Source organism: Kitasatospora sp. NPDC085879 (assembly GCF_040686255.1).
Lineage (GTDB): Bacteria > Actinomycetota > Actinomycetes > Streptomycetales > Streptomycetaceae > Kitasatospora.
The window spans coordinates 56,336-112,189 of sequence record NZ_JBFBJZ010000016.1 but is presented as its reverse complement, the minus strand read 5'-3'; the positions used below and the strand labels follow the sequence as shown (position 1 = coordinate 112,189).

Below are 55,854 nucleotides of genomic sequence, written 5' to 3'. Positions count from 1 at the left end.
GGTGGACTGCCACGGGCCGTCGCCGCCCAGCTGGCGGGCGAGCGCGTAGGTGACCGCGCCGAGCATGGCGCCGGCCACCGCGAAGCCGATCGCGGCGGCGATCAGCGCCCAGGCCGCGACCGAGAAGGTGGAGTTGACGATGTCGTCGTGGGTGGCGCCCATGCCGAGCACGGCGAGCACGCCGTAGACCAGCGAGACGGTGAGGGCGGGCAGCCAGGCCTGGTGGTCCCGCATCCGGTCGAAGGTGCGGGCCGGCTCGCGGTAGATGCCGACCAGCAGTTCCTTCCAGGTCGGACGCGGGCCGGAGACCCGGGGCGCCACCTGGCCGCCGGCGCGGTAGACGGCGACGTTGTCCGGGCCGCCGTAGGCCTCGCCCTGGTGGCCGTAGCCGCCCTGCTCGTAACCGCCCTGCTCGTAACCGCCCTGGCCGTACTGGCCGGCGCCGGGGCCGTCGGGCCCGTACGGGTCCTGGCCGACCGGGAAGGCGCGGGTGTGCCCCTGCCGGTCGTCCCCGTACCCGTCGCCGTAGCCGCCGGGGCCGGAGTGTCCCGGGATGGGCGCGGTGAAGTACTCGGGCTCCCCCGTGGGCCCGCCGCCGGGCTGCTGCCGCGGCGCCGGGCCGGCGGGCGCGGACCATCCCTGCCGGGGATCCGCGCCCTGCCCGTTGTCGTATCGATTGCCAGCCACGCCTCGACGGTACCTGCTCCGGCTGACCGGCCGTCGGTTGATCAACGGCCGGGCACAGGATTGCAGCCGTCCTGTGACGAGGCCGGCGGGGGCGGGGCGGCCGGGCCGCCCCGCCCGGTCAGCGCTGGGCGCCGATGGCCGGGCCGTGCACGGTGACCGCGGCGCTCTCGCCGGCCGGGCAGCCGCCGGGGCCGGCGGTGGTGCGGACGGCGCCGACCGGCAGCAGCGTGCCGCAGGCGATCCGCAGGCCGCTCGGCAGCTCGTTGTCGGACTCGACGGTCGCGCCGTCGCCGATCACCGCGCCGTCCAGCGAGGTGCGGGCGCCGATGACGGCGTAGGCACCGACGATGGAGTCCTTCACGTAGGCGTCGGCGCCGATCACCGCGCCGGGCAGGATGACGCTGCCCTCGACGATCGCGCCGGCCTCGATCTCGGCGCCCTCGGAGACGACGGTGCCGTTGCCGAGCACCGCGCCCGGGTCGACCTGGGCGCCGGGCAGCAGCAGGGCCTCGCCGGTCGGGCCGGGCACCGCCGGGGAGTCGACCTTGCCGAGCACCAGGTCGGCTGAGCCGCGGACGAAGGCGGCCGGGGTGCCGAGGTCCAGCCAGTACGAGGTGTCGACGACGCCGCGCAGCAGGGCACCGGTGGCGAGCAGCTCGGGGAAGGTCTCGCGCTCGACGGAGACCTCACGGCCGGCCGGGATGCGGTCGATCACCGAACGGGTGAAGACGTAGCAGCCGGCGTTGATCTGGTCGGTGACGATCTGCTCGGGGGTCTCGGGCTTCTCGAGGAACTCCAGCACCCGGCCGTTCTCGTCGGTCGGCACCAGGCCGAAGGCGCGCGGGTCCTCGACCCGGGTGAGGTGCAGGGTGACGTCGGCGCCGGCGGCCACGTGGCCGTCGCGCAGCGCGGCGATGTCGAGGCCGGAGAGGATGTCGCCGTTGAACACCAGGACGGGCTCGTCCGGGCCGCAGGTGAGGCCGGCGGCGGCGTTGCGGATGGCGCCGCCGGTGCCCAGCGGCTCCTTCTCGGTGAGGTAGACCAGCTCGATGCCGTACGGGCTGCCGTCCTGGAAGTGGTCCTCGAAGACCTCGGCGAGGTAGGAGGTGGCGAGCACCACACGGGTGACTCCGGCCGCCGCGGCGCGCGCCAGCTGGTGCGCGATGAACGGGACGCCCGCGACGGGCAGCATCGGCTTGGGGGTGTGGGTGGTCAGCGGGCGCAGCCGGGTGCCCTTGCCACCGACCAGCATGATCGCTTCGGTCATGGTCTGAGCTTCTCCCCTATGTTCCGGTACGGGCCCGGCCGTGGTCGTCACGTGGCCGGTGTCGATGTTTGACGGCGTGGCTGGCCGCGGCCTCCGGCCGTCCACCAGCGGACCCGCAGACCGCGTGTCCAGCGCCTACTGTATTTCCTCCCGAGGCGCCCCCCTCCGCACGGTCCCCCGTTGTGTCTTCCCGACAAAACGGGGACGCCGCGGATCCGGTGCGTCAGGGCAGCAGCCATCCGGCAGTGGGCTGGGTGCCGGCGTTCGTGCCACCGGTGTTCCACAGCTGGGAGACACGCTCGGCGGGGAGGGCCTGGTTCCAGATCTGCACGTCGGTGAGGGCGCCGTCCCAGTGGTCGGTCCAGGTGTTCTTCCAGCGGGTGCGGCCGATCTGCAGGGGGCCGGTGGTCTGCCAGATGCCCGACACGGAGGTGGTCTGGGCGAGTGCGCCGTTGACGTACAGCCGGATCTGCTTGCTGCCGGCGTCGTACATACCGGTGAGCATCACCCACTGGCCGGTGGTGGCCTGGCCGGTGGAGAAGGCCTGGCGGCTGGTGCTGTCCTCGCCGCCGGCCGCGGTCTGCACCTTGAACACCCACTGGTTGTGGCTGCCCCAGTAGTCCCGGCCCAGGTAGAACGAGTAGTAGCTGCCGGTGCCCTGGCTGACGACGGCGCGGGCGCCGGTGGCCGCGTTGTTCCGCACCACCGCGGAGACGGTGAAGCTCTTGGAGGTGTCGACGACCGCGGCGGAGGTCTGCGCCCAGCCGTCGGCGCTGCCGTGCAGCAGCAGGGCGGGGCCGGTGCGGCCGGGCGCGGTGCCGACGGCTGCGGCCGGGCCGAGGGAGGCCGGGCGGGTGCCGCGGACGTCGTCGAGCCGGGTCTGCGCCGCGCTGGGGGCGGCGGACCGGGTCGCGGAGGGGCTGCCCGTCGTGGAGGGCGAGGCCGGGGCGGAGCCGGACGGGGATCCGGAGGGCGCCGCCGAGGCGCTCGGTACCGCGCTGGGCGGGCCGTCCACGGCGAGGGTGGCCGCCGCGGTGGGTTCGGCGGCCCGCGGCCCGTCCGGGGCGTCCTGACGCAGCAGGAGGGCCGTGGTGACGATGCCCGCGACGGCCAGCACGCCGGCCACGGCGCCACCGGTCATCAGCAGCCTGCGGCGGCGGTGCTGCCGTTCGTTGGCCTCGGCGAGCGCGGCCCAGTCCGGTGTCGGGCCGCCGGGCGGCGCGATGCCCACCGCGGGCAGCAGGTAGGCGGGCCGTCCCGTTCCCGCCGGGTCCGTGCCGTGCGGCGGGCTCCCGGGCCCGGGTATGCCGCCGCTGCCGTTGTGCGCTGTGCCCCCGCCATCGCTCATGGGCGCTCATGCTAGGGCACCGTCCGGGGCCGGACGCGGCCCGGCCCCGTGCGCCGCGGGGGCGTACGGGGCCGGGCCGTCGTGCCGGTTCGTCGTGCCGGGGTGTGTCAGGCCTGGACGGTCTCGGGCTCGGGCTCGACGGGCGTGGCCTTGACGGAGTCGAGCAGCAGCTGGGCCACGTCGACGACCTTCAGGTGCTCCTTGGCCGCGCCCTCGTTCTTCTTGCCGTTGACCGAGTCGGAGAGCATGACGAGGCAGAACGGGCAGGCGGTGGAGACGATGTCCGGGTTGAGGGACAGCGCCTCGTCGACGCGCTCGGTGTTGATGCGCTTGCCGATCCGCTCCTCCATCCACATCCGCGCGCCGCCGGCGCCGCAGCAGAAGCCGCGCTCCTTGTGGCGGTGCATCTCCTGCTGGCGCAGGCCCGGGACCTTGTCCATGATCTCGCGCGGCGGGCTGTAGACCTTGTTGTGGCGGCCCAGGTAGCACGGGTCGTGGTAGGTGATCAGGCCCTCGACGGGGTTGACCGGGATCAGCTTGCCCTCGTCGATGAGGTGCTGCAGCAGCTGGGTGTGGTGGATGACCTCGAAGTGCCCGCCGAGCTGCGGGTACTCGTTGGCGATGGTGTTGAAGCAGTGCGGGCAGGTGGCCACGATCCGCTTGACCGGGGCGTCCTCCAGCGCGGCGTTCAGGGTCTCGACGTTCTGCGCGCCGAGCATCTGGAAGAGGAACTCGTTGCCGAGGCGGCGGGCGGAGTCACCGGTGCAGGACTCCTCCTTGCCGAGGATCGCGAACTTCACGCCCGCGGTGTGCAGCAGCTCGGCGAAGGCCTTGGTGGTCTTCTTCGCGCGGTCCTCCAGGGCGCCGGCGCAGCCGACCCAGTAGAGGTACTCGACCTCGGCGGGGTCGATGTCCTGGCCGATGACCGGGACCTCGATCCCGGTCTCCTTCTTGAGCTCCTTGACCCAGTCGAGGCGGGCCTTGGTGGCCATGCCCCAGGGGTTGCCCTTGTTCTCCAGGTTCTTGAGCATCGTCCCGGCCTCGGTCGGGAAGGAGCTCTCGATCATGACCTGGTAGCGGCGCATGTCGACGATGTGGTCGATGTGCTCGATGTCGACCGGGCACTGCTCGACGCAGGCGCCGCAGGTGGTGCAGGACCACAGGACGTCGGGGTCGATGACACCGCCCTCCTCGGCGGTGCCGACGAGCGGGCGCTCGGCCTCGGCGAGGGCCGCGGCGGGGACGTCCTTGAGCTGCTCGGCGGTGGCCTTCTCCTCGCCCTCCATGGACTTGCCGCCACCGGCGAGCAGGTAGGGCGCCTTGGCGAAGGCGTGCTCGCGCAGGCTCATGATCAGCAGCTTCGGCGAGAGCGGCTTGCCGGTGTTCCAGGCGGGGCACTGCGACTGGCAGCGGCCGCACTCGGTGCAGGTGGAGAAGTCGAGGATGCCCTTCCAGGAGAAGTGCTCGACCTGGGAGACACCGAAGACGGCGTCGTCGGCCGGGTCCTCGAAGTCGATCGGCTCGCCGCCGCTGGTCATCGGACGCAGCGCGCCGAGCGCCGTGCCGCCGTCCTCCTCGCGCTTGAAGTAGATGTTGAAGAAGGCGAGGAAGCGGTGCCAGGCCACACCCATCGACGGGTTGATGCCGATGGTGATCGCCCACGCGAAGGAGATGCAGATCTTCAGCATCGCGAAGACGTAGACCAGGTTGACCAGCGTGCCGTGGGCGACACCGTCGAAGGCGGCGGTGATCGGGTACGAGATCAGGTACGTCGGGTCGTAGGAGTCGACGCCCTCCAGGGCGCCCTCCAGGCCGCGCAGCATCATGATGCAGAGGCCGATGCCGAGGATGGTGTACTCGACGTAGAAGGCCTGCCAGGCGATCGAGCCGGCGAAGCGGGACTTGCGGCCGGCCCGGGAGGGCAGGCTGAGCAGCCGGATCACGATCAGCGCGAGGATGCCGAGCGTGGTGAGGGTGCCGATGAGCTCGACGAAGATGTTCCAGGGCAACCAGTGACCGATGACCGGCAGCACGAACTCGGCGTCGAAGAGCTGGCCGAAGGCGTTCACCAGGGTGAGCACCAGCGAGAAGAAGCCGACGGCGACGAACCAGTGGGCGACGCCGACGACCCCCCAGCGGTTCATCCGGGTGTGGCCGAGGAACTCGGTGGCCACGGTCTTCACCCGCTGGGCGGGCTGCCCGAAGCGGGTACCGTCGGACTGGCCGGTCCGTACGACCTTGTAGATGTACGCGGCCGCCCGGGCGGCGAGCGCAGTGCCGATCACAGTGGTGACCAGCGAGATGACGATCGCTGCTAGCTGCATCGGCTCTCCGTCTCCAGCGGCTGGGGGTGTAGAGGGGTCGCCTCAGTGTACTGGTCGGTAACTTATCGACCCAACGCCCGGACCTTACCGCTCCGTAGCAGCCCTCCAGAAGATGCTCAAGGTATGGCGGCAGTCACTAAGGACATACTCACCCATCCGGCCGCACCGGAGCGCCGACCACGCCCGACCAGGCTCCTTCCAGATGCGGCGCAGCAAAGTTGAGCGACGCCGACTCATGGCTGTTGACGGTGTCCGATCGGTCGTGCATGCTTGAGTGCGTAACGCTCAACTCTCCCATGGAGGTATTTACGATGGCACGCGCGGTCGGCATCGACCTCGGTACGACGAACTCTGTCGTCAGCGTTCTTGAGGGCGGTGAGCCCACGGTCATCACCAACGCCGAGGGCGCTCGGACCACGCCGTCCGTCGTCGCCTTCGCCAAGAACGGCGAGGTCCTGGTGGGTGAGGTCGCCAAGCGCCAGGCGGTCACCAACGTGGACCGGACCATCCGGTCGGTCAAGCGCCACATGGGCACCGACTGGAAGATCAACCTGGACGGCAAGGACTTCAACCCCCAGCAGATCTCCGCCTTCATCCTGCAGAAGCTGAAGCGGGACGCGGAGTCCTACCTGGGCGAGACGGTCACCGACGCCGTCATCACCGTCCCGGCGTACTTCAACGACTCCGAGCGCCAGGCCACCAAGGAGGCCGGTGAGATCGCGGGTCTGAACGTCCTGCGCATCGTCAACGAGCCGACCGCCGCCGCCCTGGCGTACGGCCTGGACAAGGACGACCAGACCATCCTGGTCTTCGACCTCGGCGGTGGCACCTTCGACGTGTCCCTGCTGGAGATCGGCGACGGCGTCGTCGAGGTGAAGGCCACCAACGGTGACAACCACCTCGGTGGTGACGACTGGGACCAGCGCGTCGTCGACCACCTGGTGAAGACCTTCCAGGCCGGCCACGGTGTCGACCTGTCCAAGGACAAGATGGCCGTCCAGCGTCTGCGCGAGGCGGCCGAGAAGGCCAAGATCGAGCTGTCCTCCTCCTCCGAGACCTCGATCAACCTGCCCTACATCACGGCCTCCGCCGAGGGCCCGCTGCACCTGGACGAGAAGCTCACCCGGGCCCAGTTCCAGCAGCTGACCGCGGACCTGCTGGAGCGCTGCAAGCACCCGTTCCACAACGTCATCAAGGACGCCGGCATCCAGCTGTCCGAGATCGACCACGTGGTCCTGGTCGGCGGCTCGACCCGTATGCCGGCCGTCGCCGAGCTCGTCCGCGAGCTGACCGGCGGCAAGGACGCCAACAAGGGCGTCAACCCGGACGAGGTCGTCGCCATCGGCGCCTCGCTCCAGGCCGGTGTCCTCAAGGGCGAGGTCAAGGACGTCCTGCTGCTCGACGTCACCCCGCTGTCCCTCGGCATCGAGACCAAGGGCGGCATCATGACCAAGCTGATCGAGCGCAACACCACGATCCCGACCAAGCGCTCGGAGATCTTCACCACGGCCGAGGACAACCAGCCGTCCGTGCAGATCCAGGTCTACCAGGGCGAGCGCGAGATCGCGGCGTACAACAAGAAGCTCGGCATGTTCGAGCTGACCGGCCTGCCGCCGGCGCCGCGCGGCCTGCCGCAGATCGAGGTCACCTTCGACATCGACGCCAACGGCATCATGCACGTGGCCGCGAAGGACCTCGGCACCGGCAAGGAGCAGAAGATGACCGTCACCGGCGGCTCCTCGCTGCCGAAGGACGAGGTCGACCGCATGCGCCGCGAGGCCGAGCAGTACGCGGACGAGGACCACAAGCGCCGCGAGGCCGTGGAGACCCGCAACCAGGGCGAGCAGCTCGTCTACTCGACCGAGAAGTTCATCGCCGACAACGCCGACAAGCTCCCCGCCGACGTCAAGACCGAGGTCGAGACCGCCATCGGCGAGCTCAAGGAGGCGCTGAAGGGCGAGGACATCGCGGCGATCCGCGAGGCCACCGAGAAGGTCTCCACCACCGCCCAGAAGCTCGGCGCCGCGCTCTACGCGCAGGCCGACGCCGCCGGTGCGGCCGGTGCCGGCGAGGCTGCCGGCGCCAAGGACGACGACGTGGTCGACGCCGAGATCATCGACGACGAGAAGCCCAAGGGCGGTGCCGCATGACGGAGAAGGCGCAGGGCGGCGAGCCCGGCGACGACTCCGCTGCGGAGGAGGCCGTTCTGAAGGCGGCCGAGGAGGCTGTCTCGGGCGCCGACGAGCTCGCCGCCGCCAAGCGCGAGGCGGGCGAGCGGACGGCCGACCTGCAGCGTCTTCAGGCCGAGTACCAGAACTACCGCAAGCGGGTCGAGCGCGACCGTCTGACGGTCCGGGAGATCGCCGTCTCCAACATCCTGGAGTCGCTGATCCCGGTGCTGGACGACATCGGCCGCGCCCGTGAGCACGGCGAGGTGACGGGCGGCTTCAAGTCGGTCGCCGAGTCGCTGGAGACCGTGGTGGCGAAGCTGGGCCTGCAGCAGTTCGGCAAGGAGGGCGAGCCCTTCGACCCGACGCTGCACGAGGCGCTGATGCACAGTTACTCCTCGGACGTCACCGAGGACACCTGCGTGCAGATCCTCCAGCCGGGCTACCGGATCGGCGAGCGGATCATCCGCCCGGCGATGGTCGCGGTCGCGGAGCCCCAGCCGGGCACCCAGACCACGTCCGCCCCGGACGCCGACAAGCCGGAGTCCGCCAAGGGTGACGGTGCGGCGGACAGCTGACAATCTGTGCTCTGCGGAGTCGTACGCCGACCTCGTCGGGGTGCGACTCCGCAGCGCCGTGCAGACATTTTTCGGGAGGTGGCGGCAGCCATGAGCACCAAGGACTACGTGGAGAAGGACTACTACAAGGTCCTCGGCGTGCCCAAGGACGCCACCGCGGCCGAGATCAAGAAGACCTACCGCAAGCTGGCCCGCGAGTTCCACCCGGACGCCAACAAGGGTGACGCCAAGGCCGAGGAGCGGTTCAAGGACATCTCCGAGGCGTACGACGTCCTCTCGGACGAGAAGCGCCGCAAGGAGTACGACGAGGCCCGCAGCCTGTTCGGCAACGGCGGCTTCCGCCCCGGCGGCGCCGGCGGCAACTACAACTTCGACTTCGGCGACCTGTTCTCCGGCTCCGGCGGGGGCGGCGGCGGGCTCGGCGACGTCTTCGGCGGCCTGTTCAACCGTGGCGGCGGCGGCCGTCAGGCCCAGCCGCGGCGCGGAGCCGACGTCGAGACCGAGGTGACGCTCTCCTTCGTCGAGGCGGTGGACGGCGCGACCGTCCCGCTGCGGATGACCAGTCAGGCCCCGTGCCGCGCCTGTGCCGGCACCGGCGCGAAGTCCGGCACCACCCCGCGGGTCTGCCCGACCTGCGTCGGCGCGGGCACCGTCAGCCGCGGCCAGGGCGCCTTCGCGCTCTCCGACCCGTGCCGCGACTGCAAGGGCCGCGGCATGATCGTCGACGACCCCTGCACGGTGTGCCACGGCAGCGGCCGCGCCTCCTCGGCGCGGACGATGCAGGTGCGCATCCCGGCCGGGGTGCAGGACGGCCAGCGGATCCGCCTCAAGGGCAAGGGCGCCCAGGGCGAGCGCGGCGGCCAGCCCGGCGACCTCTACGTCACGGTGCACGTGGACGCCCACCCGGTGTTCGGCCGCAAGGCCGACAACCTCACGGTGACCGTGCCGGTCACCTTCCCCGAGGCCGCTCTCGGCGGGACCATCGAGGTGCCCACCCTGAACGGCCCCGCGGTGAAGCTCAAGCTGCCGGCCGGCAGCGCCAACGGCCTGACCCTGCGGGCCCGCGGCAAGGGCGCCACCCGCAAGGACGGCACCCGCGGCGACCTGCTGGTCACCGTCGAGGTCGTCGTCCCCAAGCACGTCACCGGAGACGCGCTGAGCGCACTGGAGCAGTACCGCGAGGCCACCGCCTCGGACGACCCGCGTGCCGCCCTCTTCAAGGCGGCGGAGGGAGCGTGACCAGATGACGACCCCCGACGGCCCGATCGGCCCCGGCATCGGCGAGGGCCTGCCCGGCTCGGCGCCGCGCCGCCCTCGCGGCAACCCGGCCCCGCAGTACGTGCTGACCGAGGAAACCCCGGTGTACGTGATCTCGGTCGCCGCGGAGCTCTCCGGCCTGCACCCGCAGACCCTGCGCCAGTACGACCGGCTCGGTCTCGTCTCGCCCGACCGCACGGCCGGCCGCGGCCGCCGCTACTCGGCCCGCGACATCCAGCAGCTGCGCGAGGTCCAGCGGCTCTCCCAGGACGAGGGCATCAACCTGGCCGGCATCAAGCGGATCATCGAGCTGGAGAACCAGGTCGCCGCCCTCCAGGCCCGGGTGGCCGAGCTCGCGGACGCCCTCGACGGCGCCGCCACCGCCATCCAGCAGCGCGAGGCGGCGGTGCACGCGTCCTACCGCCGCGACCTGGTGCCGTACCAGCAGGTGCAGCAGTCCAGCGCCCTGGTGGTGTGGCGCCCCAAGCGCTGACGCCGGCCAGCAGGCCCCGCACCGACACTCGGCACCGCCCCCGGCCGCCGGTTCCCTCCTCCCGGGGGGTGCCGGCGGCCGGGTGTCGAATGAGACAGTTCGCTCCACCGGTGTCCGCGGGCGGCGGGAATGTCCGGCGCGAGGGCTCCCCGCAGCTCCACGGCGCCTATGATCCCCGGAGAAGCGGTACCGGCCGCGCCGCACCGGTTTGACCGATGGCAAGGAGCCTGATGAGTGAGACCGACGAACCGGGCCTCACCCCACGCGGGCTGGGCGTCCTGTCGAGCGAGGCCCGCCAGCTCTACCGCACCGTCCTGACGTCGCACGGGCGCATATCACCGGACGAGCACACGCCCGGCGACGGCAAGGCGCTGGACGAACTCCTCGACATCGGGCTGCTCGTCCCGGACACTGACGACCCGGCCGTCCTGGTGGCCGTCGACCCCGAGCAGCTCTCGGCCCGGCTGACCAGCCTCTGGCAGCGGAAGGCGCTCGACCTGCTGCAGCGGGCGGTGGCCCTGCCGGCCGACCTCCAGGACCTCGCCGAGGACTTCCGCACCCCGCGCAAGGCGGGCGGCATCATCGAATACGTCCACGGCAAAGTGCTGATAAACCAGCGGCTCGGCCAGCTCGTCAGCGGCTGCTCGGAGGAGATGCTCGCGGCCCAACCGGGCGGCCCCCGCCCCCCGGAGGCACTGGCCGGAGTCATCGCCCGCGATCTCGAAACTCTGCGCCGCGGGGCGACCATTCGGACGATCTACCACCCGAGCACCCGGTATCACGCGCCCACCCGCGACTATGTCGCCTCGATAACCGCGGCCGGCGGGCGGGTCCGAACGCTCGACGAGCCCTACACCAGATTGATCGTGATCGATCGGCGGACCGCGGTGATCCCGGTGGCCGAGGATCTCAACTTGGCCGCGTTCATTCACGATCAGGCCGTCATCAGCTACCTGATCGAGGAGGTCTTCGAGCGGAACTGGAGTCGGGCCCTGGATTTTGACGGCTCACCGACAGTTCCGCCCCAGGTGGTTTCCCGGCTGCGGCAGACGATCATCGATCTGATGCTCAAGGGAATCAATCACCGCGTCATCGCCCGCCGACTGGGCATCAGCGAGCGCACGCTCGCCCGCCACATCGCGGAGATGCGCGAGGACTACCAGGTGGAGTCGCTCTTCCAGCTCGGCTGGGTACTCGCCCGCTCGGCCAAGGATTCACCGGCCGACCAGGCCGACTTCGGCTGACGGTCGGGCCCGGGCGCCCCGTCCCGCCCGGGAGCAGTACCCTCGCCGCCTCAGGTCCAGGCGGAGTCGTCCAGCAGCAGCAGCGTGACCGATCCGGCCTGCGCGTCCTCCGCCACCGGCGCCTTGACGGCGTGCACGCTACGAAGCGTCCACGCGCTGTCGGCAGCCGCTGGATTACTACCCGTCAATATCGCCGCACCCATGACAACTGGCACGATGGCGAGCCGAACAAACCGGCGCATACGAGACATTGCGACGATCCCTCCTCTGGTATTGCCTACCGAGTGAATAGAGAAGTCTCGAACATTGACCCAAATCATGCCGCAAGAGCACGGTCAGTGTCACGATCGGCGCATTCCCGCGGGTGCGTCATCTCGATGCCAGGCAGCCATATGACACCACGTGCCGGTGGACTTGTCGGTCACGAACGTTGGACGATCGGCACGGTCACACCACATCCGCGGCGCCCGAGCAGCCACGACGGCACCGCTCCCCCCGACCACACCACAGCGGAACTCGCCTCGGGGCGAGCCCGGACACCATCGCTCGCAGGACGTCAGACCAGCCAGCGGCCAATCCCCGGAGTCGACATGAGTGAGCCCTACCTGCGCCATCGCACCGCCCAGAGCTCCGAGGGCCGGCGCGCACGGGTCTTCCTGGCCGCGCCGCTCATGCGGCTCACCGGTCCGGCCGACAGCGTGGTGACGCTGGCCAGCCGCACTCGGCTGACCACCCTGCGGACCACCCTGCTGCGCAGCGGCGCCGCGGTCTACAGCGCCCACCACAGCGACGCCTGGACGGTGGCCGGCCGCGCCCCCGAGCCGCGGGTGCCCTCCGACTTCCGGGCCCTGCAGACCGCGGACCTGGTCTTCGCCTACGTCGGCGCGCCGCTGTCGGCCGGTGTCAGCCTGGAGCTGGGCTGGGCGTCGGCGCTGCGCAAGCCGATCGTGCTGCTGGTGGACGAGGCGATCACGCACAACCCGCTGATCGCGACCATCGAGCAGGTCGCCCCGGTGCTGCCGCTGGTGTTCGACGACAGCTGGTCGCAGGACGCCCTGCAGCACACCGTGGAGACGGCGCTGGACTGGGCCGGCATGGCGCTGTCGCTGCGCGAGGGCTTCTGGACCGCCCCGGGCGAGCAGTTCCCGGTGCCGCGGCAGTCGAAGGGCGACTCCTTCGGCTACTGGTCCCCGGGGATCGCCACCGGCTGACGCGACGTCACTTCGGGCGCTCCTCGGCCGTGTCGGCGCGCATCTGCCAGCCGAGCTGGAAGAGAGTCTCCGCGCCGTAGAGCTCGCGCAGCCGGGCGATGTGGGCGGCCACCGTCCGCTCGCCGAGGCCGAGACGGCTCGCGACGGTGCGCTGGGTCAGCCCCTGTGCCAGCAGTCGGCCGACCTGCTCGTGCACCGGGAGGCCGCCGCCGTCCTGCGGGGCGGTCCGCCACTGCACCCGCTCGGCGCGCTCCCAGTCGCGCTCGAAGACGCCCACCAGGTACCCGACCACCGCCGGGTCCTCGACGAAGGCCGCGGTGCTGTTGTCGGCCGCGGCGGGGATCACCGCGATCCGGCGGTCGAAGACCAGCATCCGGGTGAAGGGTTCGGCGAGGATGCGGAACCGGGCGCCGAGCTCGGTGAGGTCGGCGGCGTAGCCGGCGGTCGCCTCGTCCAGCCGCGCGCCGGGGTGGTAGACCGTGCGCAGCGAGGCCCCGCGGGCCAGGAAGGCCCGGGCGCGGTCCAGTCCGGCCGTCAGGTGTCCGGCCGGGCGGGCGCCGCCGGGCTGGAGTGCCAGCCCCTCCTCGCGGGCGTCCGCCTCCAGCTGCAGGATGCGGTGCCGGATCTGCCCGAAGCCGTGCACGTGCTGGACCTCGCCGGTGCGGTCGACCCTCGGCGGGGTGGAGTCGTAGGCCTGGGCGAGGTCCTCCACCGCGCCGGGCATCTCCTCGGCGCGCAGCAGCATCCGGGTGCCGGCCGAGCGCAGTTCGGCGCTGAGCCGGTCGCTGACGGTCCGCGGATTGACCGCGGTGAGCGAGGCGTCCTCGGCGTGGTGCACCAGGAAGCCCAGTTCGACCAGCCGGAGCACCGCCTCCGGGTCCTCCGCGAGGGCGTCGCGGAACATCACCCGGCCGCCCTGGCCCAGGACGGCCCGGTAGAGGGCCCGTTCCCGCTCGTTCGGGAGCGCTCCCGCGCCGTTGTCAGCCATGCCGCTCTCCCCGCTGTGACCGTCCCATGGTGAAAGAGCGTCTGCGAGCGGAAAACGTCACAGGACATGTCAGGCGCGGTTCCGCCGGACGGGGACGGTCAGTCACGGCGGCTCCCCCGCATCAGCCAGCCGAGCTGGAAGAGCGTCTGGGCGCCGTACTTCTCGCGCAGCCGGGAGATGTGCCCGGCGACGGTGCGCTCGCTGAGCCCCAGCCGGGTGGCGACGGCGCGCTGGGTGAGGCCCTGGGCGAGCAGCCGGCCGACCCGATTGGCGGCGGAGGCGGCGACGGCGGGGGCGTCGACCTCGGCCCACTGGACGACGTCGGAGCGGGACCAGTCGCGTTCGAAGCTCTTGACCAGGAAGGCGACGGCCGCCGGGTCGGAGATGAAGGCGGCGCGGCTGTAGTCGTCGGCGGCGGGCACCACCGCGACCGACCGGTCGATGATCAGCATCCGCTCGAAGGGCTCGTCCAGGACGCGCAGTCCGGCGCCCTGCTCGGTGAGTTCGGCGGCGTAGCCGAGCGTCCAGGGCTCGGCGAGGACCTGCGGCTGGTAGAGGGTGCGCATCCGGGCGCCGCGCTGCACCAGGGCGAGGTCCTGCGCGCGGGCGAGGGTGATGGTGGCCGGCTGCCGGGGGCCGGGCTGGGTGGTGAGCATCTCCTGTTTGCAGTCGGAGACGAGTTCGGCGATCCGGTGGCGGATGCGTTCGCGGCCGTCGACGTAGGTGGCGCGCTGCGGGTCGTCGCTCTGCCGGGGCAGCGAGTCGTAGGCGCGGGTGAGGGGGTCGAGATCGGCGCCGAGCCGTTCGGCCCGCCAGAGCAGGTCCGCGGCGGCGGAGCGCATCTCCGAGCCGATCCGCTCGCCGACCGCGCGCGGGCTTACCGCCACATAGGCGCCGTCGATCGGGTTGGGCACGAGCAGGCCGACCGCGACGAGCTGGTCGACCGCGGCCCGGTCCTGTTCGGGGACGGTGGACAGCGGAATCCGGCCGCCCTGTGAGAGGACGGCGAGGTAGAGCCCACGGCCCGCCTCGTCGGGCAGTCCGGCGCCCCGGTCCATCGGTTCCGCAGCCACCTAAGAAACTCTCCCTGCCGAACTTTCCCCTCGATGTCGGATCATGATCTCAACAAGTTCGGATCGGGAGGGATTCGGTACCCCGGTTCGACGTGTCCCCCGGCTCGGCGCGCAGGAGCGCGCCGAGCCGGGGGACCCGTCATGTCACGCCGTTGCCGATGGCGCTTCCTGCGAGGCGGAGCAGCAACGCCTCGCCGGGTCCGGTTTCGGGGGCCATCACCACACATGGCGTCCCGGCCGGCGCTCTTCCCCCCGTGGTGGCGGCGCGGATGCACCACCACCCACACTGAAGAGCAAGTCGCCGTCCTCGGGCTGCGGTTGCCCGGACGGCTGGCGTGGTTCCACCCTCACAGCGTGACGGCCGAGTCACAAGTGGCCACCGCCTGCAGGTTTCCGCAAGTGCAGGAACTTGCAGTCTCCGACCCGCGCGACGGAACGGAAATCTCCGGTCCGCAGGACATCCGGGGTGTCCGAGCGGGGTGCGGTGCCCACCAAACGTTCATTCGGTGTCCGTGAGCCCTCCACACGGCCGATCCCCCCCTGCGGGGGAATTCGCCCGGCCACCTCCCCCGGGGTGCGGGATCGTACACCTGTCCGGTTCGGCCGCGCCTGCCGCAGCGGCTCCGACCTGGGCGGCGGCCCGTGGGTGGCACCGCGTGCCACCACCCTCCGGACGCCTGTCCGAAAATCCGGGAATGGCCGCCGAGGGATTCGTGCACCGAGCATCCGGGACCGGATTCCGACCGTCCGCACCGGCCCCGCCGGAAGGCCCGCGCGGAGAAATCGCAAATCGCCGCGCGATGTGTTCCCCGCCACGACGCGGAAGGCATCGGACGGGCGGGACGGCCGGCGGATCAGGGATTCCGGGCCGCCGCCGCCCGGGCCGCCGCCGCCCGCCACATCACCGGGAGCCCGGCCACGGTGCGCGTCGCGGCCACCGCCCAGGCGCCGAGCAGCAGGGCGTACAGGCCCGCGGAGAGACCGCCGAAGCCACCGAAGCCGGTGTGCCGGGCCAGTGCGGCGAAGCCGGTCACCAGGGTGCCCACCGGGAAGGTGAAGGCCCACCAGGTCATCGCGAACGGCATCCCGGCACGCAAGGCGCGCAGGTTCGCGGCGGCAGCCGGGCAGAGCCAGAGCAGGGCGAAGCCGAGCACCGCGACGCCGTACAGCACCGAGAGCGCCCGGCCCGGGCCGGCGAGCGCGGGGGCCGCCGCGCCGGCGGCATCGGCAAGCCCGCCGGCCGCGGTGGCGGACTGCCCCAGCGGACCGAGGACGAGGAAGAGCGACGGGGTCAGCACCACCGGGAGCCGTCCCTGCAGCAGGCCGGCGAAGACCACCGGCAGCAGGAGCCCCACCCCGAGCAGCCCGGCCCCGAGCAGCCCGCAGCCCGTGTACAGCAGCACCGGCCGCCAGGGCCGCGCCAGGTGCGGGACCAGCGCCGAGCCGGCCGAGGCGGCGACCAGCGGCGCGACCGCGGGCAGCAACCAGGTCGGGTCGGCCGCGCGCACCGGGAGCCGGTGCCGGGTGATCATCAGATACGGGATGCCGGCGGCGACGGCGACCGCGTACAGCGCCCCGGCGCACCAGAGCGCGAGGTCGGCGGCGACGGCGGCGCGGCCGCCGACGACCGGGGCGCCCGCCACCAGGGTGGCGTGCCCGACCGCGAGCAGCGCCATCGGCGGACAGCCCTGGAAGACCGCGGTGGCGGGCTGGTCCAGCAGCTGGGCGCGGAAGGTGCCGGGGTGCCGCACGAGCTGGACCACCCGGGCCGCCGCGACCGCCGCCAGCGCCGCCGCCGCGGCCAGCCAGACGGCCGCCGCGAAGCCCGTCCGCCCCGGCAGGCCCACCGGCAGGGCGGCCGCGCCGGTGGCGACGATCGCGGTGCCCATGACCGCGGCGTACCAGTTCGGACCGAGCCGGCCGAGGCCCGGCCGGGCCGGGGGCGGCTCCGGGGGCGGCACGGGGACGGGGAGCGGCACGGCGGCACTGCCGGCGGCGGGAGCGGTGAGGGTGGCCATGGCAGCAGCCTCCGTCCGGGGCCGCGCGGCCGGTAGCCGCCCGCGATCTATGAGGACATAACCTGGCTGTATGCCTCTCTCCTCGCGGGTCCCCGACATCGGCGCGCTGGAGCTCCTGCTGGCGGTGGCCCGGCTGGGCAGCGTGGGCCGGGCCGCCGCGGAGCTCGGGGTGAGCCAGCCCGCCGCGAGCGCCCGGATCCGCGGCATGGAACGGCAGATCGGGGTCGCCCTGCTGGAGCGCTCGCCGCGCGGCTCGCGGCCCACCGAGGCCGGGCTGCTGGTGGTCGAGTGGGCGCGCAGCGTGGTGGAGGCGGCGCAGGCGCTGGACGCCGGGATCGACGCCCTGCGCGGCCGCCGGGACGCCCGGCTGGTGGTGGTGGCGAGCCTGACGGTCGCCGAGTACCTCATGCCGGGGTGGCTGCTGGCGCTGAACAAGGCGAGTCCGGACACCGCGGTGACGCTGCGGACGGCGAACTCGGCGGACGTCGCGGCGCACGTCCTGGCCGGCGACGCCGACCTCGGCTTCGTGGAGGGGACGGGCACCCCGCCGGGGCTCTCCGGCGCGGTGGTGGCCGCCGACCGGCTCGTCGTGGTGGTGGCGCCGGAGCACCCCTGGGCCCGCCGCCGCAGACCGCTCACCGCGGACGAGCTGGCGGCCACCCCGCTGGTACTGCGGGAGCCCGGCTCGGGCACCCGCGAGGTGCTGGACCTGGCGCTCGCACCGCACGGCGGGACGGCGCCGCCCCGGCTGGAGCTGGCCTCCTCCACGGCGCTGAAGGCGGCGGCGATGACCGGCGCCGGGCCGGTCTGCCTCTCCGAGCTGGCCGTGATGGAGGAGCTGGCCACCCGGCGCCTGGTAGCCGTGCCGGTGGAGGGGCTGGACCTGCACCGGCCGCTGCGGGCGGTGTGGCCGGTCGGCCGCCGACCGACCGGACCGGCCCGGTTGCTGCTCGGGCTGACCCGGGAGCCGACCCGGCGGGGATGAACAGCCGGTGACGGGTCCGGTACCCACTGGACTCCGAAAGTTGAGCGGAATAGACTCAACTTACTGGATGCTGTACAAGGCAGATCTCGACCCGCTCGGAAGGAGCACGCCACCAGTGGATGCCGGCAAGTTCACCAGCAAGACGCAGGACGCCCTGTCCGCCGCGATCCGGCAGGCCAGCGCCGCAGGACACCCGGACGTCAAGCCGGTGCACGTCCTGCTGGCGCTGCTGGAGCAGCCCGAGGGCATCGCCCGCCCGCTGCTGGAGGCCGTCGGCGCGGATCCCGCCCGGACCACCGCCGCCGCCCGCCAGCAGTTCGCCGCCCTGCCCACCGCTCAGGGTTCGACCGTGGCCGCCCCGCAGCTGGCCCGCGACACCCTGGCCGTGCTGCAGGAGGCCGGCAAGCGCGCCGCGGACCTGGACGACCAGTACCTCTCCACCGAGCACCTGATGGTGGGCCTCGCCGCCGAGGGCGGCGCGGTCGCCGAGCTGCTCAAGCAGCAGGGCGCCACCGCCAAGGCCCTGCTGGCGGCGTTCAAGGACGTCCGCGGCAGCGCCCGGGTCACCTCGCAGGACCCGGAGGGCACCTACAAGGCGCTGCAGAAGTACGGCACCGACCTCACCCAGGCCGCCCGCGACGGCAAGCTCGACCCGGTGATCGGCCGGGACACCGAGATCCGCCGGGTCGTCCAGGTGCTGTCCCGCCGCACCAAGAACAACCCGGTGCTGATCGGCGAGCCCGGCGTCGGCAAGACGGCCGTCGTCGAGGGCCTCGCCCAGCGGATCGTCGCCGGGGACGTGCCCGAGTCGCTGCGCGGCAAGCGCCTGGTCGCGCTGGACCTCTCCGCGATGGTGGCCGGCGCGAAGTTCCGCGGCGAGTTCGAGGAGCGCCTGAAGGCCGTCCTGAGCGACATCAAGGACAGCGACGGCCAGGTCATCACCTTCATCGACGAGCTGCACACCATGGTCGGCGCGGGCGCCGGCGGCGACTCCGCGATGGACGCCGGCAACATGCTCAAGCCGATGCTCGCCCGCGGCGAGCTGCGGATGGTCGGTGCGACCACCCTCGACGAGTACCGCGAGCGGATCGAGAAGGACCCAGCCCTGGAGCGCCGCTTCCAGCAGGTCATGGTCGGCGAGCCCTCGGTCGAGGACACCATCGCCATCCTGCGCGGCCTCAAGGGCCGCTACGAGGCGCACCACAAGGTGGAGATCTCGGACGCGGCGCTGGTCGCCGCGGCCACCCTGTCCAACCGCTACATCACCGCCCGCTTCCTGCCGGACAAGGCCATCGACCTGGTCGACGAGGCCGCCTCCCGGCTGCGCATGGAGATCGACTCGTCACCCGTCGAGATCGACGAACTCCAGCGCGCCGTCGACCGGTTGCGGATGGAGGAGCTCGCGCTGGAGAAGGAGTCCGACCCGGCCTCGGTCGACCGGCTCGCCCGGCTGCGCCGCGATCTCGCCGACAAGCAGGAGCACTTGAGCGTCCTCACCGCCCGGTGGGAGCAGGAGAAGAAGTCCCTCAACCGGGTCGGCGAGCTCAAGGAGCGCCTGGACGACCTCCGCGGTGGCCTCGAACGGGCCCAGCGCGACGGCGACTTCGAGCGCGCCTCGAAGCTGATGTACGCCGAGATCCCGGCCGCCGAGCGCGAACTCGCCGAGGCGCAGGACCGCGCGGCGGACGAGCCGACCGCCTCCATGGTCAAGGAGCAGGTCGGCCCGGACGACGTGGCCGACGTGGTCGCGTCCTGGACGGGCATCCCGGCCGGCCGGCTGATGGAGGGCGAGAGCGCCAAGCTGCTGCGGATGGAGGAGGAGATCGGCCGCCGCCTGATCGGCCAGGCCGAGGCCGTCGAGGCCGTCTCGGACGCGGTGCGCCGCACCCGCTCCGGCATCGCCGACCCGGACCGGCCGACCGGCTCCTTCCTGTTCCTCGGCCCGACCGGCGTCGGAAAGACCGAACTCGCCAAGGCGCTGGCCGACTTCCTCTTCGACGACGAGCGGGCGATGGTCCGCATCGACATGAGCGAGTACGGCGAGAAGCACTCGGTCTCCCGCCTGGTCGGCGCCCCGCCCGGGTACGTCGGCTACGAGGAGGGCGGCCAGCTCACCGAGGCCGTCCGGCGCCGCCCGTACAGCGTGGTGCTGCTGGACGAGGTGGAGAAGGCCCACCCGGAGGTCTTCGACGTGCTGCTCCAGGTGCTGGACGACGGCCGGCTCACCGACGGCCAGGGCCGCACCGTGGACTTCCGCAACGCGATCCTCATCCTGACCTCGAACCTGGGCAGCCAGTTCCTGGTCGACCCGGCCACGCCGGACGAGCGGAAGAAGGAACTCGTCCTGGAGACGGTCCGCACCGCCTTCAAGCCGGAGTTCCTCAACCGGCTCGACGACATCGTGGTCTTCGACCCGCTGGGCACCGGCGAGCTCAGCCGGATCGTCGACCTGCAGGTGTCGCGGCTCTCCGAGCGGCTGCGCGACCGCCGGCTCGCCCTGGAGGTCACCCCGGCCGCCCGGGACTGGCTGGCGATCACCGGCTACGACCCGGCCTACGGCGCCCGGCCGCTGCGGCGCCTGGTCCAGTCCGCGATCGGCGACCAGCTGGCGAAGGAGATCCTCTCCGGCCGGGTGCACGACGGCGACACGGTGCTGGTCGACCGGGACGAGGAGCACGACCGGCTGTCGGTCGGGCCGAAGCCCTCGCTGGTGAAGTGACCCGCCGCCGGCCGGGCCCGCCCCGGCCGGTCCTGGTCAGGACCCGGCGAGCCGGGTGAGCTCCGCCGTCTGCTCGGCGAGCGACTTCCGGTAGGCCGCCAGCCGCTCCTGGTTGGCGTCGATCAGCTGCCGCTGGTAGCCGGCCAGCACCGCGAACCAGACCCCGGCCAGGTTGCCGGCCGCGGTGCAGCGCTCGTCCGCGGTGGCGGCGGCCAGCTCCTCGGCGGTCGGCCGGCCGGGGCCGTGGTAGCGGGCCACCAGGCCGTCCGGGCTCGCCTCGGCGAACCCCGCGTCCTTCATGCAGGCCGACCAGGCCCGGGTGGCCCCGACCACCCGGGCGTCCCGGCCGGTGGCGTCCAGCGACTGCCCGAACAGCGTGTTCACCAGCTCCGACCCGGAGGTGTCGGCCGGCCGGACGGCGGTCAGCGCCTTCTTCACGCACTCCTGGGCCGCCGTGCCCTCCGCCTCGGAGGCCGGCGGTCTCGGCGTGCGCGCCGGGGCCGCCGCCGTCGGCCCGTGGAAGCCCTGGACGGCGGCGACCTCGGCCCGCAGGTAGCCGAAGGCGCCGGCCGGCAGCGCCGCCGCGTCCGGGACCGCGCCCCCGCTGTCCAGCGCGTCGTCCCGGGTGAAGTCCGCCCAGCCAGCCGTGTGCATGCAGTCGGCGGTCAGCGCGCGGACCGCCTGCTGCCGGCGGGCGTCCTGCTCGCGGTCCGTCCCGTAGGCGGACAGCGGGAGGGCCAGCATCCCCTCGCGCCCCGAGGGCGGGGCGGTGGGCGTTCCGAGCGGGGGCGGGGTGAGCGCCGGGGCGGCCGTGCCGCCCGCTCCCCCGCCGCACCCGGCCAGAGCGAGCAGCGCCGCACCGGTCGCCGCGGCCCGCATCGGTACGCCCGCGGGCCTCCGGCCGGGGCCCGTCCTCACGGCCGCACCCCGCTGTCGCGGTGCGCGGCGCCGTCCCGGAGCGCGACGGCGCCGTCCCGCTTGGCGCGCGCCAACCGGTGCAGTTCGGCACGCTGCGCCTCGGTCAGCTGCCAGGTGTGCGCGAGCAGCCGGAGCGTCGAGATCCGCGGGCAGGAGACCCCGCGTTCCAGGTCCCGGATCGACCGCACGCTCATGCCGGACGCCGCCCCCAGCTCCTCCTGGGTCATCCCCCGGTCCAGCCGGTGGCTGCGCAGCAGCATCCCCAGCCGGTCCTGCGACGCCCCCGTCCCGAAATCCCCCACCGTACGACTCCCTCGTCAGTCGATGCACCCAACCGGACGTCCGGCGGCGCAACTTGGCGCCGCCGGGAGGGTTGCACCGCAAACTAACCGCCGTCGTGGCGGGCGGCAACGCGTTCGGATCGTCTACGGCGTGACATGAATCACTCAAGCGTCTGGTTTGTCGGCGGCCACCGGGCGTTCTGCCCGCCAACGTCCGGTCAACCACCTGGGCGACCGGGCGGCCCGGTTGCGAGTATCCGGTCGGCCACGACCGACCCCGGCCGGCCCGCCGGCCCCGCACAGAACGGTGACCGCATGAGACTCCGCTGGAAGCAGGCCGCCCTCACCGCGGCAGCCGCAGCAGCCCTCGTCCTCGCCCTGCCCGCCACCGGAGCCTCGGCGATCAACCGGGTCAACTGCGCCGGACGGTCGGATTTCGTCAACATCTACAACTACGGGTGGTCCGGCCACCTGTGCTTCGCCAACGCGGGCTACGCCGACGTGACCATCTACAACGTCGACAACATTTACTCCGGCAACAACCTGCTGTACTACTACACCAGCGTCAACGGCGGGGTCACCCGGCACCTCGACCCGTGGACCTGGGAGGACGACCACTACTACGACAACGGGGCCGAGGGCACCGTCCGCTGGCTTCAGATCTTCTGACCAGGGCGACCTCCCGACGGCGGCGGCACGCCCGGCCGCCGCCGGGAGGCCCTGTGCCCGGGGCGCCCGATGAGGCAGGATGGGACATGGAGGCGGTCTCTCATCGCCGACCACCCCCCGTGCTGTGAGATTGAGGACCCCATGAGCATCGACCCGTCGTCCATCCCGTCGTTCGGCGCCCAGCCGCCGCAGGGCGGCCAGCCCGGCGGCGCCCCCGCAGGCCCGCCGCCGGTGATCGTGCCGGACCAGAACCTGGTGGCGCAGCTGCTGGACCAGATGCAGCTGAAGCACGTGATCGACGAGGAGGGCGACCTCACCGCTCCCTGGGACGGCTTCCGCGTCTACTACATGTTCCGCGGCGACCAGAAGGAGCTCTTCGCGGTCCGCGCCTTCTACGACCGCGCGTACCCGCTGGAGCGCAAGGGCGAGATCCTCGACCTCGTCGACGAGTGGAACCGCGAGACCCTCTGGCCGAAGGTCTACACCCACACCCACGAGGACGGCGTCGTCCGCCTGATCGGCGAGTCGCAGATGATCGTCGGCACCGGTGTGAGCCTGGAGTACTTCGTGACCACCACCGCGAACTGGACGCAGGCCTCGGTCGGCTTCGAGCAGTGGATGATCGAGCGCCTCGGCCTGCAGGACGACATCGAGGAGGGCGACAAGCCCGAGGACGGCGGCGAGGACGCCTGATCCCGCCAGGTCCGCGGTCGGGCCCGCACCACCGGTTCGCCGGGGTGCGGGCCCGACCTGTTCCCGGCCGCCGCGCGGGCCACTGGGAACGGCCCGGCCCGGGCACTACGGTGGGCCCAGCCGCCGACGACACCGCTGGAGACGCCATGGAAGCCCGGCCCCTGCTCAACCGCCGCCTGTCCGGCCTGGGCACGACGATCTTCGCGGAGATGTCCGCGCTGGCCACGGCGACCGGGTCGATCAACCTCGGACAGGGCTTCCCGGACACCGACGGTCCGGAGGAGGTCCGCGAGGCGGCGGTGCGGGCACTGCGGGAGGGCCGCGGCAACCAGTACCCGCCCGGTCCCGGCATCCCGGAGCTGCGGGCAGCGGTCGCCGAGCACCAGCGGCGCTTCCACGGCCTCTCCTGGGACCCGGACACCGAAGTGCTGGTCACCGCCGGCGCCACGGAGGCCATCGCGGCGGCCCTGCTCGCCCTGCTGGAGCCGGGCGACGAGGTCATCGCCTTCGAACCCTTCTACGACTCCTACGCGGCCTGCATCGCGATGGCCGGGGCCACCCGGGTGCCGCTCACCCTGCGCCCGCCGGCCTTCCGTCCCGACCTGGACGAGCTGCGCGCGCTGATCACTCCGCGCACCCGACTGCTGCTGATCAACACCCCGCACAACCCGACCGGTCTGGTGCTGAGCCCTGACGAGCTCCGCGCCATCGCCGAACTCGCGGTCGAGCACGACCTGTTGGTGGTCGCGGACGAGGTCTACGAGCACCTGGTGTTCAGCGGCGGCCACCATCCGATCGCGGCCCTGCCGGGGATGCGCGAGCGCACCGTCTCGATCTCCTCGGCTGGCAAGACCTTCTCCTTCACCGGCTGGAAGGTCGGCTGGGTCACCGCCGCCCCGGAGCTGGTGGCGGCCGTCCGCACCGCGAAGCAGTACCTCACCTATGTGAGCGCCGGCCCGTTCCAGTACGCCGTCGCCGAGGCGCTGCGGCTGCCCGACGAGTACTTCGCGGGCTTCCGCGCCGACCTGCTCCGCAAGCGCGACCTGCTGGCCGACGGCCTGGCCGAGGCCGGCTTCCGGGTCTTCGTCCCCGAGGGCACGTACTTCATCACCACCGACATCACCCCGCTCGGCGAGAAGGACGGCGTGGAGTTCTGCCGCTCCCTCCCCGAGCGCTGTGGCGTGGTCGCCATCCCGAACGCCGTCTTCTACGACAACACCGACGAGGGCCGCTCCCTCGTCCGCTTCACCTTCTGCAAGCGCGACGAGGTCCTCCAGGATGCCGTCGAGCGGCTGCGGCGGCTCTGAGCGCGCCCGCGCTACTGGGGGGCCGGCGGCACGGCATCGAAGTTGTCGAAGAGGCAGGCACGGACCTGAGCCGGGTAAGCGGTCGGCTGCTGCCGGTCGGGAAAGCGCACATGGGTCTGCCGGTACCACTGGTCCACCGACAGCGGACGGTTCTTCACCACGTACAGCAGGCCCGCCCTGATGACGTCGCGGTAGTCGGGCCGGGCGGCGTCGAACGTGTCGCGCAACTCGCCGAGGTCATCGACCGCCTCGACCCCGAGGATGCCCGCGCAGAAGCACGAAGCGCCGGTCCACGCCCGGCACTCGTCAGGGCGCAGGAGCGATCGGCGGCTCGGCGCGATCGCCGTAGAAACAGGCGTGGACATCCGCGAGGAATCCGTAGAGTTCGTCCTCCGACTGGAACGAGTACCGGGTGAGGCTCCACCACTCCTTGGTCGACGCGGGCCGCTCGTCCAGCAGGTATTCCAGGCTCGCGCGCAGCCGGTCCGCGTACGGGCCGCCGTTCCGCGCAGAATCGCGATACACCGCGATGTCGTCGATCAGCTCCGGATGGAAAGCGTTCCTGTAGAACTCCCGGAGCCGCTCGTCCTCATGCCAGCCGGGAATCTCCCAAGCCGTCCATCCCATCAGAGTTCACCGCATTCCACCGAGGCGATCCGTGATCCGCACAAGCTCGGACGGCAACTCGATCGACAACGCCCAACCCCCCGACTCCGAACGGACATGTGCCTGGTGCCGCCCCGGTAGACGACTCGGCTCCCCGTACGGTTCCGGGCGATCGGGTACGCGGGCGCACCCCCGGCGCGGACGGCGCGTGCGCGGGTGCATGGGAACACGGTTTGCAGAGTCGACACCCCGAATGAGCGGGGTGCAACCGCGACTCCACCCGGAACGGTGAATGCTGGTCCAGGATGGGTAAATCCCCGACGGACCCGCAGAATTCGTGCTTCTCTGCTGCTGAGTCTCCAGCCGGAATCCTTCCTTCCACGGTCGGCCGCGTCCTGGACCGCACAGCCTCGAACGCCGGCCCTTCGGTGGTGTCGGACGCTGACGGCGGGCGCGTTACGGAGTTTGAAACGCGGAGCCGAGCATGCTCACCACACTGCAGACCTCGTACACGGACACCCGCGCCGGCGACCTCGCCTGGCAGTTGGGCGGTGAGCCGCTGCCCGCGCTGGCCGTGCGGGAGCTGAGCTTCGACCCTCCGGCCGGCGGCGGGGCCGGACGCGGCGCGGCCACCCTGCAGCTGCGCCTGCTCGGCGCCTCGCACCAGGTCGTGGTGGCCGCCGGCCCCGGGGACTGCCTGGAGACGGTGGCCTGCCTGCCCGGCCGGCGCACCCCGCTGCCCGCCCGGGTGGCGGAACGGGTGGCCGGCTGGGAGTACGAGTTCGCGGCCCGGATCGAGGAGCTGCCGGCGCACACCTTCGCCGCGCGCGCCCAGGAGCTGCTGGCACTGGTGGCCGAGCACCCGCACGGCCTGGCGGGCATCTTCCCCGGCGACCCGTGCGCCTTCACCGCCCTGGTCGCCCAGTGCGAGGAGCGGCGGGTGCTCTGGCGCACCTGGCACGCCTACCCGCAGGAGGGCCGGCTGGTGTGCACCCGCTCCTCGCTGGTGCTGCAGGGCGGCGCCGGGTGACGCGCCCGGGCGCCGGACGGTTCGCGCCGAACCCGCCGGTTCACGCGAACGGAGCACCACCGCCCGGAATCGCCGACGAACCGTCAACTCCGTCTGGTGCGGTGTCCTTCGAAGGGGTGCCGCCGCGGGCGGTCGATGTCGCTAGCGTTTGTGCATGATCAACCGTTCGGCGGATCCACCCGCTCGGCCGGGCCTCGACGACGGCGCCGAAGCACCCCGCGTCCGGGCCCTCACCCGGCCGTGGACCGGCGGCGCCGCGCCGCCCGGCCTGCGCCACCGGCTGGCCAGGCCCCTGGTCCTGCTGGCCGCCTTCGTCTGCGCCGCCTGCGGGCTCGTCTACGAGCTGGAACTCGTCGCGGTCGGACAGACCCTGCTCGGCGACTCGGTCACCCAGACCTCGCTGGTGCTGTCCGTGATGGTCTTCGCGATGGGCGTCGGCTCGCTGCTCGCCAAACGGCTGGCCGGCCGCCCCGCCACCTCCTTCGCCGTGGTGGAGTGCGCACTGGCGCTCACCGGCGGGCTGTCCGTCCTCGCGCTGTACTCCTGCTGGGCCTGGCTGGACGGTCACCGGACCGCCGCCGCCGGACTGACCGCCACCACCTTCCTGATCGGGATGCTGATCGGCGCCGAGATCCCGCTGCTGATGACGCTCGTCCAGCGCATCCGCCGGGAGCACGCCGGACGGGCGGTCGCCGACCTGTTCGCCGCCGACTACGTGGGTGCGCTGATCGGCGGCCTGGCCTTCCCGTTCCTGCTGCTGCCCACCCTCGGCCCGGCCGCCGGCGCGCTCGCCACCGGCGCCGTCAACGCGGTGGCCGGCGCGGCCGTGGTGCTGTGGCTGTTCCGCGAGGAGCCCCCGCCGCGGGCCCGGCTGCTGCTCTGGGCGGGCTGCGGTCTGGTGCTCGCCGTCCTGGCCTGCGCGGCAGCCTTCACCGGCGCCATCGAGCGGGCGGCCCGGCAGGCCCTGTACGGGGCGCAGATCCGCCTCGCCGTACCGGGACGCGACCAGGAGATCGTGCTGGCCGGCGGCCCCGGCGCGGCCGGCCCGCTGGAGCTCTTCGTCGGCGGGCGACTGGCCGTCTGCGGCCCTGACGAGTACCGGGAGAGCGAGGCCCTGGTCCACCCGGCGCTGGCCGGCGCCCCCAACGGCCGGGTCCTGGTGCTCGGCGGCGGCGGGCCCGCGGTGCGCGAGGTGCTCCGGCACTCGGCCGTCCGCGAGGTCGTCGTGGTCGAGCCGGACGCGGCGCTCACCTCGCTCGTCCGCCGCGACCCGGCCCTCGCCGCCCTCACCGGGCACGCCTACGACGATCCCCGGGTTCGGCTCGTGCACGCCGAGCCGATGGCCTGGCTGCGCCGCGCCGGAGGGTCGCGCGGCGCGGCCTTCGACGTGATCGTCTCCGACCTGCCGGTGCCGCACGGGGACGACGGCCGGAGGGCGCACAGCCAGGAGTTCTTCGGACTGGCGGCCGGCCGGCTGGCCCCGGGCGGCCGCCTCGCGGTCCGCGGCGGTCCGGTCGCCCTGGGGCTGTGGACCGCCGAGGCGGGGCTGCGCGCCGACGGCCTGCGCACCGTCGCCTACCAGGCACCGCCCGGAGCGCCGCCGTCCTGCCCGCACGCCGCGGCGCAGCCCGGCCCGGCCTTCCTGCTGGCCGCCCGCAGCCAGCCCGTGCTCTCCCTCGGCCGCGATGCCCCGCCGCCCCGGGCCCTCACCACCGACGGGCTCCGCGAGTCCGCCGCCCGCCTCGCGGCCCGGCGGCCCGCCCGGCTGCCGGCGCCGTACCGGCTGCTCGGCTGACCCCCACGGCGGGGGTCGGCCCGGGCCGCCCCGCGGCGGAGCCACCGGGCCGGGGTTCCGGGGCCGTCCGTGTACAGCTGGGGAACGTCCGCCGACCGACCCGACGCCAACCCCCCGCACCGGGCACCGGGGTAGGTAGGCTCGCCGGTATGGAGCATGAGGTTGTCGTCCCGCTGCCGGCCAACGCCGTCCGGCAGGTCCTGCAGGACAGCGAGCTGCTGGCCCGCTGCGTCCCCGGTCTGAGCACCGATGCCGGGACAGCCCGCACCCCGGACGGGCAGGTCGACGGCCGGCTGAAGCTGCGCGTCGGGGGCTCCACCATCACCTACCGGGGCTCGCTCTCACTGATCCCCGGCCGCGCGGGAGTGCTCACCGCACTCGCCGAGGGCGAGGAGGTACGGGGCTCCGCCGAGGTCACCGCGACCGTGCGGGTCAGCGTGCACGAGCACGCGGACGGCAGCGTGCTGCGCTTCGCCGGCGACCTGAGCGCCGAGGGGCGCCTCGCCGAGTTCCCGGACGACGTCCTGCGGACCGCGGGCCGCCGCCTCCTCGACCGTGTGGCCGCCGCGCTCGCCGTCGAGGCCGGCGCCGGCCCGGAGACTGTCCTGTCCCTGCCGGACGACGAGACCACGGACACCGAGCAGACCGCAGCCGCGGAGCCTGAGCCGGCGGCGGCCGCGGAGCCGGAGCCGGTCGCGGAGGCGGACGAGCCCGCCGTCGAGGCTCCGCTGGAGGCCGCCGCCGAAACCTCGGAGGAGCAGGAGGCCGAGCAGCCCGAGGAGTCTCGGGAAGCCGCCGCAGAGGCCGAGGAGTCCGAGACCGAAGAATCCCAGGCCGACGAGTCCGACGGGACCGAGGAGCCGGACGAAGCCGCGGCCGAGGAGGAGCCCGGGGCGACCGTCGTGTACCTGGACGACCACGCCGTGCGGGACCTCGACGACGACCTGTCGGATCTGATCGCCTTCTCGGACGAGGACGAGCCGCTGCCCTCGCCGGATTCGGAGCCCGCGCCGTTCGAGTACCAGCCGGAGCCGGCGATGTCCGGCCCGGTACGGCGGTCGATCGTGGGCCGTTCGGCGGAGGAGGTGGACCACGCTCCGCCGCACGGCCGGTACGCGCCCACTCCCCCGGCCCGCAGTGCCCGGGCCCGGGCGGCGAGCCGCTGGGGCGGCGCGGAGCCGACCCTGCTCACCGGCGGGGCCGGCGAGCGGAGCGCGATGCCCTGGGTGATCGGCGGCGGGGTGGCGCTGATCGGCGGTGCCGTGGTGCTGGTGCGGGCGCTGCGCCGTCGCTGAGCGGCGGGCGGCGGCCCTTAGACTGGCTGCTCATGAGCACTGAGGACCGCGACGCCCTGCTGGCGCAGATCAAGGACAAGGCCGTCGTGCACGGCAAGGTCACCCTCTCCTCCGGTCTGGAGGCCGACTACTACGTCGACCTGCGCCGGATCACGCTGGACGCCGAGGCGGCGCCGCTGGTCGGCCGGGTGATGCTGGACGCGGCCGCGGACCTCGAGTTCGACGCGGTCGGCGGTCTGACCCTGGGCGCCGACCCGGTGGCCGCCGCGATGCTGCACGCCGCCGCGGCCCGCGGCCGGAAGCTGGACGCGTTCGTCGTCCGCAAGGCCGGCAAAGCGCACGGCCTGCAGCGCCGGATCGAGGGCCCGGACGTGAAGGGCCGCCGCGTGCTGGCGGTCGAGGACACCTCCACCACCGGCGGTTCGGTGCTCACCGCCGTGGAGGCGCTGCGCGAGGCGGGCGCCGAGGTGGTCGGTGTCGCGGTGATCGTGGAGCGCGGTGCCGCCCCGGCGATCGCGGAGACCGGCCTGCCGTACATCACCGCCTACACCCTGGACGACCTGGGCCTCTGAGCCCGTGCCCGGCCCCACCGGGGCCGGAAACGGTGACGGCCGGTGTTTCACGTGAAACCACGTGTCACACCGGCCGTCGCCGCGTGTCGGGCGGGAGGCCCGGTCAGTTCTTGCGGTGGCGGCCGGAGCCGACCGGCTCGCCGGCCGGGGCCTCGCCGCCGGCCTTCTTCTTCCTCCGCTCGCGGATCACCTCGACGATGATCGGGGAGATCGAGATGAGGATGATCAGTGCCATCGCGGGGATCAGGTACTTGTCGATCACCGGGGCCATCGCGTCGCCGAAGAAGTAGCCGATCAGCAGCATGGACTCGGTCCACAGCACGCCGCCGACGATGTTCCAGACGAGGAAGGTCTTCGCCGGCATCTCCAGGGTGCCGGCGACCGGGTTGAGGAAGGTCCGCACGATCGGGATGAAGCGGGCCATCACCACGGCCTTGGCCGGGCCGAACTTGTCGAAGTAGTACTCGGCCTTCACCACGTACTCGCGGCGGAAGATCTTGGACTCGGGTTTGTCGAACATCCGGGGCCCGACCTTGGTCCCGATGAAGTGCCCGAGCTGGGCGCCGGCGATCGCGCAGATCGGCGCGCCGATCAGCAGCAGCGCGATCGGCAGTCGGGCGCCCTCGCCGAGCACCGAGGAGGCCGCCCCGGAGGCGGCCACACCGGCGAGGATCAGCAGCGAGTCGCCCGGGAAGAAGAATCCGACCAGCAGGCCGGTCTCGGCGAAGATGATCGCGAGCAGGCCGATGGCGCCCAGCGACGAGATCAGCGATTTGGCGTCGAGGAGATTGACGGCGAGCTGGTTGTAGTCCACGCGCGCAGGATAGCGCCCCCGTGTTGAGGACAGCCTGAGGAGAGACGGCCGCCGCTCCGAACGGCACCGGCTGGACGGCCCCGGCCGGCTACTCGCGCGTAGCATCCGTGTGCGTCCCGACTGGCGGGCCATGGGTGACCGCGGGGGGTGAGTCTGGGAAGATGGCCCCGGTGTCCGGCCCGCGGTCGAGGACCACCCTCTTCTCGTACCGCGATGCACGCCGTGAGCCAGAGGCGTTAGAGCATCGGACAGCGTCGTTCGATCGCCCCACACCGACAGGAGCGAATTCGCATGCCCATCGCAACTCCCGAGGTCTACAACGAGATGCTCGACCGGGCCAAGGCGGGCAAGTTCGCCTACCCGGCCATCAACGTGACCTCGTCGCAGACCCTGCACGCCGCGCTGCGCGGCTTCGCCGAGGCCGAGAGCGACGGCATCATCCAGATCTCCACCGGTGGTGCGGAGTTCCTGGGCGGCCAGCACAACAAGGACATGGTGACCGGCGCCGTCGCGCTGGCCGAGTTCGCGCACATCGTCGCGGCGAAGTACGACATCACCGTCGCGCTGCACACCGACCACTGCCCGAAGGACAAGCTGGACGGCTACGTCCGCCCGCTGCTGGCGGTCTCCGCCGAGCGCGTGGCCAAGGGCCAGAACCCGCTGTTCCAGTCGCACATGTGGGACGGCTCCGCCGAGACCCTGGCCGACAACCTGGCGATCGCGCAGGAGCTGCTCGCGCAGGCCGCCGCCGCCAAGATCATCCTCGAGGTCGAGATCACCCCGACCGGCGGCGAGGAGGACGGCGTCTCGCACGAGATCAACGACGAGCTGTACACCACGGTCAACGACGCGGTGCGCACCGCCGAGGCGCTCGGCCTGGGCGAGAAGGGCCGCTACCTGCTGGCCGCCTCGTTCGGCAACGTGCACGGCGTGTACAAGCCGGGCAACGTCGTGCTGAAGCCGGAGCTGCTGCGCGAGCTGCAGGCCGAGATCGGCAAGCAGTACGGCAAGGCGGACCCGTTCGACTTCGTCTTCCACGGCGGTTCGGGCTCGACCGCGGAGGAGATCGCCACCGCGCTGGAGAACGGCGTCGTGAAGATGAACCTCGACACCGACACCCAGTACGCCTTCACCCGCCCGGTCGTGGACCACATGTTCCGCAACTACGACGGTGTGCTGAAGGTCGACGGCGAGGTCGGCAAGAAGAACACCTACGACCCGCGCACCTGGGGCAAGCTGGCCGAGGCCGGCATGGCCGCCCGCGTGCTCGAGGCGGCGCAGCAGCTGCGCTCGGCGGGCAACCGCATCAAGTAGGGCGCACCGCGTCCGCACGGACGCGCGGCCCGCACGCGTTGAACGGCCGTGGCCCCGGGGAGCCGACTCCCCGGGGCCACGGCCGTTCCGCGTGTGCGGGCCAGGGCCGGGCCGGGCGCCGGTCAGCCCACCGCGACCCGGGCGGTGCCGCGGACGGCGGGCTGTTCGCTGCGCAGCCGCCGGTAGTGCCGGGCGGCCTTGGCGCGGTTGCCGCACTCGGCCATGGAGCACCAGCGGCGCATCCCGTTGCGCGAGGTGTCGAGGAACCAGAGCGGCACCCGGTGCGGCCCGGCGCAGCTGCGGATCCGCTCGGGGGCGGTGCCGAGCAGCCGGAGGTAGTCGTCGAGGGCCAGCCAGCCGGCCAGCCAGGCGGGGTCGCCGACCTCGACGGTGGTGGCCGGCCCGTCGGCGGTGAGCCGGTAGCGGAGGGTCCCGTGGCCGAGCAGCCGGTCGAGCTCGTGGACGGCGTCCGGGTCGGCCGGGGCCTCGCCGGGCCGGCGCTGGTCGTACGGGGGGTTGAGGGTGGCCTGGAGCACCTCGCGGGTGTGCCGGGTGGCGGAGAGCGCGGCGGCGGCGTCGGGGCAGAGCCCGGTGAGGCCGGCGGAGGAGAGCCAGATCCGGTAGCCGTCCAGGTCGTCGAGCAGGTCGCGGGCGCCGCCGGGGGCGTCCCAGCGGGTGTTCAGCAGGTCGAGGGCGAGGGGCTCGCCGAGCAGCGGGCGACGGTCGGCGGGGTCGGGGGCGGGGGTGCCCGCGGGGCCGGCCGGGCCGTGCCAGCGACGGTCCGGGCCGGGGACGCCGAGGGCGAGGTCGAGCAGGGTGACCCGGGCGTCCGCCAGGGTGGTCAGCGGTGTGCCGTGTGCGCGCATCGTGCTCCCTCGGCCGGTCGGGCCGCTCTCCCCCCGGTCCCCGGGCGGCACTGCACGGGCAGTGCGGCGGCACCGGGCCAGTCTGGCGCCGGGTCGAGCGCGCCGGAACGTCTGGACACCCGGTGTGCGCGCAACGGCCAGAGGCCGTGCGCGGCCTCATAACTGACCCTCGGGAATCTTTTCTAGCTTCGGATGTGCCAGACCCGGACACGCAGATCCGAACGCCCGATGGGGAGAGTGAAGCACGATGGCTCAGGCCGAATCTGACCTGGCACAGCCGGGCGCCGAGGCGCCCAACGACCTTCTGACCGGCGATGCCTACCTGGAGAGCCTGCGTGACGGGCGCCAGGTGTACATCGACGGCGAGCTGGTCAAGGACGTCACGGAGCACCCGGCGTTCCGCAACGCGGCCCGCTCGATGGCGCACCTGTACGACGCGCTGCACCACCCGGACACCAAGGACATGATGACCACGGTCGACCGGTACACCGGCGCCCGGGTGCACCGCTTCTTCACCCCGGCGCACTCCGCCGAGGACCTGGTCAAGGCCCGCGACGCGATCGAGCACTGGGCCCGCCTGAGCTACGGCTTCATGAACCGCACGCCGGACTACAAGGCGTCCTTCATGGCCGGCCTCGCCGTCACCCACTCGTTCTACGAGCCGTTCGGCGACAACGCCCGTGCCTGGTACGAGAAGTACGCCCGCCAGGCGCTGTCGATCAGCCACGCGATCGTCAACCCGCCGGTCGACCGGCACAAGGCCGCGCACGACATCCCGGACGTGTACCTGAAGGTCGTCGAGGAGCGTGACGACGGCATCGTCGTCGAGGGCGCCAAGCTGATGGCCACCGCCTCCGCGCTGACCCACGTCGCCTTCGTCGGCCAGATCCACCTCGCCAACCTGGAGAAGGGCAAGGCCGAGGACATGGCGCTGGCCTTCATGGCGCCGCTGAACACGCCGGGCATGAAGGTGATCTGCCGCCCGTCGTACGAGAAGAAGGCCAACAGCCCGTTCGACAACCCGCTCTCCAGCCGGTTCGACGAGAACGACGCGGTGTTGGTCTTCGACAAGGCGTTCATCCCCTGGGAGAACGTCCTGATCTACCGGGACACCGAGAAGATCCACCAGTACTTCCCGCGCTCGGGCCTGCTCTCCCGCGGCTTCTTCCAGGGCGCGATCCGGATGGCCGTGAAGCTGGAGTTCATGGCGGGCATCCTGGACCGCGGCACCCGCCTCAACGGCACCGACAAGTTCCGCGGCGTCCAGGCCGGACTCGGCGAGCTGCTCGCCTGGCGCCACCAGACCTGGGCCGTCACCACCGCGATGGCGATGGACCCGGAGCCCGGCGAGGGCGGCACCGTCCTGCCGCGGATGGACTACTCGGCCGGCTACCGGGCGCTCGCCCCGATCAGCTGGGACCGCACCCACAAGTTCTTCGAGGAGCACCTGGCCGGCGCGCTGCTGATGACGCCGTCCAGCCACAAGGACCTCCAGAACCCGGAGCTGCGCCCGCTGTTCGACCGCTACTACCGCGGTTCGGGCACCACCGCCGAGGAGCGCTCCAAGCTCTTCAAGCTGGCCTGGGACGCGGTCGGTTCGGAGTTCGGCGCCCGGCACGAGCTGTACGAGCTCAACTACGCGGGCGGTCCGGACCAGGTGCGCCTGGACACCCTGAACTGGACCCGCGCGGCCGGTCTGCTCGACCAGTACGGCGACTTCGTGCAGAAGGCCATGGACGACTACGACCTGGACGGCTGGCGCGGCGGCCGCTGGGCCGAGACCGACTGACCCGGCCGGGCGGGCGGGCCGCACCGGCGGCCGCCCGCCCTCCGCTCACAGGAGGCGGTAATGAACAACGATCTGCGCAGCGTCATGCGCCACTTCGCCACCGGGGTCTGCGTCGTCAGCACCTACACGGACGGCGCCGAGGGCCGGCGGCACGACGCCATCACGGTCAACTCGCTGACCTCGGTCTCGCTCGACCCGGCGATCATCACCCTCTGCTTCCGGCACGACTCGCGGTTCCTCGCGGACCTGCGCACCGCCGGCGTGTGGGGCGTCTCGATCCTGGACGGCGAATCCGAGAGCCACGCCCGGGCCTTCGCCAAGGACCCGGAGTCCCGCCAGGTGTCGCTGGCCGAGGCCGCGCACGACTACGGCGAGGCCACCGGTGTGCTGCTCCTCCAGGCCGCCGGCTGGATGGAGGTCGCGTACCGGGACGAGCTGGTGATCGGCGACCACGTGATGGTGATCGGCGAGGTCGTGCGGCTCGGCGCCGCCGACTCCACCGCGCCCCTCATCTTCCTCCAGGGCGGATTCCACACCCTCGAACTCACCCGTTCCTGAGACAACGGAGATCGCACCACCATGAGCACGCCGAAGAAGAACACGTACAAGAGACCCCTCATCGCCTCCTCGGCCGCGGCGGCCCTGCTCGGCACCGCCGCGCTGATCTCGCCGGCCGCCGGCTCGGCCAACGCGGCGGCGACGGCGGCCGACACCACCCCGGTGAAGGTCTGTCTGACCGGCAGCACCAGCACCACCGCCGAGTTCAACGTCACCCTGCCGAAGGTGGCCGTCGACCCCGTGCTGCAGGCGACCGCGTCGTACCTGGGGCCGTGCGCCTCGTACGGCACGCCGAGCGCGCTGGGCAACGGCAACGTGCGCACCTACGCCCAGCAGGAGCCGAACGGCAAGCCGATCTCGATGGGCTTCGTCTTCCCGAAGGCGACGCTGCAGAACCTGCCGACCACGATGACGGACCAGCACCACTGCTACGACATCAACGGCAACGGCGTCATCGACGAGCACACGGAGTGCATGGGCGGCCACGAGCGTCCGCTCGACCTGCCCGCCGCGCTGACCTCCACCGCGGACGTCCCGTACAAGTGGGCGCTGCTGAACTACAACTCGATGGGCCACGGCCCCGAGGGCATCTACGACACGCCGCACTTCGACTTCCACTTCTACGTCCAGCCGAAGGCCGAGCGGGACGCGATCCGCCCCGGCCCGTGCGCGCTGGCGATCAACTGCGACGACTTCGCCACGGCGACCAAGCCGATACCGGCGCAGTACATGCCCTCCGGCTACATAGACAACGGGGTGGCCGAGGTCGCGATGGGCAACCACCTGATCGACCAGAGCTCCCCCGAGTGGCACGGCCAGAAGTTCACCCAGACCTTCATCTACGGCGCCTACGACGCGAAGATCAGCTTCCTGGAGCCGATGATCACGAAGGCGTACTTCGACGGCCTGGTCTCCGGCACCAACCCGAACGGGTGCTTCCCCATCAAGCAGCCGCAGTCGTGGCAGGTGGCCGGCTGGTACCCGAAGGACTACTGCATCAAGTACCGCGCCAACCGCGGCGACTTCACCGTCTCGATGGAGAACTACCAGCACAGCTGAGCCATCGACCAGGCAGGGCCCTCCCCCGCCCTGCCCAGGGGCCCGGCACCCGGGGCCATCCCCACCCCCGGTGCCGGGCCGCACCCACAGGCCGTTCGGATACGCGGAGGAGACAGCGCATGGACGGCGCCGGACATCCACGAGTGGCAGGAATCTGACATGTCATCGGCGATCTCACTCGCAGTCATCGGAGGCGGGGCCTCGGCGGTCTGCCTGATCGACGCCCTCGCCCAACGCGACACCGCCCCGGGCAGCCTCACGGTCTTCGAGCCGTCGCCGCACCTGTGGCGCGGCCGGGCGTACCAGTCCGACACCACCACGGTGCGGGTCAACGCGACGCCCGACGACATGTCGGTCCGGGCCGGGGACGACCGCCACTTCGAACGGTGGCTCATGACCCGGGACCGGATCCTCGGTCTGCCCGAGGGCACCACCGGCCTGGACCCGAAGGCCGGCGCCCGGTTCGCACCGCGCACCGAGTACGGGGAGTACCTGGAGCAGACCGCGCACGCCGCGCTCGCCAAGCTGCGCCTGCGCGGCTGGCGGGTGGACCTGGTGAGCGAGTCCGTCACCTCGGCCAACCTGGCGGCCGGCCGCGCCATGCTGCGCACCAACGAGGGCCGCGTGCGCGCCTTCGACTACGCGGTGCTGTGCGTCGGCGGCGACAGCCCCAAGGACGTGTACGGGCTGACCGGCAGCGACAACTTCATCGGCGACCCGTACCCGATCACCCAGAAGCTGCAGGCCGTCGCGCCCGACCAGCACGTCGCGGTGATCGGCAGCGGCCTGACCGCCGTCGACATCATCATCTCGCTGGCCTCCCGCGGGCACCGCGGCCGGATCAGCCTGCTCTCCCGGCGCGGCATGCTGCCCGGTGTCCGGCAGAAGCCGGTCCACTTCGACCTGCGGCACGTCACCCCGGAGAAGATGCAGCGACTGTCGCGCCGTCAGACCAGCCTGCGCATCCAGGAGATCGCCGACCTCATCGGCAAGGAGTTCGCCGAGGCCGGAGCCGACCTGACCGCGGTGATCGAGGAGATCACCGGGGCGCACCGCGAGCACCCGGTGGAGCGGCTGCGCCGCCAGCTCTCCGAGGTCGACTCCCCCGACCTGGGCCTGCGCATCCTGCAGCGCGCGGTGCCGGACACCGGCCCGGACATCTGGCCGCTGCTCTCCGAGCGGGACAAGGTCGAGCTGCTGCGCACCCACTACCGGACCATCATGAGCCTCTGCTGCCCGATGCCGCCGAGCAGCGCCACCGAGCTGCTCCGGCTCGCCGACGAGGGCCAGCTGCAGATCCTCTCCGGCCTGCAGGACATCGCGGCCGGCCCCGAGGGCGGCTACACCGTCGAGACCTCCGAGCAGGACGTCTTCCGGGCCGACGTGGTGATCAACGCCGTCAACGCCTCCGAGGGCAAGATCCCGAACGGCGCGGCCCCGCTGGTCAACTCGCTCACCCGCAACCGGCTCGCCGACCGCCACCCGCACGGCGGTCTGCACATAGCGCGCGCCACCAGCCGCCTCGCCGTCGAGGGCCGGCCCGAACCGCGCTGGTACGCGCTCGGCAACATCGCGGCCGGGACGCTGTTCTTCACCTTCGGCATCCCCTCGCTGGTGGACCGGAGCCAGGACATCGTCCGCGCGGTCCTCGCGCACTCCCAGCGGATCGCCGGTCTGCGGGCCGAGCGCGTCCTGCAGAGCGCCTGACCCGGCGCCCCGAGTCCACAGCCAAGGAGAGCACCCCCCGTGACCACGACCACCCCGAGCTACCTCGCGGACACCGCCACCGGCCTGCCGCTGCCCGGCGACGCCCAGTTCGCCTCCGTCGAGGAGGAGCGCCGGTACCGCAAGCAGCGGCTCGCCGCCGCGCTGCGCCTGTTCGGCAAGTACGGCTTCGGCGAAGGCATATCGGGCCACATATCGGTCCGCGACCCCGAGCTGCCCGGCCACTTCTGGGTCAACCCGTTCGGCGTCTCGTTCAAGCGGGTCACCGTCGGCGACCTCATCCTGGTCGACTCCGAGGGCACCGTGGTGGAGGGCCGGCACAAGGTCAACCCGAGTGCCTTCGTCATCCACTCCGCGATCCACGACCTGAACCCGGGCGCCGAGGCGGCCGCGCACGGCCACACCGCCCACTCCCGGGCGCTCGGCGCGCTCGGCCGGCTGCTGGAGCCGATCGACCAGGAGTCCGCGGCCTTCTACGGCAAGCAGGTCCTCTACACCGAGTACGAGGGCCCGTCGGTCGCCGTCGAACAGGGCCGGGACATCGCGGAGAAGCTCGGCGACAACCGGGCGATCCTGCTCCAGCACCACGGCCTGATCACGGTCGGCGGCTCGCTGGAGGAGGCCGTGCACTGGTTCTTCACCTTCGACAGCTGCGCCGAGGTCCAGCTGCTCGCGCTCGCCGCGGGCACCCCGAAGAGCTTCAGCCACGACCAGGCCGTCTCCGCCGGCGCCGGCTTCGGCGACGCGCAGCTCGGCCGCTTCAGCTTCCAGCTGCTCTGGGACGAGATCGTCCACGAGCAGCCCGACCTGCTCGACGAGTGACGACCCGTCGGGCATCCCGCACACCCCTGCCACACGAGGAGTGGTCATGAAGGTTCTGCTGTTCGGAGCGACCGGGAACATCGGCGCCGCGATCGCCGCGGAGCTCGTCTCCCGCGGACACGAGGTCACCGGGGTGACCCGCTCCGGCGGCGGCGGCGCCGGTTCGGCCGTCCCGCTCGTCGCCGGCGACGTCGCCGACGGCGAGCAGGTGGCCGAGCTCGCCCAGGGCCACGGCGCGGTCGCCTCCGCGGTCGGCCCGCGGATCGGCGCCGACGACGACCGGACGATCCTCCTCGGTGCCACCGAGGGCCTCGTCGCCGGCCTGCGCAAGGCCGGCGTCAGGCGCCTGGTGGTGCTCGGCGGCGCGGGCAGCCTGCGCACCGCCGCAGGCACCCGCGTCGTGGACGACCCCCACTTCCCGGAGCTGTGGAAGGCCAACGCCCTCGCCCAGATCGAGGCGCTCGGCCGCTACCGCGAGGTCGACGACCTCGACTGGACGTACATCTCGCCGGCCAAGCTGATCGAGCCCGGCGAGCGCACCGGGACCTACCGCCTCAGCGGCGACGACCTGCTGGTCGACGCCGAGGGCCGGTCCCGGATCAGCATCCCGGACTACGCGGTCGCCTTCGTCGACCAGCTCGAAGGCGGACAGGCCCTGCGCACCAGGGTCTCCGTCGCCTACTGACACTGCGTACCCGGCCCGCCGGCCCCCCACCCGGCGGACCGCATCCCGTATCGGCACGCATCAGCACCACCGGCCCGCCCGGCCGCCGGCCCCGTCCGGCCGCCGGGCCGCCACCACTCCGGAGGGAACCGAAACCATGTCATCCACCGCCAGGGCCAAGGGCGGCGGCGCGGTCGTCGCCATCCTCGGCGCGCTCACCGCACTGGGCCCGCTGTCCAACGACACCTATCTGCCCGGTCTTCCCGACCTCACCCACGACCTGAACGCCAGCGCCTCGGCCGGCCAGCTCAGCCTCACCGCCTGCCTGCTCGGCCTCGGTCTCGGCCAGCTCTTCGCCGGCCCGATCTCGGACGCCGCCGGCCGCCGCAAGCCGCTGCTGTGGGGCCTCGCGGTCTACACCGTGGCGGCGCTGCTGTGCGCCGTCGCACCGAACATCTGGCTGCTGGTCGCGCTGCGCGCGATCCAGGGCCTCGGCGGCGCGGTCGGCATCGTGATCGCCGCCGCCGTCGTCCGCGACAAGCACGAGGGCGCCGCGGCAGCCAAGTACTTCGCGCTGCTGATGCTGATCACCGGCCTGGCTCCGGTGCTCGCCCCGGTGGCCGGCGGCCAGCTGCTCCGCTTCACCTCCTGGCACGGCATCTTCACCCTGCTCGGCATCCTCGGTGCGCTGATGCTCGCCGTGGTCGCCGTCGGCCTGCCGGAGACCCACCCGGTGGAGCGGCGGCGCACCGGTGGTCTGCGGGCCACCGGCCCGGTCTTCCGCCGGCTGCTCTCCGACCGCGTCTTCGTCGGCTACAACCTGGCCTGCGGTCTGGCGTTCGCCGCGATGTTCGCGTACATCGCGGGCTCGCCGTTCGTTCTGCAGGACATCCACGGCATGTCCCCGCAGGGCTTCAGCGCGGTCTTCGCGATCAACGCCGCGGGCCTGGTGGTCTGCGCGCAGATCTGCGGCCGGATCGTGCACCGCACCGGCCCGCGCCCGCTGCTGGCCGTCGGCCTGAGCGGCTCCGCGGTGGGCGGCCTCGGCCTGCTCGTCACGGTGCTCGCCGACGGCGGCCTCGCGCCGCTGCTGGTCGCCCTGTTCGTGGTGGTGTCCAGCGTCGGTCTGGTCATGCCGACCGCGACCGCGCTCGCCCTGCAGGAGCACGGCGACTCGGCCGGTTCCGCGGCCGCGCTGCTCGGCCTGTCCCAGCACATCATCGGTGCCGCCGTGGTACCGCTGGTGGGCCTGGCCGGCGAGAGCACCGCGGTGCCGATGGGCATCGTCATCGCGGTGCTCGGCTGCGGCGCGCTGCTCGCTTTCGCGGCACTGACCCGCGGCGCGGCCGCCCCCGCCGGGGAGGCCGCTGCGGACACCCGCTCCGAGCAGGCCGCGCACGCCTGATCCGCCGTCCGCCCCGCCGGGCCCGCGCCTGGCGGGGCGGACCCTCGACCCCGTCGCACCACCTGCACCACCCGCTCCCCCGGAACCACGGAAGTACGGAAGTACGGAAGTACGGAAGTACGGGCGTCGCGCCCCCGATCGCCTCGCACGCTCTGCCGCACCGCGTCCATTTCACGAGCCGGAGATCGTTATGCCGTTCGGAACCTCGACCCACGTCCTGCCCCGGGAGGAGTCCTGGCGGACCCTGCCCGCGGCCCAGCAGCCGGAGTGGCCGGACCCCGACGCCCTGGAGCGGGTCTGCGACGAGCTGCGCACCTACCCGCCACTGGTGTTCGCCGGGGAGTGCGACAACCTGACCGCGCGGCTCGCCGCCGTGGCCCGCGGTGAGGCCTTCCTGCTGCAGGGCGGCGACTGCGCGGAGACCTTCGACGGGGTCTCCGCCGACCAGATCCGCTCCAAGCTGAAGACCATGCTGCAGATGGCCGCGGTGCTGACCTTTGGCGCCTCGGTGCCGGTGGTCAAGGTCGGCCGGATCGCCGGCCAGTACTCCAAGCCGCGCTCGCAGCCGACCGAGTCCCGGGACGGCGTCACCCTGCCGACCTACCGCGGCGACTCCGTCAACGGGCTGGAGTTCACCGCCGCGGCCCGGGTGCCCGACCCGCAGCGGCTGCTGCGGATGTACAACTCCTCCGCCGCGACCCTGAACCTGGTCCGCGCCTTCATCTCCGGCGGCTACGCCGACCTGCGCGAAGTGCACTCCTGGAACCAGGACTTCGTGCGCACCTCGCCGGCCGGCCAGCGGTACGAGCAGCTCGCCGAGGAGATCGACTCCGCGCTGTCCTTCATGCGGGCCTGCGGCGTCGACCCGACCGAGCTGCACCGCACCGAGTTCTACACCAGCCACGAGGCGCTGATCCTCGACTACGAGTGCGCGATGTCCCGCCTCGACAGCCGGTCCAACGACCGGTACGACGTCTCCGCGCACATGCTGTGGATCGGCGAGCGGACCCGCCAACTGGACGGCGCCCACCTGGAGTTCGCTTCCAAGGTGTGCAACCCGATCGGGGTCAAGCTGGGCCCGACCACCACCGCGGACGAGGCGCTCACCCTGATCGACCGGCTCGACCCGAAGCGCATCCCCGGCCGGCTCACCTTCATCACCCGGATGGGTGCGGAGAAGATCCGCGACCTGCTGCCCCGGCTGGTCGAGAAGGTCACCGCCGAGGGCGCCCGGGTCGCCTGGGTCTGCGACCCGATGCACGGCAACACCTTCACCGCCTCCACCGGCCACAAGACCCGCAGCTTCGACGCGGTGCTCGACGAGGTCGCCGGCTTCTTCGAGGTGCACCGCTCGCTGGGCACCCACCCCGGCGGCATCCACGTCGAGATCACCGGCGACGACGTCACCGAGTGCGTCGGCGGCGGCTTCGGCCTGGTCGCGGAGGACCTCCACCAGCGGTACGAGTCGGCCTGCGACCCGCGGCTCAACCGCAGCCAGTCACTCGACCTGGCGTTCCTGGTCGCCGAGATGTACCGCGGCCGCGGTACCGCGGCGGGCGTGCGGACCGTGCAGGCGGTGCGCTGATGCGCGCCGTCCGCGGGGCGATCCAGGTCGACCGGGACGACCCGGTCGAGGTCATGGACGCCACCCGCCTGCTGCTGCGGGAGATCATCGAGGCGAACTCGCTCGTCCCCGACGACCTGGTGTCGATCCTCTTCACCGCCACCCCGGACCTGCGCAGCGGATTCCCCGCCCGGGCCGCCCGCGACCTGGGGCTCACCGACGTGCCGCTGATGTGCGCGCAGGAGATGGACGTCGAGGGCGGCCTGCCGCGCACCGTCCGGGTGCTGGTCACCGCCGAGACACCGCTGCCGCGCGACCGCGTCCGGCACGTGTACCTGGGCGGGGCGCGGGCGCTCCGCCCCGACCTGGCGCAGCCGATGGCGGGTGCCCGGTGATCCGTACCGCCGCGGTGGTCGGGGCGGGGCTGATCGGCACCTCGGTGGCGCTGGCGCTGAGCCGCCGCGGGGTGCTGGTGCACCTGCTGGACACCGACCGGGACGCCGTCCGCACCGCCGTCGCGCTCGGCGGCGGCGTGGACTGCCCGCCCGACCAGCCGGTGGACATCGCGGTGATCGCGGTGCCGCCGAGCGCGGTCGGCCGGGTGCTGGCCGATCACCAGGCCCGCGGCCTGGCGTACGCGTACACCGATGTGGCGAGCGTCAAGCACGAGCCGGAGCAGGCCGTGCTGCTCGCCGCCCCGGACCCGAGCCTGTTCGTCGGCGGCCACCCGATGGCCGGCGGCGAGCGGTCCGGGCCGCTGGCGGCCTGCGCCAACCTGTTCGAGGGCCGGACCTGGGTGCTGACCACCTGTGAGCACACCTCCCGGGAGACGCTGAACCGGGCGCTCGCCATGGTGGCGATGTGCGGCGCGGTACCGGTGGTGATGGAGAGCGACGCGCACGACCGGGCGGTGGCCCTCGTGTCGCACGCGCCGCACGTGGTGGCCGCGCTGATGGCGGCCCGGCTGGAGAACGCCCCCGAGGAGGCGTCCCGGCTGGCCGGCCAGGGCGTCCGCGACATGACCCGGATCGCCGGCGGTGACCCCGGGCTGTGGGGGGACATCCTGGAGTCCAACGCCACCGCGGTGGCCGACGTCCTCGCCGAGCTCGCCGACGACCTGGCGGCCACCGTCCGGGCGCTGCGCGGCCTGGCCGAGGTCGACGCGGCCAAGCGGGCCGAGGAGATGACCCGGGTGATCGACCTGCTGGGCCGCGGCAACGCCGGCCGGGCCCGGCTGCCCGGCAAACCGGGTGCGGCCGGCGGCGCGCTGGTGCCGGTGGTGATCGGCGACCGCCCGGGCGAACTGGCCCGGCTGTTCGCGGCCGTCCAGGAGACCGGCGTCAACATCGAGGACGTGTCGATCGACCACTCCAGCGGCCGTCCGAGCGGCCTGGTCGAGCTGGTGGTGGCGACGGACGCGGCCGGCCTGCTCGCGGACCGGCTGCTGGCCGCCAACTGGACGGTGCAGCGGATCCGCCCGGTGTACGCCTCGGCCCGGAACGCGGGCGCGGCCGACCGGGACCGCGGCTCCGCGGACCGGGTCTCCGTGCCGAGCTGACGAGGGAGCAGCCGTGACGCTGGTCTACGTGCTCAACGGCCCCAACCTGGCCCGGCTCGGTCTGACCGAGCCGGGCCAGGACGGCCGCGCCGCCTACCCGGAGCTGGTCCGGGTCTGCCAGGAGACCGCCGCCGAGCTGGATCTGCGGGCCGTGGTGCTGCAGACCGACAGCGAGGCGGAGCTGGTCGGCTGGCTGCACCGGGTCGCCGAAGAGGCGGCCCCGCTGGTGCTCAACCCGGCCGCGTTCACGCACTGCTCGTACCCGGTGCGGGACGCGCTGGCGCTGCGGCGCGCACCGGCGATCGAGGTGCACCTGTGCAATCCGTACGCGCGCGAGCCGTTCCGGCGGGTGTCCGTGCTGTCCGACGTGGTGGACGGCACCGTCACCGGCCTCGGGACGGACTCCTACCGGCTCGCGCTGCACGCCGTCGCCCGCCTCACCGGGGCGGGCGCCCGCCCGGAACCCCAAGGAGCCATCGCGTGACCACCGCCGCCCGACGGGCGATCGCCCGCATCCCGGGCTCCAAGAGCATCACCAACCGGGCGCTGCTGCTGGCCGCGGCCGCGCTCGGGCCGAGCAGGCTGGGGGCGCCGCTGGTCAGCGCCGACACGGTGGCCTTCCGGCAGGCGCTGGAGGCGCTGGGCGTCCGGGTCACCGACGAGGACGGCGACTGGGTGGTGCACGGCACCGGCCGCGGCCCGCACGGGCGGGCCCGGATCTGGTGCGAGGACGCCGGCACCGCCGCCCGCTTCCTGCCGGTGCTCGCCGCGACCGGCTTCGGCCGGTTCGAGGTGGACGGCACCGAGCAGCTGCGCGCCCGCCCGCTCGGCCCGCTGGTCGACGCGCTGGTGCGGCTCGGCGCCGACGTCGCGACCGGGCCGGGCGGCCGGCTGCCGCTGGTGGTCCGCACCAACGGGCTGCACGGCGGCGAGATCGCCCTGGACTCCACCACCAGCAGCCAGTACCTGACCGGCCTGCTGCTCTCCGCGCCGCTGATGCGCAGTCCGCTGACGGTGCACGCGGCGGGCCTGGTGAGCCGCCCGTACATCGACATGACGGTGGCGCTGATGCGCCGCTTCGGCGCCGACGTGGCCGAGGGGCCGGACGGCCGGCTGCGGGTCACCGGCTCGTACTGGGCCACCGACCTGCGGATCGAGCCGGACGCCTCCACCGCCTCCTACGTGTTCGCGGCGGCCGCGGTGACCGGCCGGTCGGTGACCGTGCCGGGGCTCGGCCGCACCAGCCTGCAGGGCGACCTGCGGTTCGTCGAGGTGCTGCGGCAGGCCGGCGCCGAGGTGGTGGTCGGCGCGGACGGGACCACGGTGACCGGGACGGGGCGGCTGCGCGGCGGCTTCGAGGTCGACATGGGCGGGATCTCGGACACCTTCATGACGCTGGCGGCGATCGCGCCGCTGGCGGACGGGCCGATCACGATCACCGGTGTCCGGCACGCCCGGTTCAAGGAGTCTGACCGGATCGCCGCGGTGGCCGGCAATCTGCGGCGGCTCGGCGTCGAGGTGACGGAGGGCCCGGACCGGCTCACCGTGCACCCCGGGCCGGTCTCCGGCGGCGTGGTGGACTGCCACCGGGACCACCGGATCGCGATGTCCTTCTCGGTGCTGGGCCTGCGGGTGCCGGGCATCGTGCTGGACGACCCGGACTGCGTCGGCAAGACCTTCCCCGAGTTCCACACCGAGTTCGCCCGGCTCTTCGGCTGACGGCGAACCACACAGGGGGCACCACCCACACGGGTGGTGCCCCCCTTGTACTGCTTCGATACACCCGCCAGGGGCGCTGGGGCACCTCCCCCGCGCCCCTGGCTGTGCATCTCCTAGTGCCGCCAGGCGGCGGCCGCCCGCAGGACGACGTCGTTCGCCTCCGGTTCGCCGACGGTGATCCGCACGCCGTCGGCGCCGTACGGGCGGACGAAGGCGCCGAGTCCGGCGCAGGCCGCGGTGAACTCGGCGGTGCGGTCGCCGAGCCGCAGCCAGACGAAGTTGGCCTCGCTGTCGGGCGGGGTGAAGCCGCTCTCGCGCAGCGCCCCGGTGACCCGGGCCCGCTCCTTCACCAGCAGCTCGACCCGGGCGAGGAGTTCCTCCTCGGCGGCGAGCGAGGCGGTCGCGGCGTCCTGGGCGAGCTGGCTGACGCCGAACGGAAGCCCGACCTTGCGGAGCACGGCCGCCACCCCGGGGTGGGCGACGGCGTAGCCGATCCGCAGGCCGGCCAGGCCGTACGCCTTGGAGAAGGTGCGCAGCACCACGACGTTGCCGTGCCGGCGCTGGAAGTCCAGGCCGTCGGCGGCCTCCGGGTCGCGGACGAACTCGGTGTAGGCCTCGTCGAGGACGACCAGGACGTCACTCGGCACGCACTCCAGGAAGCGCTCGAGTTCGGCGCGGCGGACGACGGTGCCGGTGGGGTTGTTGGGGGTGCAGAGGAAGACGATCCTGGTGCGGTCGGTGACGGCGTCGGCCATGGCGTCGAGGTCGTGGCCCTCGTCGGGGCGCAGCGGCACCCGGACGGAGGTGGCGCCGCAGACCTCGGCCATGATCGGGTAGGCCTCGAACGACCGCCAGGCGTACAGGACTTCGTCGCCCGGCCCGGCGGTGGCGCGGACCAGCAGCCGGCCGACGGCGACCGATCCGGTGCCGAAGACCAGCCGGTCGGCGGGGACGTCGAGGCGGGCGGCGAGGGCCTCGGCGAGGGCGGTGCAGCCGGGGTCGGGGTAGCGGTTGATCCGACCGGCCTGCTCGCGGACGGCGGCGAGCACCGAGGGCAGCGGCGGGTACGGGTTCTCGTTGGAGGAGAGCTTGAGGTTCTCGCAGTCCCGGCGCGGGGAGCGGCCGGGGACGTAGTCCGGGACGGCGGCCATCTCGGCTCTGAGCCGGGGGGCGTCGTAGCGGCTCACAGCGGGTACCTCCTGCGGTCGGGGCCCGATCAGGTCGGGTTGAAGGGCGAGGGGGCGGCGAACTTCCAGCGCAGGGTGGTGAAGTCGCGGACCTCGACCACCTGCTCGACGTCGAACTCGACCAGCCGCAGGGCGCCCTGGACGGCCTTGGTGCGGCTCTCGTCCCAGTCGATCCGGGCCTTGCCGGTGACGTGCAGGGCGTGGCCGGCCTCCCAGTCGAGGAAGGTGAGGCCGCAGGCGGGGTCGAGCTGGAGGTTGCCGAGGGTCATGTAGAAGGAGTTGCCGAAGTAGTCCGGCCAGACGATCCGGTCCGGTGCGGGGACCTCGACGAAGCCGGGGGCGCCGCCGCGGTGCGAGGCGTCGGCGCCGTGCTCGGGGGCGCGGCTGGCGATGAAGAAGGTGTCGGCGCCGGTGATCCAGCGCTGCTGGTCGGCGTCGAGCACGGTGGAGCGGCGGACGGTCGGGGCGGCGGCCTTCGGTGCGTCCGGGCGCAGTACCCGCTGCTGCAGGTACTTGGGGCAGTTGCCGAGGACCTGTTCGGTGGTGACGACGAGCAGGTCGCCCTCGCGCTGCGCGATGCCGTTGATCCGGATCCGCTGGCTGCTCTGCGGCTCGATGGCGAGCATGCCGATGTCGCGCGGCCGGTCGAAGACGTGCTCCAGCGGGTCGCCGGGGACCGGCAGGGAGGTGACGTGGATGGTGTGGGTTCCGACGGCGCCGGCGAAGCCGCGCGGGCCGGTGACGACGGTGGACCAGGCGGCGCCGTCGTCGTCCACGCCGCCGATGACGAGCATCCGCTGGCGGCGCAGGAACATGTCGAACGGCGGCGGGATCGCGGCCTCGAACATCGGCGAGCCCCAGCCGGCGTGGCCCTCGCCGGCCCGCCGCTGCACCGCCTGCTCGCCCTCGTGGTACGGCGTCTTGACCATCGGTCGGCCCTCTCTGTGCGGGTGTCCGGGCCCGGTGCGGCGGGTCGCCGCCGGGTGCGGTGGGTTCACGGACGCGGGCCGGGCACCCGGGGTTCGCCCCGGGCGTCCGGCCCGCGTCCGCGGTCGGCGGCGCCGGTCAGGCGTGCTTGCCGATCAGCAGGACGGTGTCGACGACGCGGTTGGAGAAGCCCCACTCGTTGTCGTACCAGCCGGCGACCTTGACCGTCCGGCCGTTGATGACCTTGGTGAGGCCGGAGTCGAAGATGCAGGACGCCGGGTCGGTGACGATGTCGTTGGAGACCAGCGGCTCGTCGGTGTAGCGCAGGACGCCGGCCAGCGCGCCCTCGGCGGCCTTCGCGAACAGCGCGTTGACCTCCTCGACGGTGGTGTCGCGGGCGACGGTGACGGTCAGGTCGGTGACCGAGCCGACGACGACCGGGACGCGCAGCGCGTAGCCGTCGAGCTTGCCGTTGAGCTCCGGCAGCACCTGGCCGATGGCCTTCGCGGCACCGGTGCTGGTGGGCACGATGTTGCCGGCGGCGGCGCGGGCCCGGCGGAGGTCCTTGTGCGGGCCGTCCTGCAGGTTCTGGTCCTGGGTGTAGGCGTGCACGGTGGTCATCAGGCCCTGCTCGATGCCCAGGCCGTCGTGGAGGACCTTCGCCAGCGGGGCGAGGCAGTTGGTGGTGCAGGAGGCGTTGGAGACGACGCTGTGGACGGACTCGTCGTACGCCGCGTCGTTGATGCCGATGGCGATCGTGAGGTCCTGGTTGGTGGCCGGGGCCGAGATGATCACCTTGCGGGCGCCCGCCGCGAGGTGCGCCTTGGCCTTCTCGGCGTCGGTGAAGACACCGGTGGACTCCACGACCACGTCGACGCCCAGCTCGGCCCACGGCAGGTCGGCCGGGTTGCGCTCGGCGGTGACGCGGATGCTGCGGCCGTCGACGACGATCTCGCCCTGGCCGGCGGTCACCGGCACCGGCAGCTTGCCGAGCGTGCTGTCGTACTTCAGGAGGTGGGCCAGGGTCGCCGCGTCGGTGAGGTCGTTGACCGCCACGACCTCGATGTCGGCGTTCTGCTCAAGTGCGGCGCGGAGGAAGCTCCGACCGATCCGGCCGAATCCGTTGATGCCTACCTTGATTGCCACGGGTGGGGCCCCTTCTGGGTGGGTGCACAGGGGGGCGCGCGCAGCGCCGGTGATCCGCGCGCCCGGCACTGATCTGTACCGCCGACGCTAGGCGGGCCGCGGCCGGGCGACTTGTCGGAACGCGCACGGCTTGTGGCGGGGGCGCGCACGATCCGGCCGGAGTGCTTCACAGCGGGCCCGGCATCACTGCTGCCGATGAAAACCGCATACCTTCCAGAAGGTATGTTTCCATGATGGAGGGGTCCGCCCTCCCGGAGCGGACCGGGTGTCAGCAAACGCGGCCTCAAGTCCTTGCGGGGGAGCCATGGATGCATTGCCCACCGAGAGCGGGCACACCGAGAACGGTGCGGCCGTACGGCGGCCGGCGGAGCAGCCCGCGCCGCCGGCCCTGGAGAACGTGAGCGAGGTCAGCCTGGGCAAGGTCCGGATCGCGGTCGTCGAGGGTGCCGCCCCGGAGGGTACCGGGGACGACCTCCGGGTCTCCCAGCACCGTACCCGCGCGGGCGAGACCTACCTGCGGGTGAGCTGTCCGCTCTCCGACCCGCTGGCCGTCCCCGAGTTGCTGCGCCAGCTCGCCGACCAGGGCGCACTGCCCTCCGACCGCACCGCCGAACTGCTGGCCCGGGGCATCACCGGGCTGGTCGCCCAAGCCTGCGCCGACTACATGGACCGCGACCCGGACTCGCCCCGGCCGGCCCGCAGCTCGGGCCTGGCCCGCCGCGCCATGCTGCAGCGGATCAAGCACTTCGCGCGCAGCCGGCTCGCCGACCCGGAGTTGAAGCCGGAGATGCTCGCGCAGCACCACCACATCTCGCTGCGCTACCTGCAGAAGCTGTTCCAGGACCACGGGCAGAGCCCTGCCAGCTGGATCCGCGACGAGCGGCTGCACCGCTGCTGCACGGAGCTGCGCGACCCGCGGCTCGCCCACCTGACCATCGCGATGATCGGCGAGCGCTCCGGCCTGTACGGCGCCTCGCACTTCAGCCGGCTGTTCCGCGACCGCTACGGCATCTCGCCGCGCGAGTACCGCCGTGACCACGCACGCCTGACCGACGCCGCCTGAGGCAGGCCGCCCGACCGGGACCGGCCGGCCACCGCACACCCGGCCGGTCCCGCCGCACCGCCCGCACCGCCGTCCGACAGACACCCGATCGACCCGGGACGACCGGCGCCCGCCGGTCCCGACCGAAAGGCCCTCTCCTTGTCCAGCTTCGAATACCCGGGCGAGTTCTACGAGGTGATCCGCAAGGATTTCCGCGATCTCGCCGCCGAGACCGAGTTCCTCGCCTCGTACCTGCCGCCCGGCGGGTCGGTCCTCGACATCGGCAGCGCCACCGGCGCCAACCTGCGGGCGCTGGCCGCCCTGGGCCACGCCGGTACCGGCCTCGACCAGAGCGCCGCCTTCACCGAGTACGCCGCCTCGAAGCCCGCGGCGGCGGGCGCGGCCCCGGTCGACTACGTGCGCACCCGCGCCGAGGAGTACACCACCGACCGGCAGTTCGACCTGGTGTACAGCCTGTTCAGCACCCTCAACCAGCTGGACCGCGCCGAGCTGCGGCAGCTGCTGGAGTCGGTCCGCGGCTGGCTCGCCCCCGGCGGCCACGTCGTCGTGGACATCGGCCACCTGCTGAACTTCGTCGACGGCTACCAGCCGAACATCATCGCCCACCACCAGGGCGACGGGCTGCTCGTCACCCGGCTGGCCCGGCAGTCCGTGCACGCCCACCGGGCGGTCTGGCGCAACGAGGAGACCATCATCGCCCGGGACGGCGACGGCACCGTCTCGATGTACGCCAACTTCTTCGACCAGACCGTCTTCACCGCCCCCGAGGTGCGCGACCTGCTGGTGGACGCCGGCTTCGAGGTGGTCGCCGAGTACGGCGGCTTCCGCAAGGAGCCCGGCCCGCGGATAGGCCGCGGCCCGCTGCTGTTCGTCGCCCGCGCCGCCGCGACCGGCGAGGAGGCCGCCGCATGACCGCCCCCACCGACACCTGCACCCTGCCCTCCGCCGTCCTGGACGGCGGCCCGGCGCCCGAGCTCCCGGTCTGCAACCTCGGCGAGGCGCTGCAGCGCGCCTCTGCCCGGCCCGACGCCGGCCGCATCCACTTCGTCCGCGCGGACGGCTCCGACACGGTGCTCGAGTACCCCGAGCTGCTGGACGGCGCCCGGCGGATCCTCACCGGTCTGCGCGCGGGCGGCGCCCGCCCGGGCGACCGGGTGCTGCTGCAGATCCGCGAGGAGTCCGACCTGCTGGCCGCGTTCTGGGCGGCCGTCCTCGGCGGCCTGGTGCCGATCCCGGTGCCGCCGGGCCGCACCGACGCCCCGGAGGCCGCCGCCCAGCAGCTGGAGTGGATCTGGGCCGGCTACCAGCACCCCTGGGTGGTGGTCGGCGACGACGGCGCCGCCGCCAGTCCGGCGATGGCCGAGGCGGGTAGCTGGCTCGGCCGCACCGGCGAGCTGAGCGGCCACGCCCCGGCCGAGGAGCTGCACCCGGCCCGGGCCGACGACCTCGCCGTGCTGCTGCTGACGTCCGGCAGCACCGGTGTGCCGAAGGCCGTCGCGCTGACCCACCGCAACATCCTGGCCCGCTCGACGGCCACCGCCGAGGTCCGCCGGCTGGACGTGACCAGCCGGTCCTTCAACTGGATGCCGCTCGACCACATCGGTGGCCTGGTCATGTTCCACGCCCGCGACGTGCTGCTCGGCTGCACCCAGGTGCACGCCCGCACCGAGTGGATCCTGGCGGACCCGACCCGCTGGTTCGAGCAGATCTCCCGGCACGGCTGCGACACCACCTGGGCGCCCAACTTCGCCTTCGGCCTGGTCAACGACCGGGCCGAGGAGATCGCCGGCCGCGACTGGGACCTGCGCAGCCTGCGCTACATCATGAACGGCGGCGAGTCGGTCAAGGCCCGGGTGATCCGGCGCTTCCTCGACCTGCTGGCCCCGTTCGGCCTGCCGCGCACCTCGATGCACCCCGGCTGGGGCATGTCGGAGACCTCGGCCGGCATCGTCGACTTCGTCTTCGACCCGGACACCATGGGCGACGAGCGCTTCGTCCCGGTCGGCCGCCCGCACCCGGGCGTGCTGCTGCGCGTCGTGGACGAGCACGACGGGCTGCTGCCGGCCGGCACCGTCGGCCGGCTCCAGGTGACCGGCGCCCCGGTGTTCTCCGGCTACTACGAGAACCCGGAGCAGAACGCGAAGTCCTTCACCGAGGACGGCTGGTTCCGCTCCGGCGACCTCGCCGTGATCGAGGACGGCATCCTCACCGTGACCGGCCGGGTGGACGACCTGATCACCCTCAACGGCGCCGAGTACCACGGCCACGAGATCGAGGCACTGGTCGAGGAACTCCCCTTCGTGGAGCCCTCGTTCACCATCGTCTCGCCGTGCACGGCGGCCGGCGGCGAGGAGGAGCTGGTGGTCTTCTACCACCCGCGCGGCACCGCCGGCGCCGACGAGGCCGACCGCCGGATCCGCGACCTGGTCACCGAGCGGTACGGCGTGCGCCTCGGCGGGGTGGTCACCCTGGCCCGCGAGGACGTGCCGAAGACCGGCATCGGCAAGCTCCGCCGCGCCGAACTGCGCAAGCGCTACGAGGCCGGCACCCCCGGCGGACCGGGCACCAGGGCCTGACACCCCCGCCGGAAGCACGGCAACGAGCGGCTCTTGGTCCGGACACCCGAAGACCGAGAGCCGCTCGCGTGTTTATGGAGAGGGAATGGACGAAAGACGGGGGTCCGGAGGAAGGGTTTGCCTTCGAACCATGGACTGCGGTACGTGAGTTCACGGGCAACGAGGCTGAACGGGAAGGAAGCCGATGGCACAGCAGGAGCGGGCCAGGAGGACGTACGAGGCGGTACTGGACGCCGCGGCGAAGGAGTTCTCCGCCCACGGCTACGCCAACACCAACCTCGGCCATGTGGCGCAGAGCACCGGCGTCACCAAGGGAGCCCTGTACGGCCACTTCGCCTCCAAGGAGGAGCTGGCCGCAGCGCTCGTCCAACACCTCGACGACGCATGGAAGTTGATCGAGGACGGAGTCGGCGACACGCCGGACTCGCCGGTGGAGACCCTGAAGAACGTGACCTGCGCGCTGGTCGCCCGGCTGCACCGCGACATCCGGGTCAACGCGGCCCTGCGGCTGCTGCTGGAAGAGGCCCAGTCCACCAAGCGGACGCCGGCGTTCGTGTCGGACGTGGAACGCACGCTGCTGCGCCTGGTGGTCCAGGCGCAGCAGCGTGGCGAGATGGACTCCGACTACCCGCCGGAGCCGGTGGCCCAGTTGATGACCACCGTGATCTTCGGTGCGCACTACCTCGGGTCGGTGCGCGAGGAGCTGGATCTGATCACCCGGGTCCGCTCGTCCTGGGACGTGCTGCTGCCCGCCCTGGGCGCCCGCTGGGTGAGCTGAAGCCGCCCGCGCTGGGCGGGCAGCCGGACCCCCGCCCGGCGGGGCTCGGCGGCCCGCCCCAGCGCCTGCGCGGCCGCCTCGGCGACCGGCCGGTCCACGGCCCGGCCGGAGTGCCGGTCGCCCGCCCCGGCCACCTCGCGGTGGGCCAGGTCGGCCAGGGCCACGATGCGCTCCGCCACCGGGCGCAGCCGCAGGCCGCTCTCGGTGAGCGCGATGCGCCGGCCGCGCCGGTCGAACAGCACGGCGCCGAGCGAGGCCTCAAGGTGCTGGATCTGAGCCGTCACACTGGACTGCGCGTAGTTCAACTTCTTGGCGGCCCGGGTGAAGCTCATCTCGCTCGACACCTCGAGGAACGAACGCAGATGCTGAAGTTCCATCAGGACTCCTTCGGAGCGGGCCGACGGGCACGGGCAGTGCTGGACGCACCCGACGGTCCGTCAGGACGTGGGGCCGCCGGGCAGGGCGGCGCGGCGGAACACGAGGTCCGCCTGGGCGATCGGACGGCCCGCCTGGGCCGCCGTGGCGCGCACGGTCCGGGCGCCGCCCTCTCCGCCGGTCGCCCGGGCGTCGAGGAGGATCGGCGTGCCGAACTCGCCGTACGCGTGGAACTCGACCCGCAGGCCGGTGAGGACCTCGTGCGAGGCGTCCCCGGCGGCGGGGTCCGCGAGCAGGCCGCCCTGACGGAGGGCCTCCAGCAGCAGCACCGCCTGGACGTGGTCGGATCCGTGGTCGAAGAAGGTGGGGTGGCCCTGGTCCACCCGGAGCCGCCAGCGGGCACCGTCGCCCGGCTGGGCGGTCAGCAGCACCACGTCGTCGGGGCGCCGCCTGCCGACCTGGGCGGGGGTGGCCGCGACCGGGCCGCCGGCCCCGTCCGCCGGGAGGTCCGCGGCGGCCGGGCGGGCGGCCCGCAGCCGCCGGTAGAGCGCCGGGTCGAGGATCTCGCCGCCGATGGTCACCCGGGCGCAGGGGCGGCCCGCACCGGCGTGGACGACGGTGTGCGTCTGGAACGGCATCCGCCGGCCGGGACGGTGCCCGGCGGGGATGTCGACGACCAGGTCGAGGGTGACCTCCTGCGGTGCCCCGAAGGCGGCCCGGGCCGCCCGGTCGTCCGTCAGCTCGAAGTCGAAACTCTTGGCAACGAAAGGGAGTTCCAGCGGAACGCCGTAGTACTCGTGGAACGTGAACATGGTGGCCTGCCGGACCGTCTCGATGACGACCATGCTGTCCGCGGTGCCGCCCGGCCCGGGCTGGAACACCGCGTGGTCGCGGGGCCACTGCGCGGCCAGCAGGTAGCTGTCCGCGGTGGCTCTGGCCGAGTCGGTGAGGAACACCTCCGAGACGGCGGCCTTGTGGACCAGTTTGCGCGACACCGTTCGATGGAAGTCGAGATCTGCGGCGCTCCGCTGTCGCGGCAGCAGTCCGGAGGTCGGATAGGTCAGCTGATCTGGTGCAAAGGTGTCCATCGCGAGCCTTCCCCCACGGGGCTGTGAACGACAGGGCACTGGCCAGGGTCCGACGCTGGGACCGAAAGAAAATATACCTCCGGGAAGGTATGTTGCCAAGCTTTGACCGTCTCCCAAGTCCCTTTCCCCACAAGGGAAAAGCGGGGGCCGCAGCTCCGCGCAGACCGGCGCGAGAGTCCGCGACCCCCGCCGGGGCGCAGTGTGCGGAGCGGTCAGCTCGGCGGCAGCAGCAGGTCCAGCAGCTCCTCGACCCGGTCGACCACGTCGGCGCGGTCGTGCAGGATCCACGACACGTGCTGGACGCCGAAGAAGGACGCCACGATGGTGCGCGCGAGCGACGCCGCCGAGACGTGCGGCGGGAGTTCACCGCTCTCCTTGGCCCGCTCGAGCAGCAGGGTGTAGACGGCGATGTAGTCGATGAACGGCAGCGGCAGCTCGGCGTCGGTGATCATGCGCTCGGTCTGCAGCCGGACGGCCGCCTGCGCCACCACCTCGTCGCGGACCCGGTGGGCCGTCTCCATGGTCAGCCGCCGGACGGTCTCCAGGGGCTTGAGGTCCGGGTCGGCCAGCGCCTCGGTGGTCTTCGGCGCGGCCGCGTAGAAGCTGCCGACCAGTTCCGCGGCGAGCGCCTCCTTGTTCGGGAAGTGGAAGTACACGGCCCCCTTGGTGGCACCGGCCTCCTCGGCGATCTCCTGCATGGTGACGACTTTGAAGCCCTTGTGGGCGAAGAGTGCGGCGGCGGCCTCCAGGACCGTCGCCCGGGTACGCAGTGCCCGTGCCTGTTTCAGGGCCGGAGCACTCCGACCCGCCGCCGTACCCCGGCTCCTGCTGCTGACCGGATTCCCGCTGGCCGCCATGGCTCAACCTCCAGGGGTGCCGGCACGGTCGTGCCGGAGTTTCGCGCGAATCATAACGTCACGAAGGTATGTTCCCAATATTCTGCCGTACGACAGCACCCGGCCACGCACCTGTGTCCCGGAACTCCCGCGTCCGCAAAGGAGGTTGCGGCCTCCTTCCGTGACCGGGCCCGGTCGGCCACGCTGTCCTCGTCGACGACGACGTCCCGGCCCGATCCGCCCGCATCCTCCGGGGCGTCCGGGCATGCCGGTGCAGGCCGGTGGCCGTGGAGCGGCCGGCGTCGTCCCGGCACGTGACGCCAGTCCACGACAGGGGGAGAAAAGTTGAGCATGCTGGACGATCCGTGCACCACTGCCCGGCACGCCGGGCTGCCCGGATCCCTCACCGCGGCCGCCGAGTCGCTCCGGCCGGACGCCTTCCGCCAGGCCGCCGAGGCGGACCGGCTGCGCGGCCTGGACGCCGCACTGACCGAG

General features: G+C 72.8%; 52 protein-coding genes and 1 pseudogene (2 of these 53 only partly in view). 33 read left to right on the top strand and 20 right to left on the bottom strand.

What is annotated here, in order from left to right; genetic code table 11:
* The 4 genes and pseudogenes from AB0P35_RS15210 to AB0P35_RS15195 all read right to left on the bottom strand — a co-directional run.
* Positions 1-687, bottom strand: the 5' portion of a protein-coding gene (locus AB0P35_RS15210; protein WP_363510762.1) for a Yip1 family protein. The gene continues 243 nt to the left of window position 1, outside the view; the window shows 687 of its 930 coding nt (coding positions 1-687); it begins with the start codon at positions 685-687; its stop codon lies off the left edge, out of view.
* A gap of 193 nt (positions 688-880) precedes the next feature.
* Positions 881-1,954, bottom strand: a pseudogene (locus AB0P35_RS15205) (NDP-sugar synthase); the annotation flags it as partial.
* Between the two features lie 223 nt (positions 1,955-2,177).
* Entirely contained in the window at positions 2,178-3,302 is a 1,125-nt protein-coding gene (locus tag AB0P35_RS15200; RefSeq protein ID WP_363510759.1) for a LamG-like jellyroll fold domain-containing protein, read from the bottom strand.
* 107 nt (positions 3,303-3,409) lie between these two features.
* Positions 3,410-5,626 carry a 4Fe-4S dicluster domain-containing protein gene (locus AB0P35_RS15195; RefSeq protein ID WP_095873959.1) on the bottom strand — a complete coding sequence of 739 codons (2,217 nt, stop codon included), beginning with the start codon at positions 5,624-5,626 and terminating at the stop codon, positions 3,410-3,412.
* Positions 5,627-5,937: 311 nt separating this feature from the next.
* Between AB0P35_RS15195 and dnaK the strand changes: the two genes are divergently transcribed.
* From dnaK to AB0P35_RS15170, 5 genes are all read left to right on the top strand, one after another.
* Positions 5,938-7,776 carry a molecular chaperone DnaK gene (gene dnaK, locus AB0P35_RS15190; protein WP_095873958.1) on the top strand — a complete coding sequence of 613 codons (1,839 nt, stop codon included), beginning with the start codon at positions 5,938-5,940 and terminating at the stop codon, positions 7,774-7,776.
* Entirely contained in the window at positions 7,773-8,372 is a 600-nt protein-coding gene (grpE, locus tag AB0P35_RS15185) for a nucleotide exchange factor GrpE (protein ID WP_363510754.1), read from the top strand. Before dnaK ends, grpE begins: the two co-directional genes overlap by 4 nt.
* Positions 8,373-8,462: 90 nt before the next feature.
* Entirely contained in the window at positions 8,463-9,611 is a 1,149-nt protein-coding gene (gene dnaJ / locus AB0P35_RS15180; RefSeq protein ID WP_095873956.1) for a molecular chaperone DnaJ, read from the top strand.
* Positions 9,612-9,615: 4 nt separating this feature from the next.
* Positions 9,616-10,122 carry a helix-turn-helix domain-containing protein gene (locus AB0P35_RS15175; protein ID WP_363510751.1) on the top strand — a complete coding sequence of 169 codons (507 nt, stop codon included), beginning with the start codon at positions 9,616-9,618 and terminating at the stop codon, positions 10,120-10,122.
* A gap of 230 nt (positions 10,123-10,352) precedes the next feature.
* Positions 10,353-11,366: a helix-turn-helix domain-containing protein gene (locus tag AB0P35_RS15170; protein WP_095873955.1), complete on the top strand. Its 1,014-nt coding sequence runs from the start codon at positions 10,353-10,355 to the stop codon at positions 11,364-11,366.
* A gap of 50 nt (positions 11,367-11,416) precedes the next feature.
* Here AB0P35_RS15170 and AB0P35_RS15165 read toward each other — a convergent pair whose 3' ends face one another.
* Positions 11,417-11,608, bottom strand: a complete 192-nt coding sequence (locus AB0P35_RS15165) for a hypothetical protein (protein WP_363510748.1) — start codon at positions 11,606-11,608, stop codon at positions 11,417-11,419.
* Positions 11,609-11,956: 348 nt separating this feature from the next.
* Between AB0P35_RS15165 and AB0P35_RS15160 the strand changes: the two genes are divergently transcribed.
* The gene (locus tag AB0P35_RS15160; protein ID WP_095873954.1) at positions 11,957-12,577 is read left to right on the top strand and encodes a hypothetical protein; all 621 of its coding nucleotides are present in this window, start codon (positions 11,957-11,959) and stop codon (positions 12,575-12,577) included.
* A 7-nt stretch (positions 12,578-12,584) separates the two neighbouring features.
* Here the strand turns inward: AB0P35_RS15160 and AB0P35_RS15155 are convergent, their stop codons facing one another.
* From AB0P35_RS15155 to AB0P35_RS15145, 3 genes are all read right to left on the bottom strand, one after another.
* Positions 12,585-13,565 (bottom strand): LuxR family transcriptional regulator, encoded by a 981-nt coding sequence (locus AB0P35_RS15155; RefSeq protein WP_363510745.1) that lies wholly within the window; start codon positions 13,563-13,565, stop codon positions 12,585-12,587.
* A 98-nt stretch (positions 13,566-13,663) separates the two neighbouring features.
* Positions 13,664-14,638, bottom strand: a complete 975-nt coding sequence (locus AB0P35_RS15150) for a LuxR C-terminal-related transcriptional regulator (RefSeq protein WP_363510742.1) — start codon at positions 14,636-14,638, stop codon at positions 13,664-13,666.
* 854 nt (positions 14,639-15,492) lie between these two features.
* The gene (locus tag AB0P35_RS15145) at positions 15,493-16,656 is read right to left on the bottom strand and encodes a C4-dicarboxylate ABC transporter (protein ID WP_363510739.1); all 1,164 of its coding nucleotides are present in this window, start codon (positions 16,654-16,656) and stop codon (positions 15,493-15,495) included.
* A gap of 70 nt (positions 16,657-16,726) precedes the next feature.
* Here AB0P35_RS15145 and AB0P35_RS15140 point away from each other — a divergent pair, with 70 nt between their 5' ends.
* The gene (locus AB0P35_RS15140) at positions 16,727-17,641 is read left to right on the top strand and encodes a LysR family transcriptional regulator (RefSeq protein ID WP_095873950.1); all 915 of its coding nucleotides are present in this window, start codon (positions 16,727-16,729) and stop codon (positions 17,639-17,641) included.
* Positions 17,642-17,756: 115 nt separating this feature from the next.
* A complete protein-coding gene (gene clpB / locus AB0P35_RS15135) occupies positions 17,757-20,360 on the top strand; it encodes an ATP-dependent chaperone ClpB (protein WP_363510843.1) in 2,604 nt (867 codons plus the stop codon).
* A 36-nt stretch (positions 20,361-20,396) separates the two neighbouring features.
* On the opposite strand, the gene AB0P35_RS15130 is transcribed toward clpB, so the two are convergent.
* Entirely contained in the window at positions 20,397-21,278 is an 882-nt protein-coding gene (locus AB0P35_RS15130) for a hypothetical protein (RefSeq protein ID WP_363510735.1), read from the bottom strand.
* Positions 21,275-21,580, bottom strand: coding sequence for a helix-turn-helix transcriptional regulator (locus AB0P35_RS15125; RefSeq protein WP_179419431.1), 306 nt, complete (start codon positions 21,578-21,580; stop codon positions 21,275-21,277). Before AB0P35_RS15125 ends, AB0P35_RS15130 begins: the two co-directional genes overlap by 4 nt.
* 294 nt (positions 21,581-21,874) lie before the next feature.
* Between AB0P35_RS15125 and AB0P35_RS15120 the strand changes: the two genes are divergently transcribed.
* The 3 genes from AB0P35_RS15120 (at position 21,875) to AB0P35_RS15110 (ending at position 24,228) form a co-directional block, all read left to right on the top strand.
* The gene (locus tag AB0P35_RS15120) at positions 21,875-22,228 is read left to right on the top strand and encodes a beta/gamma crystallin domain-containing protein (RefSeq protein WP_363510732.1); all 354 of its coding nucleotides are present in this window, start codon (positions 21,875-21,877) and stop codon (positions 22,226-22,228) included.
* 141 nt (positions 22,229-22,369) lie between these two features.
* On the top strand, positions 22,370-22,921 hold the full coding sequence (locus AB0P35_RS15115) for a YbjN domain-containing protein (RefSeq protein ID WP_095873945.1): 552 nt from the start codon (positions 22,370-22,372) through the stop codon (positions 22,919-22,921).
* 146 nt (positions 22,922-23,067) lie between these two features.
* Positions 23,068-24,228: a pyridoxal phosphate-dependent aminotransferase gene (locus AB0P35_RS15110; RefSeq protein WP_363510729.1), complete on the top strand. Its 1,161-nt coding sequence runs from the start codon at positions 23,068-23,070 to the stop codon at positions 24,226-24,228.
* An 11-nt stretch (positions 24,229-24,239) separates the two neighbouring features.
* Here AB0P35_RS15110 and AB0P35_RS15105 read toward each other — a convergent pair whose 3' ends face one another.
* Positions 24,240-24,593: a hypothetical protein gene (locus AB0P35_RS15105; RefSeq protein ID WP_363510726.1), complete on the bottom strand. Its 354-nt coding sequence runs from the start codon at positions 24,591-24,593 to the stop codon at positions 24,240-24,242.
* Positions 24,535-24,855, bottom strand: a complete 321-nt coding sequence (locus tag AB0P35_RS15100; protein WP_363510723.1) for a hypothetical protein — start codon at positions 24,853-24,855, stop codon at positions 24,535-24,537. The genes AB0P35_RS15105 and AB0P35_RS15100 overlap by 59 nt, the downstream gene beginning before the upstream one ends.
* A 463-nt stretch (positions 24,856-25,318) precedes the next feature.
* On the opposite strand from AB0P35_RS15100, the gene AB0P35_RS15095 reads away from it, so the two are divergent.
* The 4 genes from AB0P35_RS15095 to pyrE all read left to right on the top strand — a co-directional run bounded on the left by AB0P35_RS15095 (position 25,319) and on the right by pyrE (position 29,526).
* Entirely contained in the window at positions 25,319-25,864 is a 546-nt protein-coding gene (locus AB0P35_RS15095) for a DUF2617 family protein (protein ID WP_363510720.1), read from the top strand.
* Between the two features lie 154 nt (positions 25,865-26,018).
* On the top strand, positions 26,019-27,659 hold the full coding sequence (locus AB0P35_RS15090; protein ID WP_363510717.1) for a spermidine synthase: 1,641 nt from the start codon (positions 26,019-26,021) through the stop codon (positions 27,657-27,659).
* 149 nt (positions 27,660-27,808) lie between these two features.
* The gene (locus AB0P35_RS15085; protein ID WP_363510714.1) at positions 27,809-28,954 is read left to right on the top strand and encodes an SRPBCC domain-containing protein; all 1,146 of its coding nucleotides are present in this window, start codon (positions 27,809-27,811) and stop codon (positions 28,952-28,954) included.
* Between the two features lie 32 nt (positions 28,955-28,986).
* Positions 28,987-29,526, top strand: a complete 540-nt coding sequence (pyrE, locus tag AB0P35_RS15080; RefSeq protein WP_095873939.1) for an orotate phosphoribosyltransferase — start codon at positions 28,987-28,989, stop codon at positions 29,524-29,526.
* Between the two features lie 103 nt (positions 29,527-29,629).
* On the opposite strand, the gene AB0P35_RS15075 is transcribed toward pyrE, so the two are convergent.
* Positions 29,630-30,340: a VTT domain-containing protein gene (locus AB0P35_RS15075; RefSeq protein ID WP_363510711.1), complete on the bottom strand. Its 711-nt coding sequence runs from the start codon at positions 30,338-30,340 to the stop codon at positions 29,630-29,632.
* Between the two features lie 291 nt (positions 30,341-30,631).
* Here AB0P35_RS15075 and fbaA point away from each other — a divergent pair, with 291 nt between their 5' ends.
* Positions 30,632-31,654, top strand: coding sequence for a class II fructose-bisphosphate aldolase (gene fbaA / locus AB0P35_RS15070; RefSeq protein ID WP_095873937.1), 1,023 nt, complete (start codon positions 30,632-30,634; stop codon positions 31,652-31,654).
* A gap of 122 nt (positions 31,655-31,776) precedes the next feature.
* On the opposite strand, the gene AB0P35_RS15065 is transcribed toward fbaA, so the two are convergent.
* Positions 31,777-32,520, bottom strand: a complete 744-nt coding sequence (locus tag AB0P35_RS15065) for a CGNR zinc finger domain-containing protein (protein ID WP_363510707.1) — start codon at positions 32,518-32,520, stop codon at positions 31,777-31,779.
* A 247-nt stretch (positions 32,521-32,767) separates the two neighbouring features.
* On the opposite strand from AB0P35_RS15065, the gene AB0P35_RS15060 reads away from it, so the two are divergent.
* From AB0P35_RS15060 to aroA, 12 genes are all read left to right on the top strand, one after another.
* Entirely contained in the window at positions 32,768-34,309 is a 1,542-nt protein-coding gene (locus AB0P35_RS15060; protein ID WP_363510704.1) for a 4-hydroxyphenylacetate 3-hydroxylase family protein, read from the top strand.
* 60 nt (positions 34,310-34,369) lie between these two features.
* Positions 34,370-34,867 (top strand): flavin reductase family protein, encoded by a 498-nt coding sequence (locus AB0P35_RS15055; RefSeq protein ID WP_363510701.1) that lies wholly within the window; start codon positions 34,370-34,372, stop codon positions 34,865-34,867.
* 21 nt (positions 34,868-34,888) lie between these two features.
* Positions 34,889-35,926 carry a hypothetical protein gene (locus AB0P35_RS15050; RefSeq protein WP_363510698.1) on the top strand — a complete coding sequence of 346 codons (1,038 nt, stop codon included), beginning with the start codon at positions 34,889-34,891 and terminating at the stop codon, positions 35,924-35,926.
* Positions 35,927-36,085: 159 nt separating this feature from the next.
* Entirely contained in the window at positions 36,086-37,633 is a 1,548-nt protein-coding gene (locus AB0P35_RS15045) for an FAD/NAD(P)-binding protein (RefSeq protein WP_363510695.1), read from the top strand.
* Between the two features lie 39 nt (positions 37,634-37,672).
* Complete coding sequence (locus AB0P35_RS15040; RefSeq protein WP_257019120.1) at positions 37,673-38,473, top strand: class II aldolase/adducin family protein; 801 nt, start codon at positions 37,673-37,675, stop codon at positions 38,471-38,473.
* Between the two features lie 46 nt (positions 38,474-38,519).
* Positions 38,520-39,158, top strand: a complete 639-nt coding sequence (locus tag AB0P35_RS15035) for an NAD(P)H-binding protein (RefSeq protein WP_363510691.1) — start codon at positions 38,520-38,522, stop codon at positions 39,156-39,158.
* A gap of 136 nt (positions 39,159-39,294) precedes the next feature.
* Positions 39,295-40,542 carry a multidrug effflux MFS transporter gene (locus AB0P35_RS15030; RefSeq protein ID WP_095873930.1) on the top strand — a complete coding sequence of 416 codons (1,248 nt, stop codon included), beginning with the start codon at positions 39,295-39,297 and terminating at the stop codon, positions 40,540-40,542.
* 190 nt (positions 40,543-40,732) lie between these two features.
* Positions 40,733-42,127, top strand: a complete 1,395-nt coding sequence (locus AB0P35_RS15025; RefSeq protein ID WP_363510687.1) for a class II 3-deoxy-7-phosphoheptulonate synthase — start codon at positions 40,733-40,735, stop codon at positions 42,125-42,127.
* Positions 42,127-42,501, top strand: a complete 375-nt coding sequence (gene aroH, locus AB0P35_RS15020) for a chorismate mutase (protein ID WP_095873928.1) — start codon at positions 42,127-42,129, stop codon at positions 42,499-42,501. Before AB0P35_RS15025 ends, aroH begins: the two co-directional genes overlap by 1 nt.
* Entirely contained in the window at positions 42,501-43,664 is a 1,164-nt protein-coding gene (locus AB0P35_RS15015) for a prephenate dehydrogenase (RefSeq protein ID WP_363510840.1), read from the top strand. Before aroH ends, AB0P35_RS15015 begins: the two co-directional genes overlap by 1 nt.
* Before the next feature lie 13 nt (positions 43,665-43,677).
* Positions 43,678-44,148 (top strand): type II 3-dehydroquinate dehydratase, encoded by a 471-nt coding sequence (locus AB0P35_RS15010; RefSeq protein ID WP_363510684.1) that lies wholly within the window; start codon positions 43,678-43,680, stop codon positions 44,146-44,148.
* Entirely contained in the window at positions 44,145-45,383 is a 1,239-nt protein-coding gene (gene aroA, locus AB0P35_RS15005) for a 3-phosphoshikimate 1-carboxyvinyltransferase (RefSeq protein WP_363510681.1), read from the top strand. Before AB0P35_RS15010 ends, aroA begins: the two co-directional genes overlap by 4 nt.
* Before the next feature lie 113 nt (positions 45,384-45,496).
* Here aroA and hisC read toward each other — a convergent pair whose 3' ends face one another.
* From hisC to gap, 3 genes are all read right to left on the bottom strand, one after another.
* On the bottom strand, positions 45,497-46,570 hold the full coding sequence (gene hisC / locus AB0P35_RS15000) for a histidinol-phosphate transaminase (RefSeq protein WP_363510678.1): 1,074 nt from the start codon (positions 46,568-46,570) through the stop codon (positions 45,497-45,499).
* Positions 46,571-46,599: 29 nt separating this feature from the next.
* Positions 46,600-47,499 (bottom strand): pyridoxamine 5'-phosphate oxidase family protein, encoded by a 900-nt coding sequence (locus tag AB0P35_RS14995; protein ID WP_363510675.1) that lies wholly within the window; start codon positions 47,497-47,499, stop codon positions 46,600-46,602.
* A 136-nt stretch (positions 47,500-47,635) separates the two neighbouring features.
* Positions 47,636-48,643: a type I glyceraldehyde-3-phosphate dehydrogenase gene (gene gap / locus AB0P35_RS14990; protein ID WP_363510672.1), complete on the bottom strand. Its 1,008-nt coding sequence runs from the start codon at positions 48,641-48,643 to the stop codon at positions 47,636-47,638.
* A gap of 304 nt (positions 48,644-48,947) precedes the next feature.
* Here gap and AB0P35_RS14985 point away from each other — a divergent pair, with 304 nt between their 5' ends.
* From AB0P35_RS14985 to AB0P35_RS14970, 4 genes are all read left to right on the top strand, one after another.
* Positions 48,948-49,706, top strand: coding sequence for a helix-turn-helix domain-containing protein (locus AB0P35_RS14985; RefSeq protein WP_363510669.1), 759 nt, complete (start codon positions 48,948-48,950; stop codon positions 49,704-49,706).
* A gap of 138 nt (positions 49,707-49,844) precedes the next feature.
* Positions 49,845-50,618: a class I SAM-dependent methyltransferase gene (locus AB0P35_RS14980; RefSeq protein WP_363510666.1), complete on the top strand. Its 774-nt coding sequence runs from the start codon at positions 49,845-49,847 to the stop codon at positions 50,616-50,618.
* A complete protein-coding gene (locus AB0P35_RS14975; protein ID WP_363510663.1) occupies positions 50,615-52,282 on the top strand; it encodes an AMP-binding protein in 1,668 nt (555 codons plus the stop codon). The genes AB0P35_RS14980 and AB0P35_RS14975 overlap by 4 nt, the downstream gene beginning before the upstream one ends.
* 184 nt (positions 52,283-52,466) lie before the next feature.
* Positions 52,467-53,060 (top strand): TetR/AcrR family transcriptional regulator, encoded by a 594-nt coding sequence (locus tag AB0P35_RS14970; protein WP_095873920.1) that lies wholly within the window; start codon positions 52,467-52,469, stop codon positions 53,058-53,060.
* Here the strand turns inward: AB0P35_RS14970 and AB0P35_RS14965 are convergent.
* The 3 genes from AB0P35_RS14965 to AB0P35_RS14955 all read right to left on the bottom strand — a co-directional run bounded on the left by AB0P35_RS14965 (position 52,961) and on the right by AB0P35_RS14955 (position 55,380).
* Positions 52,961-53,437 (bottom strand): LysR family transcriptional regulator, encoded by a 477-nt coding sequence (locus AB0P35_RS14965; RefSeq protein ID WP_363510658.1) that lies wholly within the window; start codon positions 53,435-53,437, stop codon positions 52,961-52,963. The genes AB0P35_RS14970 and AB0P35_RS14965 overlap by 100 nt on opposite strands.
* A 60-nt stretch (positions 53,438-53,497) precedes the next feature.
* Positions 53,498-54,430, bottom strand: coding sequence for a ScbA/BarX family gamma-butyrolactone biosynthesis protein (locus AB0P35_RS14960; RefSeq protein ID WP_363510655.1), 933 nt, complete (start codon positions 54,428-54,430; stop codon positions 53,498-53,500).
* A gap of 305 nt (positions 54,431-54,735) precedes the next feature.
* A complete protein-coding gene (locus AB0P35_RS14955; protein ID WP_095873917.1) occupies positions 54,736-55,380 on the bottom strand; it encodes a ScbR family autoregulator-binding transcription factor in 645 nt (214 codons plus the stop codon).
* Between the two features lie 330 nt (positions 55,381-55,710).
* Between AB0P35_RS14955 and AB0P35_RS14950 the strand changes: the two genes are divergently transcribed.
* A protein-coding gene (locus AB0P35_RS14950) for an oxidoreductase (RefSeq protein WP_363510650.1) crosses the window boundary here: on the top strand, positions 55,711-55,854 show its 5' portion. It continues 1,017 nt past the right edge of the window; the window shows 144 of its 1,161 coding nt (coding positions 1-144); it begins with the start codon at positions 55,711-55,713; its stop codon lies beyond the right edge, outside the window.

Excerpts from the sequence above, each read along its gene's own strand:
- AB0P35_RS15200 (WP_363510759.1), bottom strand. The coding sequence starts at position 3,302 with ATGAGCGATGGCGGGGGCACAGCGCACAACGGCAGCGGCGGCATACCC.
- AB0P35_RS15195 (WP_095873959.1), bottom strand. The coding sequence starts at position 5,626 with ATGCAGCTAGCAGCGATCGTCATCTCGCTGGTCACCACTGTGATCGGC.
- dnaK (WP_095873958.1), top strand. The coding sequence starts at position 5,938 with ATGGCACGCGCGGTCGGCATCGACCTCGGTACGACGAACTCTGTCGTC.
- grpE (WP_363510754.1), top strand. The coding sequence starts at position 7,773 with ATGACGGAGAAGGCGCAGGGCGGCGAGCCCGGCGACGACTCCGCTGCG.
- dnaJ (WP_095873956.1), top strand. The coding sequence starts at position 8,463 with ATGAGCACCAAGGACTACGTGGAGAAGGACTACTACAAGGTCCTCGGC.
- AB0P35_RS15175 (WP_363510751.1), top strand. The coding sequence starts at position 9,616 with ATGACGACCCCCGACGGCCCGATCGGCCCCGGCATCGGCGAGGGCCTG.
- AB0P35_RS15170 (WP_095873955.1), top strand. The coding sequence starts at position 10,353 with ATGAGTGAGACCGACGAACCGGGCCTCACCCCACGCGGGCTGGGCGTC.
- AB0P35_RS15165 (WP_363510748.1), bottom strand. The coding sequence starts at position 11,608 with ATGCGCCGGTTTGTTCGGCTCGCCATCGTGCCAGTTGTCATGGGTGCG.
- AB0P35_RS15160 (WP_095873954.1), top strand. The coding sequence starts at position 11,957 with ATGAGTGAGCCCTACCTGCGCCATCGCACCGCCCAGAGCTCCGAGGGC.
- AB0P35_RS15155 (WP_363510745.1), bottom strand. The coding sequence starts at position 13,565 with ATGGCTGACAACGGCGCGGGAGCGCTCCCGAACGAGCGGGAACGGGCC.
- AB0P35_RS15145 (WP_363510739.1), bottom strand. The coding sequence starts at position 16,656 with ATGGCCACCCTCACCGCTCCCGCCGCCGGCAGTGCCGCCGTGCCGCTC.
- AB0P35_RS15140 (WP_095873950.1), top strand. The coding sequence starts at position 16,727 with ATGCCTCTCTCCTCGCGGGTCCCCGACATCGGCGCGCTGGAGCTCCTG.
- AB0P35_RS15120 (WP_363510732.1), top strand. The coding sequence starts at position 21,875 with ATGAGACTCCGCTGGAAGCAGGCCGCCCTCACCGCGGCAGCCGCAGCA.
- AB0P35_RS15115 (WP_095873945.1), top strand. The coding sequence starts at position 22,370 with ATGAGCATCGACCCGTCGTCCATCCCGTCGTTCGGCGCCCAGCCGCCG.
- AB0P35_RS15110 (WP_363510729.1), top strand. The coding sequence starts at position 23,068 with ATGGAAGCCCGGCCCCTGCTCAACCGCCGCCTGTCCGGCCTGGGCACG.
- AB0P35_RS15105 (WP_363510726.1), bottom strand. The coding sequence starts at position 24,593 with ATGTCCACGCCTGTTTCTACGGCGATCGCGCCGAGCCGCCGATCGCTC.
- AB0P35_RS15100 (WP_363510723.1), bottom strand. The coding sequence starts at position 24,855 with ATGGGATGGACGGCTTGGGAGATTCCCGGCTGGCATGAGGACGAGCGG.
- AB0P35_RS15095 (WP_363510720.1), top strand. The coding sequence starts at position 25,319 with ATGCTCACCACACTGCAGACCTCGTACACGGACACCCGCGCCGGCGAC.
- AB0P35_RS15090 (WP_363510717.1), top strand. The coding sequence starts at position 26,019 with ATGATCAACCGTTCGGCGGATCCACCCGCTCGGCCGGGCCTCGACGAC.
- AB0P35_RS15085 (WP_363510714.1), top strand. The coding sequence starts at position 27,809 with ATGGAGCATGAGGTTGTCGTCCCGCTGCCGGCCAACGCCGTCCGGCAG.
- pyrE (WP_095873939.1), top strand. The coding sequence starts at position 28,987 with ATGAGCACTGAGGACCGCGACGCCCTGCTGGCGCAGATCAAGGACAAG.
- fbaA (WP_095873937.1), top strand. The coding sequence starts at position 30,632 with ATGCCCATCGCAACTCCCGAGGTCTACAACGAGATGCTCGACCGGGCC.
- AB0P35_RS15065 (WP_363510707.1), bottom strand. The coding sequence starts at position 32,520 with ATGCGCGCACACGGCACACCGCTGACCACCCTGGCGGACGCCCGGGTC.
- AB0P35_RS15060 (WP_363510704.1), top strand. The coding sequence starts at position 32,768 with ATGGCTCAGGCCGAATCTGACCTGGCACAGCCGGGCGCCGAGGCGCCC.
- AB0P35_RS15055 (WP_363510701.1), top strand. The coding sequence starts at position 34,370 with ATGAACAACGATCTGCGCAGCGTCATGCGCCACTTCGCCACCGGGGTC.
- AB0P35_RS15050 (WP_363510698.1), top strand. The coding sequence starts at position 34,889 with ATGAGCACGCCGAAGAAGAACACGTACAAGAGACCCCTCATCGCCTCC.
- AB0P35_RS15045 (WP_363510695.1), top strand. The coding sequence starts at position 36,086 with ATGTCATCGGCGATCTCACTCGCAGTCATCGGAGGCGGGGCCTCGGCG.
- AB0P35_RS15035 (WP_363510691.1), top strand. The coding sequence starts at position 38,520 with ATGAAGGTTCTGCTGTTCGGAGCGACCGGGAACATCGGCGCCGCGATC.
- AB0P35_RS15030 (WP_095873930.1), top strand. The coding sequence starts at position 39,295 with ATGTCATCCACCGCCAGGGCCAAGGGCGGCGGCGCGGTCGTCGCCATC.
- AB0P35_RS15025 (WP_363510687.1), top strand. The coding sequence starts at position 40,733 with ATGCCGTTCGGAACCTCGACCCACGTCCTGCCCCGGGAGGAGTCCTGG.
- aroH (WP_095873928.1), top strand. The coding sequence starts at position 42,127 with ATGCGCGCCGTCCGCGGGGCGATCCAGGTCGACCGGGACGACCCGGTC.
- AB0P35_RS14995 (WP_363510675.1), bottom strand. The coding sequence starts at position 47,499 with ATGGTCAAGACGCCGTACCACGAGGGCGAGCAGGCGGTGCAGCGGCGG.
- AB0P35_RS14985 (WP_363510669.1), top strand. The coding sequence starts at position 48,948 with ATGGATGCATTGCCCACCGAGAGCGGGCACACCGAGAACGGTGCGGCC.
- AB0P35_RS14975 (WP_363510663.1), top strand. The coding sequence starts at position 50,615 with ATGACCGCCCCCACCGACACCTGCACCCTGCCCTCCGCCGTCCTGGAC.
- AB0P35_RS14970 (WP_095873920.1), top strand. The coding sequence starts at position 52,467 with ATGGCACAGCAGGAGCGGGCCAGGAGGACGTACGAGGCGGTACTGGAC.
- AB0P35_RS14965 (WP_363510658.1), bottom strand. The coding sequence starts at position 53,437 with ATGGAACTTCAGCATCTGCGTTCGTTCCTCGAGGTGTCGAGCGAGATG.
- AB0P35_RS14955 (WP_095873917.1), bottom strand. The coding sequence starts at position 55,380 with ATGGCGGCCAGCGGGAATCCGGTCAGCAGCAGGAGCCGGGGTACGGCG.